We start from the raw sequence: 53131 nt of genomic DNA on the forward strand, positions 1-53131 counted from the left end.
CATCCGCCACAGCGGCTCGCGCTCGGCCTTGCCCGCCGCGAGAAGTTTCTCGGACAAACCATCGTTATTGCTGAACAAACCACCCAGGTCATGACCCAGAGAAATGATGATCGCCCCGGTCAGGGTGGCCAGGTCGATCATGAACTTCGGCTTGAAACGGTCCTGGCAGTACCAGAGGGCGTCGGCCAGCACGAGGCGGCCTTCGGCGTCGGTGTTGATGACCTCGATGGTCTGGCCGCTCATCGAGGTGACCACGTCGCCGGGGCGCTGGGCGTTCCCGTCGGGCATGTTCTCGACCAGGCCGAGCACGCCGATGGCGTTGACCTTGGCCTTGCGGCCGGCCAGGGCGTGCATGACGCCGGTCACGGCGGCCGCGCCGCCCATGTCCCACTTCATGTCCTCCATGCCGTCGGCCGGCTTGATCGAGATGCCGCCGGTGTCGAAGCAGACGCCCTTGCCGACGAAAGCGATCGGCTGGGCCGACTTGTCGGCCGCGCCATACCACTTGATCACCGCCAATTGGCTCTCGCGGACGCTGCCCTGCCCGACGCCAAGCAAGGAACCCATGCCCAGCTTGGCCATCTGCGCCTCGCCGAGAATCTCGACCTCCAGGCCGAGCTTCTCCAGGCCCTTCACGCGGGCGGCGAACTCTTCCGGATGCAGGATATTGGCCGGCTCGGAGACCAGGTCGCGGCTGAACAGGATGGCGTCGGCGACGGCGTCCAGGCTGGCGAAGGCCTTCTGGGCCTTGGCGGGATCGGCGGCGGCCACCTTGACCACGGCGACCGACGGCTTCTTCTCGGCCTTCTCGGTGGTGCGGTACTTGTCGAAGCGGTAGGCCGCCAGCTTGACGCCGAACGCGGCGCGGGCGGCGGTCTCGGCGTCGTTGCCCAGCTTGAGGACCAGTTCGGTGACGCCCGAGGCCTTGACCGCCTGGTAGGCGTGGCCGGCGGCGACCTCGACCGTCTCGGGCTCGACCGCGCCGTCGCCGTCGACGCCGACCAGCACCACGCGGGCGGCTTCCAGGCCGGCCGGGGCGATCAGGTCCAGGGTCTGGCCCTTGGCGCCGGTGAAGCGGCCGCCGGCCACGGCGCGGGCCAGGGCCCCGCCGCTGGCCTCGTTGACGGCCTTGGCCTCGGGCGAAAGGGCGGCGGCCTCGTAGGCCAGGACCGCCAAGGCGGCGTTGGCGCCGGCCTGGGTGTCGGCGGGGACGAACTCGATACGCATGACGCGCTCCTGGAAACCGATGGAGCCCCAAAAGGACCTTCAGCCCGTTGGATTGGCGCAAACCAGGACCGAAGAAAAGCACCAATCGATCGCACCGGCGGCGGGACGGATCGCCGGACGCGGAGGCCGGCCACTTTGCCGCCTGACTTGAGCGGTTGTGCGCACGCGAACACGCCGTGTAGAAGGTGATCCTTCCCCGGAGCGCGCCACGCGACTCCGCTTTCCCCCGTGCCTGTCGTCGATGCGCCTGATCGAACGCTATCTCTTCCGCCAGCTCCTGGGCCCGACGCTGCTGGCGACGTTGGCCCTGGTGGCGCTTGCCTTGCTGGCGCGCAGCCTGTCGGAGTTCGACGTGCTGATCGAGCAGCGCCAGTCGGCCGCGGTGTTCCTGAAGATCATCGGCCTGGCCCTGCCCCAGCTGCTGGGCATGATTCTGCCGATCGCCCTGTTCGTGGCGACGCTGGTGGCCCTGAACCGACTGCACACCGAGCAGGAAATCGTCGTCTGCTTCGCCGGCGGCATGAGTCGCTGGCGGGTGATCTCGCCGGCCATGCGCCTGGCCGTGATGGCCACCCTGGTCTCGCTGGCCATGAGCCTCTGGGCCGCCCCCTGGAGCGCGCGGGCGATTCGCGAGACCTTCTTCGACATGAAGTCGGACCTGGCCTCGACCCTGGTGCGCCCGGGCGAGTTCACCGAGCCGGGCCCGGGCCTGACGGTCTACGCCCAGGTGATCGACCGTGACCAGATCATCCACAACCTGTTCATCCACCAGGAAAAACCCAACGGCGGCGCCGTCACCTACACGGCCCGCGAAGGCGTGATCGCCGAGCGCAAGGGTCTGCCGGTGCTGATCCTGCGCAAGGGCTCCAACCAGGAGTTCTCGCGGGCGGGCGTGCTGCAGTACCTGTCCTGGGACGAATATACCTTCGACCTGTCCTCGCTGTTCCAGACCGACGAACTGCTGCACTACAAGATCGGCGACCGCTATCCGCACGAGCTGTTCTTCCCCGACCTGCAACAGGAATGGGAGCAGCAGAACCGCGTGAAGATGCTGTCGGAAGGCCACTGGCGCCTGGCCAGTCCCCTCTACAACATGGCGATGATGGCGATGGCCCTGGCCGCGGTGATCGGCGGCGCGTTCAGCCGCATGGGCTATGGCAAGCGGATCGCCGTCGTCGGGGCCGCCGCCGCCGTGGTCCAGATCCTGGGCTTCGGCGTCAAGGCCGCCTGCGACAGCGACGTCTGGCTCAACGTGCTGCAATACGCCGTGCCGCTGGCCGCGCTCTGGTGGGGCCTGGCCCAGATCTTCCGCCAGAAGACCAACCGCTACATCGCGATCGACCATGTCGAGCCGTCCATGACTCCCCTGGGGGCCCGATGATCGCCGTTGGGATGATCGAGCGCTATGTGCTCAAGAAGACCCTGGCCTCGCTGGCCGCCGCCCTGGCGGTGGTGGCCGTGCTGGTCATGCTGATCGCGTTCGTCGACATCTCCAAGAATGTCGGCACCCGCGCCGAGGTCGGCTTCAGCGAACTGCTGTTCCTGACCGTGCTGCAGGCGCCCGCGACGATCCTGGTGCTGACGCCGTTCATCTTCCTGTTCGGCACCCTGGGCGCTTTCGTCGGCCTGAACCGTCGCAGCGAACTGATCGCCATGCGGGCGGCCGGCGTCTCGGCCTGGCGGTTCATCATGCCCGCCGCCATCGCCGCGTTCATCATGGGCCTGCTGACCGTCAGCCTGCTCAACCCGCTGACCGCGGCGATGAGCGCCCAGTTCGAAACCTCGCGCAACGCGATGATGGAGAACTATCTGAAGTCGGCCCCCAAGGGCCTGTGGCTGCGACAGGGCGACGAGAAGACCCAGATCGTCATCCGCGCCCGGGCGCGCGACCAGGCGACCGACGGCGCGGTGCGCCTGCGCGGGGTGTCGCTGTTCATCTACACGGTCAGCCCCAACGGCAGCCTGCAGTTCTCGCGCCGCATCGAGGCGGCCGAAGCCCGGCTGGAGCCCGGCTTCTGGCGCCTGACCGGGGTTCGCGAAGCCATGCCCGGGGCCGGGGCGATCCGGTCCGACAGCCTGTCGATCCCGTCCGATCTCGATGACCGCACCGCGTCGGAGCGGTTCAACAATCCCCAGGCCATCGCGATCTGGCGGCTGCCCGAAACCATCAAGCGCACGGACGCGGCCGGCTTCTCGTCGATCCCGTTCCGCCTGCGGCTGCATCAGGTGCTGGCCACTCCGCTGCTGTTCGCGGCGATGTCGGTGCTGGCCGCGGCCTTCTCGCTGCGCCTGATGCGCCTGGGCGGGCTGGCGGGACTGGCCGGGGCCGGGGTCACGCTGGGCTTTGGTTTCTTCTTCTTTAACGAGTTATGCGGCGCTCTGGGCAAGGCGGACGTGCTGACCCCAGCGATGGCCGCCTGGACACCGCCGGTGGTGGCGCTTTTGGCGGGTTTGACGCTGCTTTGCTATACCGAGGATGGTTGAGTCTGTGTCGCCGGGATCGAGGTCGTTGATGATGGAGCTTCGCTGGGGGGCGAAAAGCACGGGACGCGCTGTCCTGTTGGCGGGGGCCGCTTGGCTGGCCCTGGCCTGCACGGCGCAGGCGCAGCAGCCGCTCGTCACGATTCCCGCCACGCCCGCCCCCTCCCCGGCGGTCGACGACGGCCTGGGCGACACCGGCTACTATCTCGAATCCGACCTGCTGATCCGCGACGACGCCAATCAGAAGATGATCGCCCGCGGCGACGTCGAGGCCCGCTATCAGGGGCGAACCCTGCGCGCCGACGAGGTGGTCTACGACACCAAGGCCGACGTGGTGACCGCCCATGGCCACGTGACCCTGATCAACGCCGACGGCACGGCGCAGTTCGCCGACGACATGACCATGGACAAGGACCTGAAGGCCGGCTTCGCCCGCGGCTTCTCGGCCCGCCTGGACAAGAACATCAAGATCGCCGCCGACAGCGCGATCCGCCGCAGCGACACAATCCAGGAGCTGAACCAGGCGATCTACACGCCCTGCGAGGTCTGCGCCGAAAAGCCCAAGCCGACCTGGAGCATCGAGGCCGACAAGGTGGTGCAGGATAAGAAGCGCCACCTGGTCTATTACCACGGCGCGACGATCCGCATGTTCGGCGCGCCCCTGATGTACCTGCCGGTGTTCTGGCACCCCGATCCGCAGGCCCAGCGCAGCTCCGGCTTCCTGACGCCGAAGCTGGGCGTCTCCAAGCGGCGCGGCGTGTCCTACCAGCAGCCCTATCTCTTCGCGATCTCGCCGTCTCAAGATCTGGTGCTAACCCCCCAGATCAACGCGAAAGTTAACCCGTTCCTCAACGCCCAGTACCGCAAGCGGTTCTATTCCGGCGCGATCGACGTTCGGGCCGGCGGCACCTACGACAAGGACTTCGACAACCACGGCGACCGGTTCGGTCAAGCCACGGCCAAGAGCTATATCCTGGCCCGGGGCCTGTTCGACATCGACCAGAAGTGGAAGTGGGGCTTCACGGCCGAGCGGGCCTCGGACGCCCTGATCTTCGACGATTACGACATCAACGACGTCTACCAGACGCGCGGCCAGTTCACCGGCGACGACCATCGCCTGATGTCGCAGATCTACACCACCCGCCAGGACAAGCGCTCCTACTTCTCGGCCTCGGTGATCTCGGTGCAGGGCCTGCGGGTCGTGGACGTCGATCGCGCCACGGGCCTGGGCAACAAGTTCGAGAACAGCGGGGCCTTCCCGCTGATCGGTCCAATGCTCGAAGGGCGCTGGGAGCCTGAATCCCACGTCCTGGGCGGCCGGCTTCGCCTTCAGGGTTCAGGCGTGATGCTCAACCGCTCGGAGTCGCAGTTCGGCGAGCCGCCCTACAACTACCTCGACTACAAGGGCAAGGACGGCGTCGACAGCGTTCGCGGCACCCTGCAGGGCGACTGGCGCGCCAGCCTGGTGATGGGCCCTGGCGTGCGGATCGAACCCTTCGCCCAGGCGCGCGGCGATGCCTACAAGGTCAGCGACGTCTTCCTGCCGGTCACCGCCATGACGGCGGGCGACACCACCAACATCAACTCCTCGCGCGCCCTGGGCGTCGTCGGCGTCGACCTGAGCCTGCCGCTGTATCGGCCGCTCAAGAACGGCGGCAGCATCGTGCTCGAACCCCTGGTCCAGCTGGCCGCGGGCTCCAACAGTTCGCGCGTGCCGATCATCGTGGCGCGCGGTCCCGCGACCGCCGCCTATCCCGAAGGCGTGCCGATCTATTTCAACGAGGACAGCACCAACTTCGAGCTCGACGAAACCAACCTGTTCGACGTCAACAAGTCGCCCGGCTTCGACCTCTACGAGGGCGGCACGCGGATGAACGTCGGCGGACGGGCCACCGTGAAGCTCGGTGACGGTCGCGGCGGCAGCCTGCTGGTCGGCCGCAGCCTGCGCACCAAGGTCGATCCGCTGTTGCCGACCCGCGCGGGCCTCGACCAGAAGGCTTCCGACTGGGTCGTGGCGGCCACGATCACCCCGATCCGCGGCGTCAACGCCTTCACGCGCGCCCGTTTCGACGACGACAGCGGCAAGCTCAACCGCATCGAGGCCGGTCTCGACGCCTCGGTCTCGCGCGGCTTCGGCTCGGTCCGCTACCTGCGTGACAACAAGGACACCTCGGGCCTGCGCCAGGAGAATCTGGACTTCGTGGGCGACTACAAGATCAGGGAAAACTGGGGCGTCACCGCCCTGGGCCGTCTTTCCTACCAGGACGGCGCCGCCTTCCCGGTCAACGGCCTGCCATCGAAGAGCCAGTGGTCGTGGACCCGGCGCGATCTGGGCGTCTATTACAAGGACGACTGCATCCGCATCGACGTGATTTACCAGAACGAAGACCGCTATACCCAGACAACGAGCGGACTGCAGTTGAAGTCGGATGAGTCCGTCGTGCTGCGCCTAACGCTCGCCACATTGGGCGACACACTGTACAGCGATTAGAATGGCATCGCGTCGGGGGACGCGCGCATAAGCGCGCGCCTTCCTTTGGACGCGTCTAGAGGAACGACAATACCGATGCGGTCTGCGCGTAGCGTGACAAAATTGGCGGCCAGCGCCGCTTCCATCCTCGCCTTGACCGTGGCGAGCCTCGGCCTGCCGGCCCTGGCCCAGGAAGCCCCTCCCGTGGTCGGCGCAGCTCCGGCCGCGCCAGCGGCTCCGCGCGCCAATCCCCTGTCGGAGAGCGTCGCGGCCGTCGTCAACGACGACATCATCTCCAGCTATGACCTGATGCAGCGCATGCGCCTGCTGATGGTCACCTCGGGCATGCAGCCGACCCAGGAGAACCTGCCCCAGCTGGAGCAGGAAGCCCTGCGGTCGCTGATCGACGAGCACGTCCAGATGCAGGAGCTGCGTCGGGTCGAGAAGGCTCAGAAGATCACGATCATCTCGACCGACAAGGAAGTCGACGAGCAGATCGAGGATATCGCCAAGGGCAACAACATGAGCGGCCAGCAGCTGACCCAGCAGCTGGCCGCCCAGGGCGTGGGCATCGACACCTGGCGCGCCCAGATCCGCGCCGACAGCAGCTGGCAATCCTGGATCCAGGGCCGCTACGGCTCGCGCCTGCGGATCGGTGACGACCAGGTCAAGGCCTTCGAGCGCCGCCAGGCCGACGCCGCCAGCAAGCCGCAGTACCAGGTCAGCGAAGTGTTCATCGACTCGGTGCGCGTCGGCGGCATGGACACCGCCCTCAACGGCGCCAAGCAGCTGGTGAGCCAGATGCAGCAGGGCGCGCCCTTCCCCGCCGTGGCCCGCCAGTTCTCGGCCTCGCCGACGGCGGCCAACGGCGGCGACGCCGGCTGGGTCGGGCTGGGCGAAATGCCGCCCGAGGTCGACGCGGCGCTCGAACAGCTGCGCCCCGGCCAGCTGTCGGCGCCGATCCCGGTGCGCGACGGCGTCTACATCATCTATCTGCGCGAGAAGCGCTCGGGCGCCAAGGCGGCCCTGGTCGACCTCAAGCAGGTCGCCGTGGCCCTGCCCAAGGACGCCAGCCAGACCCAGGTCGACGCGGCCAACAAGGTCCTGCTGGACCTGAAGCCGAAGATCGCCAATTGCGAAACCCTCGAAGCCACGGCCGGCAAGGTCGACGGCGTGGTGGCCGGCGACCTCGGCGAGGCCGAGATCACCGACCTGGCCCCCGCGTTCCAGGAAGCGGCCAACACCCTGAAGGTCGGCCAGATCTCCGATCCGATCCGCACCGACGCCGGCCTGCACCTGATCGCGGTGTGCGGCAAGCGCCAGTCCGGCGGCGCCGCCCCGACCCACGACCAGATCGAAAATCGTTTGCGTGGTCAGCAACTTGCGCTGATCTCTAAACGTTATCTCCGCGATCTGCGCAATTCGGCGACCATCGAGACCCGGTGAAGACAACAGCCCTCGCCCTGAGCGCCGGCGACCCGGCCGGCATCGGCCCTGAAATCATCGCCAAGGCCTGGGCGGCCCTGCGCGCGGACGGGCCGCCGTTCATGGTGGTGGGCGACGCCCAGTTGCTGGCCTCGGCCGGCGGCGGGGTCAAGGTCCGGCCCGTGGTCAGCCCGGTCGAGGCGATGCGGGTGTTCGCCGAGGCCCTGCCCGTCCTCGACATCCCGCTGCAGGCCCGCGTGGTTTCCGGCAAGCCGTCCAGCGCCTACGCCGCCCAGGTGATCCGCTGGATCGAGACCGGGGCGGGCCTGGCCCTGTCAGGCGCGGTGGCCGGCCTGGTCACCGCCCCGATCGCCAAGGCCCCGCTCTATGACGCCGGCTTCGCCTTTCCCGGCCACACCGAGTTCCTGGCCGAGCTGACCCATGTGGGCGAGCGCCAGCAACCCCACGGCCCGATCATGATGCTGGCGGCCCGCGACCTGCGCGCCACCCTGGTGACCATCCACACGCCCCTGGCCGCCGTGCCCGCCGCCCTGAGCATCGACGCCATCGTCAACGCCGGACGGGTGACGGTCGAGGCGCTGCGCACCGACTTCGGCGTCGCCGCCCCGCGCCTGGCCGTGGCCGCCCTCAACCCGCACGCCGGCGAAGGCGGGGCGCTGGGCGGCGAGGAGGCGGCGATCATCGAACCGGCGGTCCGGACTCTTCGCGGCCTGGGCATCGACGTCAAAGGCCCCGCCCCCGCCGACAGCCTGTTCCACGCCGAGGCCCGCACGACCTATGACGCGGTGCTGTGCATGTACCACGACCAGGCGCTGATCCCGGTGAAGATGCTCGACTTCTGGGCCGGGGTGAACGTCACCCTGGGCTTGCCGATCGTGCGCACCTCGCCCGACCATGGTACGGGTTTCGACATCGCCGGCCGTGGCCTGGCCCGCGCCGACAGCCTGATCGCCGCCATCCGCCTGGCCGCCGAGATCGCCGAACGCCGCGCCGCCGCCTGATCCGCCTTTCTCGAGTTCCGAACCGATGTCCCTCGCCGACCTGCCCCCCCTTCGCGAGGTCCTCGCCGAGCACGACCTGCTGGCCAACAAGAGCTTTGGCCAGCACTTCCTGCTGGACCTCAACATCACCCGCAAGATCGCCCGCCTGGCGGGCGTGGGCGAAGGCGACACGGTGATCGAGGTCGGCCCCGGTCCCGGCGGCCTGACCCGGGCCCTGCTGGAGACCGGCGCGCGGGTGGTCGCCGTCGAGATGGACCGCCGCTTCCTGCCGCTGCTGGAAGATCTCGCCGTCGCCGCCGACGGCCGGCTGACCATCGTCCAGGGCGACGCCCTGAAGGTCGACATGGCCGCCATCGCCGGCGGCCCGGCCCACATGGTCAGCAACCTGCCCTACAATGTCGGCACGCCGCTGCTGATCAACTGGCTGACGGGCCCGTTCCGGCCGCTGTCGATGACCCTGATGTTCCAGAAGGAGGTCGCCGACCGCATCGCCGCCGACGTCGACGACGACGCCTATGGCCGCCTGGCCGTGGTCTCCCAGACCGTCTGCAGCGCCAAGGTGGTCATGGACCTGCCGGCCCGGGCCTTCACCCCGCCGCCCAAGGTGGCTTCCGCCGTGGTGCGGCTGGTCCCGCTGGAGCCGGCCCCGGACAAGGCCATGGTCGCGGCGCTGGAGAAGGTCACGGCGGCGGCGTTCGGTCAGCGCCGCAAGATGCTGCGCTCCAGCCTCAAGGGGCTGGGCGGCGGGGCGCTGTGCGAGAAGGCCGGGATCAATCCGGACGCCCGGGCCGAGACGATTCCGGTCGAGGGGTTCCAGGCGCTAGCGCGGGCGGTGATGGCGGGCTGAGGCTCGGCTTTCAGTCGGAGACGGTCAGTCGCACAGTCGAACCGTCCTCCAGATCGCGAATCTGGCGATGAAGGTCTCCGGATAGGCCGAAATGCTCCGCCGCCGGAACCGGCTTGAAGTTCTCCGGCACGTATTTCCCCTCCGCGAAGATCGGATAGATCGCGTAGGTGAAACACTCTCCAGGCGCGGGACGCTTGCCGTCCGCATGCAGCAAGCCGACGAGTTCGGGCAGAAACCAGTCGGCGTGACTTTCGCCCATCAACCGCTCGCGAAACTGATCCTGATCAGTCGCCACGACCGTGACCTCTGCGGTTCCCGTATTCAGCCAAGCCACGCTGTCCGGCCTCTGGATGAAAACGTCGCCCCAGATCGAAAACAGGATCGGCGACCAGTCCTCGCCGAGTAGCCAAGCCCACGATAACCGCAAGGTTTGCACGGCCTCGTCATCGGGGGTGAAGGTGAGCTCAGACCAACCGATCGCCATGGCCCCTCCCTCGCTCGCTAGATCTCTTCCTTCAGCAGATCCTGCACCAGATCGCCGATCCACGGGTTCCGCGCCCGCTTCTGCCGCTCGGCGTGATAGATGTGGGCTAGGTCCGAATAGGCGCGGTCGAAGTCGTCGTTGAGGATCACGTAGTCGAACTGCTCCCAGGCGGCGACCTCGTCCTTGGCGCGGGCCAGGCGCTGGTGGATGACCGCTTCGCTGTCCTGGCTGCGGGCGTGCAGGCGGCGGCTCATCTCGGCCAGGGACGGCGGCAGGATGTAGACCAGCACGCTGTCGGCGCCGGCCTGCTTGTGGACCTTCATCGCGCCCTGGAAGTCGATGTCGAACAGCACGCTCTCGCCGCGCTCCAGCGCCTCCATGATCGGCCCGCGCGGGCTGCCATAATGGTTGCCGTAGACCTCGGCGGACTCGAGGAATTCGTCCTTCAGCTTCATGAGCGCGAATTGCTCCTGGCTGACGAAGTGGTAGTCGCGGCCGTCGTGCTCGCCCGGACGCGGGTCGCGGGTGGTGGCGCTGATCGACAGGTGCAGGTCGTTGTGGTCGGCCACCAGGCGGCGGGTCAGCGAGGTCTTGCCCACGCCCGAGGGGGCCACCACCATCAGCAGCAGGCCGCGGGTCTTGTGGGCGGGCTTATTCGACATTCTGAACCTGTTCCCGGAACTGCTCGATCGTCGCCTTCAGGTCGAGACCGTGGGCGGTCAGCGCGGTCAGCGCCGACTTGCTGCAAAGGGTGTTGGCCTCGCGCATGAACTCCTGAGACAGGAAATCCAGGCGGCGGCCGGCCGCGACGTCGCCGCCCATCAGGGCCCGCGCGGCGGCCACGTGGCTGGCCAGGCGGTCGAGTTCCTCGCGGACGTCGGCCTTGACCGCCATGGCGGCGGCTTCCTGCACGATGCGCTCCTGCGAGGCCGCCTCGCCGATCAGGTCGACCAGCTTGCGCTCATAGCGCTCCTTGAGCACGGCCGGCTGCCCGGCGGCCGCCTGGGCGGCCAGGTCGGTCAGGGTCTCGATGCGGTCCACCGCGCCGGTCAGGATCGGGGCCAGGGCGGCCCCCTCCTCCAGGCGCGCGACCTTCAGCCCGTCCAGGGCCTGGGCGATGGTCGCGGCCATGGCGGCCTCGACCTGGGCGCGGTCCTCGGCCTCGTCCTCTTCCTCGCGGACGTCGATGACGCCGCGCAGGGCCAGCAGGCCGTCGAGGCTGGGCTTGGCGACCATACCGGTGGCCACATAGGGCGACCCGGCCTTCAGATAGCGTTCCAGCACCTCGACATTGATCTGGGTGGTCCCCAGGGCCTCGGCGCGCTTGGCCTGCAGGTTGACGGTCAGCTGGCCACGCTGGAAACGGGCCTGGGCGCCGTCGCGGGCCGCCTTGTCGAGCCCCTCGAAGCCCGGCGGGCCCCGGAAGCGGGTCTCCAGGTTGCGGCCGTTGACGCTGCGCGCCTCCACCGCCCACGACCAGGCTCCGTGCGAGCCCTCGACGCGGGCGAAGCCGGTCATGCCTGAAAGCGCCATCCTAACCTCCGGCCAGCGGGGTCTTGGCCGCGGCGGCTTCGGCGGCCTTGGAACGCTCGACCTGGCGCCACTTGGCGACATTGCGCTCGTGTTCCTCGTAGGTCGAGGCGAAGACGTGGCCGCCGGTGCCGTCGGCGACGAAATAGAGCTCGTTGGTCTTGGGCGGATCCAGCACGGCGGCCAGGGCGGCGCGCCCCGGATTGGCGATCGGGGTCGGCGGCAAGCCGTCGATCAGATAGGTGTTGTAGGGCGTCTGGCGCTGCAGCTCCGACAGCAGGATGCCCCGGCCCAACGGACGGCCACGGGTCAGGCCGTAGATGATGGTCGGGTCGCTGCCCAGCCGGATGCCGCTGCGCAGGCGGTTGATGAACACCGCCGCCACGCGGGGACGCTCGCTGGCCAGGGCGGTTTCCTTCTCGACGATCGAGGCCATGGTCACGGCCTGGTCCTTGGTCGCGAACGGCAGGCCCGGCTGGCGCTTGGCCCACAGCGCGTCGAGCAGTTCGTCGCGGTCGTCCATCATCCGCTGCAACACCGCCCCACGGTCCTCGCCGCGCTGGACCTGGTAGGTCTCGGGCAGGATCGAGCCCTCCGGCGGGGTCGGCACGGTGCCGGTCAGCACCGGCGAGCGCATCAGGATGTCGACCACCATGTCGGAGGTCAGGCCCTCGGCGATCGTCACCTGGTGGCGGACGATCTTGCCGTCGCGGATCTTGCCCAGCACCTGGCGCAGCGAGGCGCGCGAGGGAAACTCGTACTCGCCGGCCTTCAGCTTGCGCGCCGCCCCGGTGGTCTGGGCGGCAGTCAGGAAGATCGAGGACGAGCGGATCACCCCGGCCTGTTCCAGGCTGGAGGCGATCTCCGGCAGGCTGGCCCCGCGCCGCAGCACGACGTTGGTGACGTCGCCCGACCGCGCGTCCGGACCTGGCCCCTGATAGACCCACAGCCCCCCCAGCACCGCCAGCATGGCGACGAGGCCGAGGATGGTCAGCCCTCCCGCGCCCATGGCGACCAGCCGACGGCCGATCGAGGCGGACTCGCGCCGCCGGGTCCCCGTCTTGCGGGGAGCCTGGCGCGGCGCGGGCGCCTTGCGGGGCGGCGTCCTCTTGGCGGGAGAGGGTTTGCGGCTCACGAGACTTTGCGGAACACGACGGAGGCGTTGGTGCCGCCGAAGCCGAAGCTGTTGGACACCGCCACGTCGATCTTCATCGGCACGGCCTTGTTGGGCGCCAGGTTCATCGCGACCTCGACGTCGGGATTGTCGAGGTTGATGGTCGGCGGCGCGATCTGGTCGCGGATGGCCAGGATCGAGAAGATGCCCTCGATGGCCCCGGCCGCGCCCAGCAGGTGGCCGGTCATCGACTTGGTCGACGACATCACCACGTTCTTGGCGTGGTCGCCCAGCAGGCGCTCGACGGCCTTGGCCTCGATGCCGTCGGCCATGGTCGAGGTGCCGTGGGCGTTGACGTAGTCGATATCGGCCGGGGTGATGCCCGCGTCCTTGATCGCCGCCGACAGGGCCCGGAAGCCGCCGTCGCCGTCCTCGGAGGGCGCGGTGATGTGATAGGCGTCGCCCGACAGGCCGTAGCCGATCACCTCGGCGTAGATCTTGGCCCCGCGCGCCTTGGCGTGCTCGTACTCTTCCAGGACAAGAGCGCCGGCGCCCTCGCCCATCACGAAGCCGTCGCGGTCCTTGTCATAGGGACGCGAGGCCTTTTCCGGGGTGTCGTTGAAGTCGGTGGAGACGGCGCGGCAGGCGATGAAGCCGGCGATGCCGACCTTGCAGACGGCCGCCTCGGCCCCGCCGGCCACCATCACGTCGGCGTCGCCGTACTTGATCAGCCGGCAGGCGTCGCCGATGGCGTGAGCCCCGGTGGCGCAGGCGGTGACCACGGCGTGGTTGGGGCCCTTGAAGCCGTAGCGGATCGAGACCTGGCCCGAGATCAGGTTGATCAGGGCCGAGGAGATGAAGAACGGGCTGACTCGGCGCGGGCCCTTGGCTTCCAGTTCCAGGGCGGTGTCGGCGATGGTCGACAGGCCGCCGATGCCCGAACCGAGAATCACCCCGGTGCGATAGCGGTCTTCCTCGGTTTCCGGGACCCAGCCCGAATCCTTCACGGCCTCGTCGGCGGCGGCGATGCCGTACAGGATGAAGTCGTCGACGCGCTTCTGGTCGCGCGGGCTCATGGTCAGGTCGGGATCGAACGCGCCCTCGACGTCGGGCCCGCCGCCGCCGCGTCCGTCGACCCGCGGCACTTCGCAGGCCACCTTGCAGGCGTAATCGGTCGGATCGAAGGCCGAGATCGTGTTGGCGCCGGACTTGCCGGCCAGGATGTTCTTCCAGGTGACATCGACGCCCTGACCCAGGGGGGTCAGAAGGCCTAGTCCGGTGACGACGACTCTACGCATGGATCACTCCCAACCTTCGTATCGCGGACATATGGGGATACTGGACGAATCCGGAGCTCCCCGATGCCGCGAATCTCGGCCACATACGAAAACCGCCGCGCGCACGATGGCAAGAGCCCGTGCGACGCGGCGGTTGATAGTCCTGTTCGCGACTCTTGCGAACCCGACGCCTTAGGCGCCGGTCTTTTCCGTGATGAACTTCACGGCGTCGCCGACCGTCTGAATGTGCTCAGCGGCGTCGTCCGGAATTTCGATGTCGAATTCTTCTTCGAAAGCCATCACCAGCTCGACGTTGTCGAGGCTGTCGGCGCCCAGGTCGTCGATGAAGCTGGCCTTCTCGGTGACCTTTTCCGGGTCGGCATCCAGGTGCTCGATGACGATCTTGCGCACGCGCTCGAGAATGTCGGACATTCTGTTAGTCCCTCGTTTTGAATCTTGCAGTTCCGCGGGCGGTTTCGGCGAACCTGCGCCCCCCACGGGAATTGTCGGGCCACCGCCTATCACGTTCCTTTTCGGGTGACTAGCGGCTGTACTCTTTAGAAATCAGGGCTTTTGCCTTTCCAAGCAGAAAGGCGGCGAGCCCAGGAAAAGCTGGGCCGTCAGATCATGGCCATGCCGCCGTTGACGTGCAAGGTCTGACCCGTGACGTAGCCGCCCTGGTCGCTGGCCAGGTAGACGCACGCCGCGGCGATATCGCTGCCCTCGCCCAGCCGGCCGGCGGGGATGGTCGCCAGGATGCCGGCCTTCTGCTGCTCGTTGAGGGCGTCGGTCATCGGGCTGGCGATGAAGCCGGGGGCCACGCAATTGACCGTGACGTTGCGGCTGGCCAGTTCCTGGGCCAGGGCCTTGGAAAAGCCGATCATGCCGGCCTTGGAGGCGGCGTAGTTGGTCTGGCCGGGATTGCCGGTGACGCCGACGATCGAGGTGATGCCGATGATCCGGCCCGAGCGGCGCTTCATCATGCCCTTGGCGGCGGCCCGCGACAGGCGGAAATAGCCTTCCAGGTTGACCTTGATCACGGTCTCCCAGTCCTCGTCCTTCATGCGGACGATCAGGCCGTCGCGGGTGATGCCGGCGTTGGCGATCACGATGTCGAGCGGCGCGCCGGCGGCCTCCTCGGCCTTGGCGACTAGGCCGTCGACCTGGGCGGCGTCCGACAGATTCGCGGCCACGAACGAGACACGCTCGCCAAATTGCGCGGCCAGCTCGGCCAGGGCCGATTCGCGGGTGCCGGAGAGCACGACATGGGCACCCTGGCCGTGCAGCGCCTTGGCGATGGCCCCGCCGATGCCGCCCGTGGCGCCGGTGACGAGGGCGGTCTTGCCGGTGAGATCGAACATTTTTGCAGGTCCCTTCTCCGCCCGTTCCGGAGCCGGAAGTCGAGGCGGCGATTCAGCTTGGGTCCCGGCCTTCGCCGGGATGAGCGGGTTTAAACGGTCTTGGCGAAGGCTTCGAGGTCGGCCGGGCTGTTCAGCGGAACGGCTTCGGCGTCCGGGGCGATCCGCTTGGCCATGCCCGACAGCACCTTGCCGGCCCCGGCTTCGGCGAAGCGGGTCACGCCGCCTTCGGCCGCCAGCCAGGTCATGCTCTCGCGCCAGCGCACGCGGCCGGTGACCTGTTCGACCAGCAGCCTGCGGATGACATCGGGGTCGTGGACCGGCGAAGCGGTGACATTGGCCACCAGCGGGGCGCGCGGGGCGATGATGGTGGTGCGGGCCAGGGCCTCCTCCATCTCGTCGGCGGCCGGTTGCATCAGCGGGCAGTGGAACGGGGCCGAGACGTTCAGCGGGATGGCCCGCGCGCCCAGTTCCTTGGCCCTCTCGATGGCCTTGTCGACGGCGGCCTTGTCGCCGGAGATCACCACGTTGCCGTTGTTGTTGTCATTGGCCACGACGCAGACCCCGACCTCCGAACCGGCCGCGGCGGCGGCCTCGGCCAGGGCCAGGTCGGTCTTCGGGCCGATCAGCGAGGCCATCGCGCCCTCGCCCACCGGCACGGCGCGCTGCATGGCCTGGCCGCGCAGCTTCAGCAGGCGGGCGGTGTCGGCCAGGGTGATCGCGCCGGCGGCGGCCAGGGCGCTGTATTCGCCCAGCGAGTGGCCGGCCACGAAGGCCGCGCGGTCGATCCCGACGCCGAATTCCTTTTCTAAGGTCCGCGACACCGCCAGGCTGACGGCCATCAAGGCCGGCTGGGCGTTCTCGGTCAGGGTCAGGTCGCCCTCGGGCCCCTCGACCATCAGCTTGAACAGCTTCTGGCCCAGGGCGTCGTCGACCTCCTGGAAGACCTCGCGGGCCGCGGCGAAGGCCTGGGCGAGATCGGCGCCCATGCCGACCGTCTGGCTGCCCTGGCCCGGGAAAATGAAAGCGATGCTCATGAAGCTCGCGCCTCTTTCTATAGATTCAGGCGCGGAGGGTTAGGCCATCGAACGCGGGGCGGCAAGTCAGCCGAGGTCAGCCCAGCCAGGGCCCGCCCGGCGGACCCCAGCCCCAGACCGGCATCGGCGGGTCGTCGGTCGGCGCGGTCACGCCCTCGGCCGAGTTGATCACCGCCAGCCGCGTGCCCCACTCCAGATAGCCTACGAAGGCGGCGCGGAACTCCGGATCGGCGGGCAGGCCGACCGCGTCGGCGGTGTCGAGCATCAGCGCCACCCAGGCCCGGCGCTGGGCCTCGGTCAGGTGACGGCCCAGATGGTGGCCGATCATCGCGGCGTGGCCGCCGCCGGCCTGGGTGTAGGCCTTGGGACCGCCGAACACCTCGGTGACAAAGGCCGCCACGTGCTCGGCGTGCCGGGGGTTCATGCCGGCGAACACCGGGGCCAGGACCGGATCGTTCGGCACGGCCGCGTAGAAGGCCTCGAACAGCGCCCTGAACCGTTCCGGCCCGCCCGCCCAGGCCGCCAGGGTGGGAACTTCCGTCTCGCCAAGCGCCATCGAGCGCCTCCCCTCGTCGTTCTTGTGGTCGCCACAGACCTAGCGACGCAGGATGCCGTTTGGAAGGCGGGAGAATGGGGTTATTCAAGCGGAGCGGCGCGGCCGCGCCTCTTCCGCTGGAGTCTTCGCATGCAACGCCTGCTTACCGGTCTCGCCCCCACGCTCGCCCTGTGCGCGGCCCTGGTCGCCGCCTCCCCCGCCTTGGCCGCCCTCAAGGTCGGCGACAAGGCCCCCGATTTCACCGCCCCCGCCGCCCTGGCCGGCAAGGACTTCAACTTCACCCTGTCCAAGGCGCTGAAGAAGGGTCCCGTGGTGCTCTACTTCTTCCCGGCCGCCTATACCTCGGGCTGCACGGCCGAGGCCCACGAGTTCGCCGAGGCGACGCCCGAGTTCGAGAAGCTGGGCGCCACGGTGATCGGCGTCACCGCCGGCAACGCCGACAAGATCAAGGACTTCTCCAAGGAGCATTGCCGCGACAAGTTCGCGGTGGCCGCCGCCCCGGCCGGCCTGGTCAAGACCTATGACGTCGCCCTGCCGATGCCGGGCGGCTGGTCCAACCGCACCTCCTACGTGATCGCGCCCAACGGCAAGATCCTGCTGGCCTACACCGACAGCAATTTCGCCGGCCACGTCGGCAAGACGATGGACGCGGTGAAGGCCTACAAGGCCAAGTAGAGGGACCGAAACGGATTTCGGCCAACCTCTTTCGAAATCGGCGCGCGACGGGGGCTTCGGCCGGGCCGTCGCGCGCCTAGGATCGCGGCCATGGTCGATCTGGTTCTTCTCGAAACCCTGGCGCGCGGCGTCGCCGTCGGCGGCTTCGGCGTCACCGGCCTGGCCCTGGTGATGGACCGCCGGCCGACGCCGGCGCGCTGGGTCGGCGGGCTGTTCTTCGCCTGCGCCATCGCCCATGTGATCGACGGCTTCAGGCTGGACGGCTCGACCCACGCCACACCGGTGATCTGGGCGATGTCGGTGGCGACCACCGGCCTGTTCTGGACCCTGGCCTACGCCCTGTTCGCCGACGAGCGGCGCTTCTCGCCCCACCGTCTTTGGCCGGCGGTCGGGCTGGTGGTGTTGTGGGCGCTGGCCCGGTTCATGCCGGAGGCGATCTGCCGGCCCTTCTGGCTGGTCTTCAACCTGGCCTCCGTGGGCCTGGTGCTGCACGCCCTGCTGGTGATCTGGCGCGGCTGGCGCGGCGACCTGGTGGTCCAGCGCCGCCGACTGCGCGGACCGGTGATGATCGCCGCCGCGGGCTACATCCTGCTGCTAAGCGCGCAGGACGTGGCGTGGGTGACGGGCCTGCCCTGGGTCTACGCCTCCGGCCTGTTGCAAGCCGGCGCGCTGGCCGGCCTGGCCGTCGCCGGAGCCGCGGCCCTGCTTCGCGCCGAGCCCCTGCTGGTCGAGGCGCCGATCGCGGCCGGTGGATCCGCGCCTCCGCCCCCCGCGCCCGCCCTGGACCTCACGCCCGCCGACCGCCTCGTCCTGGCCCGATTGCAAACCGCGATGGACGAAAACGAGGTCTGGCGCGGCGAGGACCTGTCGATCGCGGCCCTGGCGGCCCTGGTCGGCGCGCCCGAGCACCGTCTGCGCCGGCTGATCAACGGCGTCCTGGGTCATCGCAACTTCGCCGACTACGTCAACGGCCGTCGCATCGAGGCGGCCAAGACGGCCCTCGCCGATCCCGACCTGGCCCTGAAGTCGGTCTCGACGATCGCCTACGACCTGGGCTTCGCCTCGCTGGGTCCCTTCAACCGCGCCTTCCGCGCCGCGACCGGCGTCACCCCGTCGGCCTGGCGATCGGCCAAGACGCCCGCCTCGACCTCGCCCCATCTGCGGCTGGTCGAAACCGCCGATCCCGCGCCGAAAGCCGACAAATCCGCCTGATTTCGCGATCGGCGCGACAACGCCCCGCCCCGCGCCCTTCCTTGGAACGTCATCCATCCGAGGAAATTCCCAATGCTTTCGTTCCTTGCCCCCTTCGCCGAGAGCTGGCTGAGCTCCACCCTGACGGACGTCACCCGGTACGTGATCTTCGCGGTCGGCGTCTGGCTGGTCCTGTGGGGCGTCCTGGCGATCCCGCTGGCCAACCGCAAGATCCGCGACAGCGCGCCGCCCGCGCGGCAGCTGATGATCGAGTTCGTCTGCTCGATCCGCTCGATCATGATCTTCTCGACGGTCGGCCTGCTGACCTTCGGCCTGTTCCGCGCCGGCCTGCTGCCGGGCCCCTACATCGCCCGGAGCCTGGGACCGGTGTGGTTCTGGACCAGTCTGGTCCTGATGGTCGTCGCCCATGACGCCTGGTTCTACTGGACCCACCGGCTGATCCACGACCGCCGGCTGTTTCGCGCCTTCCACCGGCGTCATCACCGGTCGAACAATCCCTCGCCGTTCACCGCCTACAGCTTCGACCTGGGCGAGGCGGCGATCAACGCGCTGTTCGTGCCGCTGTGGATGATCCTGGTCCCCACCCAATGGCCAGTCGCGGGCCTGTTCATGCTGCACCAGATCGTGCGCAACACCCTGGGCCACAGCGGCTACGAGCTGTTCCCCGCCCGGCGCGACGGGCGACCGCTGTTGCCCTGGCTGACCACGGTGACCCACCACGACCTGCACCATGCCCAGGCCGGCTGGAACTACGGCCTCTACTTCACTTGGTGGGACAGGATGATGGGCACCGAGAACCCGGACTATCTGAAGCGCTTCGCGGCGGCGGTGCGGCGGCCCAAGGCCCTGGAGCCGGCTGCCGCCTGAAGGCCTACCAGGTGCTGCGGACCAGCTTGACCATCAGGCGGCCGTCCTGGACCCGCTCGTCGGCGGTGCGCAGGCTGACGGTGAACTCGGCGGGGATGTCGAAGGGTCGGGTCAGGCTGACGTCGAAGCCCTCCTCGCCCGTCGTGCCGCCGCCCAGGGCGATCGATCCGACCTGGCGTCCGTCCAGGGTCAGCGCCGAACGCAGGTTGGCGCGGGTCACCGGCGCGGCGCGCTTGGTCACATCGACGGGCGCCACGGCGTTCATGTCCACCGAGACGCTGACATAGTTGGTCCGGGGCATGAAACCGAAGCCGAACAGTCGCGACATCGACGAACGCACACCGGCCTCACGCTGGTTCCAGGACGCGCCGAGGGCCAGCGCGCGGGGGCTGGGTCCCTGGTCCGTCTTGGCCGCCAGGTCGAGGTTGAAGTCGTAGGTCGGGCTGTCGAGATTGCCCGCCACCTTGGCGACGAAAGTGGCCTTTTCCCCGTCGGTGGACAGGTCCAGCGGCAGGGCCGCGGAATAGCCCTGGAAACGGCCGTCACTACCCCAGACCGACAGGTCCGGCTTGCGCACGATGTCGCCGGCCAGCGCCGGCCCGGCCATGACCACCACGAGCGCCGCGATCAAGGATGACGTTCGAAATCCCATGCTCGCCCGATAGCATGACCCGGCGTCAGACCAAAGAGGCCAGGCGCGCATTTGTATGATATTGCGATGACCGCCGCCGGATCGGGCGCCCGCAGGGTTTCCTTGCCTTGCCGCGCCCTTTCCGCTATTAGCGCGCCCTCTCACGGATGGCGGTCTTGCACGCAGCCCCACGGGGTCGGGATTTCCCGCTCGGCATGCAGGATCCATCGTGGTCGACGGACTTCCGCCGTTGCTCACGCCGCCTTCCAAGCCGGAAGAAGGAAAACATGGCGTTCTACGAACACGTGGTCATCGCGCGGCAGGACATCTCGCCGCAACAGGCCGAAGCTCTGAATGAGCAACTCAAGGCCCTCCTGGAAGAAAATGGCGGTCACATCGCCAAGATCGAATACTGGGGCCTGCGTAACCTCACCTATCGCATCAAGAAGAACCGCAAGGGCCACTACTCCCTGCTCGCCATCGACGCTCCGGCCCCGGCCGTGAAGGAGATGGAACGTCAGCTGCTGATCAATGAAGACGTGCTGCGCTTCATGACCATCCGCGTCGAAGAGCTGGACCTGGAACTGTCGCCGGTTCTGGCCCGTCGCGACCGCGAACGTGGCGAGCGCACCGAGCGCCCGCGCGACGACTTCGCGCCGGCCGCGTAAGGGAGAAGAGAGATCATGACCGATACGACTGCTCCCGAAGCCCCCGCTGGCGCTCCCGCCGGCGCCGGCGCTCGCCGCCCGTTCTTCCGCCGCCGCAAGGTGTGCCCGTTCTCCGGCGCCAACGCCCCGAAGATCGACTACAAGGACGTCAAGCTCCTGCAGCGCTACGTTTCCGAGCGCGGCAAGATCGTGCCGTCGCGCATCACCGCGGTGTCGGCCAAGAAGCAACGCGAACTGGCCAAGGCCATCAAGCGCGCCCGCTTCCTGGCTCTGCTCCCCTACGTCGTGAAGTAAGGGAGACACCACGATGAAAGTTATCCTGCTCGAACGCGTCGAAGGCACCGGCGTCCTCGGCGACGTGGTCTCGGTGAAGGACGGCTTCGCCCGTAACTTCCTGCTGCCGCGTCACAAGGCCCTGCGCGCCAACTCGGCCAACCTGAAGTCCTTCGAAGTTCAGCGCGCTGAAATCGAAGCTCGCAACGTCAAGAACCGCGAAGCCGCCGGCAAGTCCGGTGAAGGCCTCGACGGCAAGCAGTACGTGATGATCCGTCAAGCCGGCGAAAGCGGCCAGCTGTACGGTTCGGTCGCGGGCCGCGACGTCGCCGACGCCATCAAGGCCGAAGGCGGCAAGGTCGATCGCTCGATGATCGTCCTCGACAAGCCGATCAAGACGCTTGGCGTTCACGAAGTGAAGGTGAAGCTGCACGCCGAGGTGACCGTCACGGTCACCCTCAACATCGCGCGCAGCCAGGACGAAGCCGATCGCCAAGCGCGCGGCGAAAACGTCGTCGCCGCTCAGTTCGAAGAAGACCGCGCGGCCGAGGCCGAAGCGGCTTCGGACATGGCGGCCGGCGGCGCCGGTTCGTTCGAAGGCGACCACTACGAGTCCTAACGGCCTCGGGTCACCGACCGACCTCAAGGAAACGGCGCGGAGCAATCCGCGCCGTTTTTCTTTTGCCGCTTTGACACAATCGTCATTTACGACGGGTGCGAATACGCGCTCTCTACCCCTGTAACTCGCGTGTGAAGCGTAAAGCGCGGCACGCAAGAACGAGGGGAATGGAAACCATGCACCGTCGCCACCTTCTGCTGGCCGCCGTCTCGGCCGGCGCGCTCCTGCAACTTCCCGCCATCGCCGCCGCCCAGGACCAGGCCGCCGACCAGACTCAGGTCGAGGAACTGGTCGTCACCGGCACCCGCACCCCGGGCCGCACACGCCTCGACACCATCGCGCCCGTCGACGTCATCGGCGCCCAGGCCCTGGCTCGCCAGGGCAACGGCGCGGAGCTGGCCCAGGCCCTGGCCAACCTGACGCCCGCCATCGATTTCCCGCGTCCGGCCATCACCGACGGCACCGACCACGTTCGTCCCGCCACCCTGCGCGGCCTGGCGCCCGACCAGACCCTGGTGCTGATCAACGGCATGCGCGGCCATGTCGGCGCCCTGGTCAACATCAACGGCTCGATCGGCCGCGGCTCGACCGCCTTCGACCTCAACACCATCCCGACGGTCGCCGTCGAGCGGGTCGAGGTGCTGCGCGACGGGGCCTCGGCCCAGTATGGCGCCGACGCCATCGCCGGGGTCATCAACCTGCGCCTGCGCGAGGCCCGCAGCGGCGGCGGCGTAACGCTGAACTACGGAATCTACGACACCGACTACAAGACCGCGCGGGGCAAGCACGACGCCCACGACGGCCTGACCGAGTCGGCCTCCGCCTGGGTGGGCCTGCCGCTGGGCGCCGAGGGCTTCCTGACGGTGACCGGCGAATATCTGAACCGCCATCCGACCAACCGTTCGGACTATGTCGACCTGAACGCGGCCCCGAACTACGGCCGCAAGGTGGTGCTCGGCCGCTACGGCGATCCCAAGCTGGAGAGCAAGGCGGTCTATCTGAACGCCGGCCTGCCGGTGAACGAGACCTGGACGCTGTACAGCTACGGCGGCTACCAGCGCCGCGACACCGAGGCCGCGGCCACCGCGCGGACCTACAACAACTCCAACAACGTTCCGGCGGTCTATCCGGGCGGCTTCCTGCCGATCATCGCCACCAAGATCGACGACTACAACATCGCCGGCGGCGTCAAGGGCGAACTGGCCGGTTTCAAGACCGACCTGGGCGTCACCTACGGCAAGAACAAGCTCGAATACACGATCAAGAACACCATCAACTCGACCTTCGGCGCGGCCTCGCCGCGCACCTTCAAGGCCGGCGGCCTCGACTACGACCAGTTCCTGGTCAACCTCAACATGAGCAAGGGTTTCGACCTGGGGCTCATCGAGCCGACCAACCTGGGCTTCGGCCTGGAGTACCGCAAGGAAGGCTTCTCGGTGCACCAGGGCGAGCCGGCCTCCTACACCAAGGGGCCGCTGAGCGGCGCGCCGGTGTCGCAGGGCTTCGGCGGCTTCCGGCCGTCGAACGTCGTGGACAAGTCGCGCCACAACGTCTCGGCCTATGTCGATCTCGAAGGCAAGCTGACCGAGCGCCTGTCGTTCGACGCCGCCGGCCGCTACGAGGACTATTCGGACTTCGGCTCGAAGGTCACCGGCAAGCTGGCGGTCCGCTTCGACGTCGACGACGCCCTGGCCATCCGGGGCGCCATCTCCAGCGGCGTCAAGTCGCCGGCCCTGCAGCAGCAATACTTCAGCTACACGGCGACCAACAACGTCGCCACGCCGACCGGGTCGATCCTGGTGGAGTCGGGCACCTTCACGGTCGACAGCCCGATCGCCGTGGCCCTGGGCGCCAAGCCGCTGAAGCCCGAGGAGTCGATGAACTATTCGGCCGGCATCGTCTTCCACACCGGCCCGTTCGAACTGACCATCGACGCCTATCAGATCGACATCGACGACCGCATCGTGCTGTCGGAGAACCTGCCCAACCCGTCGACCCCGGCGGCGACGGCGGCGGTGATCAACGCCCTGCTGGCCCCCTACGGCGTCAGCGCGGCGCGCTTCTTCCTCAACGGCGTCGAGACCCGCACGCGGGGCGTCGACATCGTCGGGCGCTACAAGCTCGAGACCGAGACGGCCGGCCGCTACGACTTCACCGTGGCCGCCAACTTCAACGGCACCGACGTCAGGAAAACGCCCAGCCTGCCGACCATCACCAATGTCAGCCAGCCGCCGTTCCTGTTCGACCGCGGCAACGTCCTGACCTACGAACAAGGCACGCCCAACCAGAAGTTCGTGTTCAACACCGACTGGAGCCTGGGCGATTTCGGCGTCACCGCCAAAGCCACCTATTACGACAGCGTCCTGGTGCCCAACAACAACCCGACGCTGGACTACGAGACCGGCCACCGCACGATCGTCGACCTGGAAGGCCGCTACAAGCTGGGTTCGGCGGGCCTGGCGCTGGGCGTCAACAACCTGTTCGACCAGTACCCGCGCGAGACCCCGCTGGTGATCAACTCGCCCAGCGGCTCGATCGGCTTCCCCAGCTACTCGCCGTTCGGCTTCAACGGGCGGTTCCTGTACGCGCGGGTGAGCTACAACTGGTAGGGTGACCTAGCGTCAACTAGTGCGGCGCGGAGAACCATCTCCGCGCCGTTCCCTACGTCCGGTTCTGTCTTGGGGCGGGGTCAGAATATACACAGAACATCCCCGTTCATCTTCGCCGGCGCGCCGCTGCGTCCGCGCGGAAATCCCGGCTAGGCGTTAACCTGTGGCGATGTCTCTCGTTCCCGCCCTAGACCTCCGCCCACCCTCGTCGATGGGCGATATCGTCGTCGCCGTCGCGCCGCACAACCTGGAAGCCGAGCAAGCCCTGCTGGGCGTGCTGCTGTACGACAACGCCGCCTATGAGCGCCTGACCGACAGCCTGCAGGGCCGCCACTTCTACGAGCCCTTCCACGCGCGGCTGTTCAGCGCGATCGAGACCCACATCCGCAAGGGTCAGCTGGCCGAGCCGATCCTGCTGGCCGACGAGTTCAAGCACGACCCGGCCTTCGACGAGCTGGGCGGCCTGCGCTACCTGGCCGACCTGGTCGACCGCGCGCCGCCCGCCGCCAATGTCGGCGACTACGCCCGCGCCGTCTTCGACCTGGCCCTGCGCCGCGACCTGATCCGCATCGGCGGCGAGATCGCCTCCACCGCCCACGGCCAGGGCAAGGACGAGGCCAAGCTGCCGGCCCGCGACCAGATCGAGGCGGCCGAACAGCAGCTCTACACCCTGGCCGAAAGCGGCACGGCCAGCTCCGGCTTCGTCAGCTTCGGCGAGGCCCTGCGCGGCGCGGTCGAGATGACCGCCGAGGCCTATAGCCGCGACGGCGGCATGTCGGGCGTCGCCACCGACCTGATCGACCTCGACCAGAAGATCGGCGGCCTGCACCCTTCCGACCTCGTGGTCCTGGCCGGTCGTCCGTCGATGGGCAAGACGGCGCTGGCCACCAACATCGCCTTCAACATCGCCAAGAAATACGCCTGGGAGCCCCAGCCGGACGGCACCAAGAAGACCGTCAGCGGCGGGGTCGTGGCCTTCTTCTCGCTGGAAATGAGCGCCGAGCAGCTGGCCCTGCGGATGCTGGCCGACGCCTCGGGGGTGTCGGGCGACAAGCTGCGCAAGGGCGAGATCGACGCCTCGGAGTTCGGCCGGGTGCGCGACGCGGCCATCGAGCTGCAGGAAGCCCCGCTCTATATCGACGCCACCGGCGGCATCTCGATCGCCAAGCTGACCGCCCGGGCCCGCCGCCTGAAGCGCCAGGTGGGCCTGGACCTGGTGGTGGTCGACTACCTGCAGCTGGTCACCGGCTCGGACCTCGGCTCCAACGCCAACCGCGTGCAGGAGGTCAGCCAGATCACCATGGGCCTCAAGGCCCTGGCCAAGGAACTGGCCTGCCCGGTCATCGCCCTGTCGCAGCTGTCGCGTCAGGTCGAGCAGCGCGAGGACAAGCGGCCCCAGCTCTCCGACCTTCGGGAATCGGGCTCGATCGAGCAGGACGCCGACATGGTCTGGTTCGTCTATCGCGAAAGCTACTATGTCGGCCGTTCGGAACCGCGCGAAGGCACGCCCGAGCACCTGCAATGGCAGGAGGACATGGACCGCCTGCAGGGCCTGGCCGAGGTGATCATCGCCAAGCAGCGTCACGGCCCCATCGGCACCGTGCGCCTGTCGTTCAACAGCGACACCACCCGCTTCGGCAACCTGGCCCGCGACCACTATTTCCACCAGCATCGTTCGGGCAACGAGGAATAGGCGGCGTTCCGGCGTTTGACCTCCAGCGCCGGTTCGGGCCAGGGTCAGGCCGCCAGCATCGCGAGACCCTGAGTGATGGACATCAATCCCCTGCCCGTCTCGACGGTGGTCGGCGCCTTCCTGTTGGCCTTCCCGGCCCTGTTCTCGATCGTCAACCCGGTCGGCTCGGCGCTGATCTTCCACCAGATGCTGTCGCACCACACGGCCGAGGTGCGTCGCAGGCTGGCGCCGACCATCGCGCTCTACGCCTTCTGCATCCTGCTGGGGTCGCTGCTGCTGGGCGGCTACATCCTGAACTTCTTCGGAGTCAGCCTCGGCGCCCTGCGCGTGGCCGGCGGCCTGGTGGTGGCCATCCGCGCCTGGGCGCTGCTGATGAGCCCCGAGGAGCACGAGGACCGTAAGATGGGCCAGGCCTCCCCGGCCCTGAGCCGCGCCGAGGACATCGCCTTCTTTCCGTTGACCATGCCGTTCACGACCGGCCCCGGCGCGATCTCCGTGGCCATCGCCCTGTCGTCGCAGCGCCCCGCGGGCGGCCATTCGGTCATCCCGTTCTTTCTGGGCGCCAGCCTGGCGGTGGCGGTCATCGCCCTGATGGTCTGGTTCTTCTACCGCGCCTCGGACCGCGTGCTGTCGCTGCTGGGCGTCAACGGCGCGCGGGTGATGTCGCGGCTGATGGCCTTCCTGCTGATGTGCATCGGCGTGCAGATCGTGGCGAGCGGCGTGGAGAGCCTGGCCACGCAGTTCCTGCTGCAACATTGAACACGATCTCCACTGGCCTTGAACGGCCCGCTCGGTTACGCCCAGCCCCGTGACCGAAACCTCCGTTCTGACCCTCGACCTCGACGCCCTGACGTCCAACCACGCCGTGCTCAAGGCCCAGGCGGGCGGGGCCGAGATCGCGCCGGCCGTGAAGGCCGACGGCTACGGCCTGGGCGCGGCCCTGGTGGCGGCGCGCCTGTGGGAGGAAGGGGCGCGGAGCTTCTATGTCGCGCGGCTGTCGGAAGGGCTGGCCCTGCGCCGGGCCCTGGGCGACCGCGCCGCCACGATCTACCTGCTGGACGGCGTCACGCCCGGCTCGGCCCCGGCCATCGAGGCGGCGGGCCTGACCCCCGTCCTCAACAGCCTGCCGCAGATCGAGGCCTGGAACAGCCACGCGCGCGGCCGGGTGCTGGACGCCGCCCTGCACATCGACACCGGCATGAACCGTCTTGGCCTGCGTCCCGAGGAGGCCGTCGTGCTGACCGGGGCCATGGACCGGCTGGGACACGTCAATATCGACCTGGTGATCAGCCACCTGGCCTGCGCCAGCGAGCCGGACCACCCGCTCAACGCCCGCCAGTTGGCCCGCTTCACCGAAACCGCCGCCCTGTTCCCCGACGCCCGCCGCAGCCTGGCCAATTCCGGCGGGATCTTCATGGGCGAGGCCTACCGCTTCGACCAGGCGCGGCCGGGGATCAGCCTCTATGGCGGCGGACCGCTGGACGTCCCGGACGCCCGGATCAAGGCCGTGGCGACGCTGGAAGCGCCGATCCTGCAGGTGCGGGTCGTGCCGCGCGGCGAGAGCATCGGCTACGGCGCGACCTTCACGGCGTCCCAGACCACCCGCGTCGCCATCCTGGCGGTCGGCTATGCCGACGGCCTGCCCCGCGCCGCCCACCCGCGCGGCGCGGTATGGTTCGACGGAGCCCGGCGGCCATTGCTCGGCCGAGTGTCGATGGACCTGACCGCCGTCGACGTCACCGACTGCGACGCGGCGCGGCCGGGCGCCATGATGCAGGTCATCGGCCCCGACCTGCCCGTCGACGACGCGGCGGCCGCGGCCGGCACGACCGCCTATGAGCTGCTGACCCGTATCGCGCCTAGGGCGCGGCGGGTTGTGAGGGGCGGCTGACCCCTACCGCGCCAAGCCTTCCAGCCGCCCGAAGTCCACCGAAGCCACCGCCTGCTTGAGCGAGTCGACAGTGTCGGCGTTGCCATGGGCCTCGACGGTGAAGCGATTGCCGACCACGACGCTGTAGCGCCCCGACTTGGCCTCGCGGTCCCATTCCTCGACAGTCATGCGCCCGCCGACCTTGCCCATCTTCTCGTAGCCGGTGGCGGTCTCGTGGGTGGACTGGGCGTCGACGGCGTTGGCCATGGCCGCCAGGCCCGCCATGCCGCCCATGTCGGTCACCGACAGGCTGAAGCGGGCGTCGCCCTTCTCGTAGTCGCCCGACGCCGTGGCCATCGACATGCCGCCCGCCCCGCCCGAATTGCTTTCGACCGTGGTGCGCGCGTAGCCCGCGATCGCGCCCGGCAGCAGGCCCTTGAGGGTCTCGGCGGGCACGGCGGGCACGGTCTTGCCGGCCTCGACCGCCGCGCCGGCCGCCGCCAGTTGCTTGCTGGCCGCATCGAGCTTGCCCAGATCGACCTTGGTTCCGTTGACCTCCATCGTACCGCTGGTGGCGGCGTGGTTGACGGCGGCCCCGAACATCGCCGCGCCCGCCACCGCGCCGGTGACCGCGCCGACCACCATGAACAGCACGATGGCGCACAGGATGGTCACGACCGTGTAGCCGAGGGACTTTTCCTTCGGCGCCTTCATCAGCTTGGGCAGGCCCAGATAGAGCAGGTAGAGGCCGTAGAGGCTGGCCAGGCCGGCGATGATCGCCAGCGCCGGGAGGATCGTCAGCACGCCGGCCACCCATCCGGCGGTGCCGGTATAGGCCGCCACCTTGAAGGCCTGGACCCGGTCCTTCTGGCCGTCGAAGCTGGGCGCCAGGGCGTCGATGATCAGGGCCAGCAGGAACACCGACAGCAGGGTCAGTCCGTAGGTGACCACGGCGCTGACGATCGCCGCCACCAGGTTCGGCTTGAACGAGACGCCAAAGGCCCCGTGGCCGAACAGCTGGCCGCCGATCAGGCTGGCGATCGGCGTGATCGCGGCCAGGATGCAGACATAGCCGACATAGAGCCCCTTGATCGTCGCCGGCTCGCCGTCGATGCGATCCCATTCGGCCGAGGGTGTCAGCAACAGGCGCTTCACCCGCCCGACGAGGTCGGACGAGGTCGTCCCGGGTTCGATAACAGTCATAAGATCGCCCTCCGCGAATCCTGAGCCATCCCCCCGCGCCATTTAGGCATGCCGACGAGACATTGAGAACATTGTTCCGTGACGTCGGGATTCTGGAAGAAGCGGCGGGTGCGACCGGCTTTGGCGCAGTGGTCCTCCAGCCTGTAGTCTCCAGTCATCTTCGAATCAGGAGCTTCCATGGCCCGTGACGGCGCCGTCTACGCCTGCCAGACCTGCGGCGCGGTCCAGACCAAGTGGTCGGGACAGTGCCCGGCCTGCCAGGGCTGGAACTGCCTGGTCGAGGAAACCGGCGTCCGCGCGCCGGGCGCCCTGTCGGCCACCAAGGCCAGCCGCACGCGCGGCCTGCAGTTCACCGGCCTGGAAAGCGACACCCCCGCCCCGCCCCGCATCATCACCGGGGTCGACGAGTTCGACCGGGTGTGCGGCGGCGGGGTGGTGCCGGGTTCGGCCATTCTGATCGGCGGCGATCCCGGGGTCGGCAAGTCCACCCTGCTGCTGGAGGTGGTGGCCAAGGCCTCGCTGCGCGGGGCGTCCTGCGCCTACATCTCCGGCGAGGAGGCCGTGGCCCAGATCCGCGGCCGCGCCGAGCGCATGGGCTTCGCCCAGGCCCCGGTGAAGCTGGCGGCCGAGAGCAGCCTGCGCGACATCCTCGACGGGCTGAAGCGCGACAATTTCGACCTGGTGGTCATCGACTCGATCCAGACCATGTGGAGCGACGCCCACGAGGCCGGGCCCGGCACGGTCACCCAGGTACGGGCCTGCGCCCAGGAACTGGTGCGCCTGGCCAAGAAGAAGGGCGTGGCCATCCTGCTGGTCGGCCATGTCACCAAGGACGGCCAGATCGCCGGCCCGCGCGTGGTCGAGCATCTGGTCGACGCGGTGCTCAGCTTCGAAGGCGAGCGCGGCTACCCGTTCCGCATCCTGCGCGGGGCCAAGAACCGGTTCGGGGCCACCGACGAGATCGGGGTGTTCGAGATGGGCGACTCCGGGCTGCGCGAGGTCAAGAACCCCTCGGCCCTGTTCCTCAATGACGGCGGCGAGCGGGCGGCGGGCGCGGCGGTGTTCGCCGGCATCGAAGGCTCGCGACCCGTGTTGGTGGAGTTCCAGGCCCTGGTCGCCCCCTCCGCGTACGGAACACCGCGCCGGGCGGTGGTCGGATGGGATTCCGGGCGCCTGGCCATGGTCCTGGCTGTGCTAGAGAGCCGATGCGGCCTTGGTTTTGGCAACAAGGACGTCTATCTGAACGTCGCTGGCGGCCTGCGGATCACCGAGCCGGCGGCGGACTTGGCTGCGGCGGCGGCCCTGGCCTCTTCGGCCCTGGACATCGCCCTGCCGCAGGACTGCGTCGTGTTCGGCGAGGTCAGCCTGTCTGGCGAGGTGCGGCCCGTGAGCCGTATGGAGACGCGTTTGAAAGAGGCCGCGAAACTCGGCTTTGGTCGAGCTCTGGGACCGCTGTCGGGCCTGCCCGAAGGCGGCGGAGCCCTGCCCGTGGCCGGCGTGGCCCGACTGGCCGACGCGGTGCGCCGAATCGGCGACGAGATCTGGGGCCAGCTGACGTGACGCCGTTCGACATCATCGCCGGGATAATCCTGCTGGTCTCCGGCCTCGTCGGCTTCGCCCGCGGCGCGTCGCGCGAGCTGACCTCGGCCCTGTCGTTCATCGCCGCGGCGATCATCGCCCTGCTGGGCTTGCGCGTCACCGGTCCGCTGTTCCGCGGCATGATGGACCCCGACTGGGCCGCCACCGCCGCCGCCATCCTGCTGACCTTCGTGGTCGCCTTCATCGCCCTGCGCCTGCTGGGCGCGGCGCTGACCCGGACCCTGCACGCCGACGGCGCCCTGGGGACGCTGGACCGGCTGATGGGCCTGGCGTTCGGCCTGATCCGCGGCCTGGTGGTGCTGGGAGTGTTCAACCTGGTGTTCAACATGGCCACCCCGCCCGGCCGCGTGCCCGCCTGGGTGTCGCAATCGGCGCTCTACCCCCTATCTACGGCCAGCGCCCGGGTGCTGAAGGTGTTCGCGCCCAAGGGCACGGCCCTGGCCGGAAAACTGGCCCCCGCCATTGAAGACGCCGTCCATGACGGCGCCAGCGACAAACCGTCCGACCGCAAGCCGGGCGAACCGAGCTATGATCAGTCCCAGCGTCGCTCCGTCGACGACCTGGTGGAGAAATCGCGATGACGTCCTTCGGCCAGTCGACCGACCGCTATTCGTCCGCGCCGTGGCGCGACCCCGAGGACGACACCCTGCGCCTGGAGTGCGGCGTGTTCGGCGTGTTCGGTGTCCGTGACGCCTCGGCCATCGCGGCCCTGGGCTTGCACGCCCTGCAGCATCGCGGACAGGAGGCCTGCGGCATCGCCGCCTTCGACGGTCAGCGCTTCCACACCGAACGCCACATGGGCCATGTGGGCGACGCCTTCACCGGCAACGACCTGGTCGAGCGCCTGCCCGGCCACATGGCCATCGGCCACACCCGCTACTCCACGGCCGGCGGCAGCTTCATCCGCAACGTCCAGCCGATGTTCGCCGATCTGGAAACCGGCGGCGTGGCCCTGGCCCACAACGGCAACCTGACCAACTTCCTGACCCTGCGCGAGCGCCTGGTGCAGGAGGGGGCGATCTTCCAGTCGACCTCGGACTCCGAGGTGATCCTCCACCTGATCGCCCGCTCGCGGAAGGCCCGCATCGTCGACCGTTTCATCGACGCCGTGGCCCAGATCGAGGGCGGCTATGCCCTGGTGGCGATCACCAACAAGAAGATGATCGGCGTGCGCGACCCGCTGGGTATCCGCCCGCTGGTGCTGGGCGACCTGGACGGCAAACCCGTCCTGGCGTCCGAGACCTGCGCCCTGGACATGATCGGCGCCCGCTTCGTGCGCGACGTCGAGCACGGCGAGATGGTGGTGATCTCGGAAACCGGCGTGAAGTCGCTGCGACCGTTCCACAACCTAACCGCCCGCCCCTGCGTGTTCGAATATGTCTATTTCGCCCGCCCCGACAGCGTGGTGAACGGCCGCTCGGTCTATGAGGTGCGCAAGCGCATGGGCCAGCGCCTGGCCCAGGAAACCGGCGTCGAAGCCGACGTCGTGGTGCCCGTGCCCGACAGCGGCGTGCCGGCCGCCATCGGCTACGCCCAGGCCAGCGGCATCCCCTTCGACCTCGGCATCATCCGCAACCACTATGTGGGCCGCACCTTCATCCAGCCGACCCAGGGCGTGCGCGAACTGGGCGTGCGCATGAAGCACAGCCCCAACCGCGCCGTGCTGGCCGGCAAGCGGGTGGTGCTGATCGACGACTCGATCGTGCGCGGCACCACCTCGCTGAAGATCGTCCGCATGGTCCGCGAAGCCGGCGCCAAGGAGGTCCACCTCCGCTCAGCCAGCCCGCCGATCAAGTGGCCCGACTTCTACGGCATCGACATGCCCGAGCGCGAACAGCTGCTGGCGGCCAACAAGTCGCTGGAGGAGATGGCCAAGTTCCTCGAGGTCGACTCCTTGGGCTTCCTGTCGGTCGATGGCCTGTACGAGGCCCTGGAAGCCGGTCCGCGCGACCCGGCCCACCCGCAGTTCACCGACCACTACTTCACCGGCGACTATCCCACCCGCCTGACCGACCGCGAAATCGCCGAAGGCCGCAACGACCAGGCCGAGAAGCAGCTGTCGCTGCTGGTCAGCGCCTAGTTTCTCCACAAACCGTCATCCCCCGACTTGTTCGGGGGACCCAAGCCGCGCTAACCGATATATCCGGCCGGCCCGCTTGGGTCGCCCGGATGAACCGGGCGATGACGAAGTGAGAGTTTGCGCGTGAAAAACGGACTGTCGGACCTCCTCGCCAAGCTCAAGATCGACACCTACATCCTGCTGCTGTTCGGGATGGTCGTGCTGGCCACGGTCCTGCCGGTGCGGGGCGAAGCGGCCACGATCGTGGGTTGGGTCGTCAAGATCGCCATCGCCCTGCTGTTCTTCCTGCACGGCGCCAAGCTGTCGCGCGAAGCGGTGGTGGCGGGTCTGACCCACTGGCGGCTGCACCTGACCATCCTGGCCTTCACCTTCGTGATGTTCCCGGCGCTGGGCCTGTTGATCAGCAAGTCGGGCCTGCTGTCGCCCACCCTGTCGACCGGCATGCTGTTCCTGTGCTGCCTGCCCTCGACCGTGCAGTCGTCGATCGCCTTCACCTCGATCGGACGGGGCAACATCGCCGCCGCCGTCTGCGCCGCCTCGGCCTCGAACCTGCTGGGCATCTTCCTGACGCCGGTGCTGGTCGGCCTGCTGATGCAGGCCCACGGCGACGTCGGCGGCTGGCACTCCATCAAGTCGATCATCATCCAGCTGTTGCTGCCGTTCATCGCCGGTCAGCTTCTCCGCCCCTGGATCCGCGGCTGGATCGAGCGGCACAAGGCCCTGGTCGGCCAGGTCGATCGCGGCTCGATCCTGCTGGTGGTCTATTCGGCCTTCAGCGCCGCCGTGGTCGGCGGCATCTGGAAGACGGTTTCCATTCCCGAACTGGGCGTGCTGCTGGCCGTCTGCGCCGTGCTGCTGGCCGTGGTGATGGCCGCGACCATGTTCGGCGCGCGGGCCCTGGGCTTCTCCAAGCCCGACGAGGTGGCCATCGTGTTCTGCGGTTCCAAGAAGAGCCTGGCCACCGGCGTGCCGATGGCCGGCATCCTGTTCCCCGGCGCCACGGCGGGCGTCCTGGTGCTGCCGCTGATGCTGTTCCACCAGATCCAGCTGATGGCCTGCTCGGTGCTGGCCCAGCGCTACGGGGCGCGGCCGGCGGACGAGGCCTGACCAACGCGTGTCATCCCCCGACCTGTTCGAGGGACCCAAGCCGCGTCGGCCACCTCCGCTTGGGTCCCCGCATAAAGCGGGGGATGACGGCTAGGGACGTGTCGATGCAGTTTCCATCCCATCCGATAGCCACTAGAACCCGCCCATGAATTCCGACTCCGCAAAGCCGCTGGCCGGCCGCATCGCCCTCGTCACCGGCGCCACCCGCGGCATCGGCGAGGCCATCGCCGTGGGCCTGGCCAAGGCCGGGGCCCATGTGATCGCCCTGGGCCGCACCCAGGGGGCGCTGGAAGCCCTGGACGACACCATCTTCGCCGCCACCGGCGAACACGCCACCCTGGTGCCGCTGGACCTGCGCGAGGCCGACGGCCTGGACCAGCTGGGCGCGGCCCTGTTCGAACGGTTCGGCAAGCTGGACATCCTGGTCGGCGCCGCCGGGGTGCTGGGCGCCCTGACCCCCGTGGGCCATCTCGACCCCAAGGGCTGGGACATGATCCTGTCCACCAACCTGACGGCCAACTGGCGACTGATCCGGGCCATGGACCCGCTGCTGCGTCGCGCCGAGGCCGGCCGGGCCGTGTTCCTCACCAGCAGCGTCGCCAAGACCCACCGCGCCTTCTGGGGCGGCTACGCGGCCTCCAAGGCCGGGCTGGAGGCCATCGTCGGCTGCTATGACGACGAGATGGAGAACACCACGGTGCGCGCCATCTGCGTCGATCCCGGCGCCATGCGCACGCGCATGCGGGCTGGCGCCTTCCCGGGCGAAGATCCGCAAAGCGTGCCCGCTCCGGACAGCATCGCGCCGTTCATCGTTAACCTGGTCCGCCCCGACCGCGTGCCGCCCAAGGGCGTCGTGCGCTTCAAGGATCGCGGACAGGAATCTCCGAGCGAGGGATAGGTCAGTCAAACTGAGGTCGGGAAACAGTGCTTTCCAGCTTCGGCCTATTTTCCGGCCAGCCTGGAATCCATAGGTCATGAAGACTCAGGTGCACATGCCGGCACGAATAAGTCATTTTACGTAATATACTTATTATGCGCTCTTAGAAGAGAATCCAGACCCTTCAAAAGCCAAGCTGAAAGCAGTCATCGCGCCAAAATGTCGCGGCAAGACAGGTTTCTTCCGCCCTAACGTTAAGCTTTCGGAAATAGGGCCGGCGCACGCTTCACGTGTAGAAGCGTCCACCAAGGACCTCCCGGGGAGCCGATCCGAATGTCGCTCTTTACCATGAAGCGCAACGACCCGAAGACAGTGCAGCGTCTGGCGGATCTGGAGGCCACGGTTGCGGCGATCGATCGCTCGCAGGCGATGATCGAGTTCCAGCTCGACGGCACGATCATCACCGCCAACAAGAACTTCCTGGACACCGTCGGCTATTCGCTGGACGAGATCGTCGGTCGCCATCATGGCCTCTTCGTCGATCCCGACTACGGCCGCAGCGCCGAGTACAAGGCCTTCTGGGCCAATCTGGCGCGCGGCGAGTTCTTCGCCGACAAGTTCCAGCGGGTCGGCAAGGGCGGCAAGGAGGTCTGGATCCAGGGCGCCTACAACCCGATCTTCGACGCTGCCGGCCGGCCCTTCAAGGTCATCAAGTTCGCCATCGACATCACCGAGGTCGAGCTGGAGCGGATCGCCAACGAGGCCCGGCGCAAGGCCGAGGAAGAGCAGACCGCCGTGGTGTTCTCCCTGGCCGAGCGCCTTCAACGCCTGGCCGCCGGCGACCTGACCGCCCGGATCACCGAGCCCTTCGAAGGCCGCTTCCAGCAGATCAAGGACGACTACAACGCGGCGATCGACAGCCTGCGGGAGGCCATCGGCCAGATCTCCAGCGCCACCGACGGCGTGCGCGGTGGCTCCGACGAGATCGCCGGCGCTTCGGAAGACCTCTCCCGCCGCACCGAACAACAGGCGGCCAGCCTGGAAGAGACCGCCGCCGCGCTGGACCAGATCACCGCCACGGTGCGGCGCAGCGCCGCGGGGGCCAAGGAGGCTTCCGCCGCCGCCTCCAGCGCCCGGGAGGACGCCACCCGCTCCGGCGAGATCATGCGCGACGCCGTCGAGGCCATGGGCGAGATCGAGCAGAGCTCGGGCAAGATCACCCAGATCATCGGCGTGATCGACGAAATCGCCTTCCAGACCAACCTGCTGGCCCTCAACGCCGGTGTCGAGGCGGCCCGGGCCGGGGACGCCGGTCGCGGCTTCGCCGTCGTCGCCCAGGAGGTGCGGGCCCTGGCCCAGCGTTCGGCCGAGGCGGCCAAGGAGATCAAGACGCTGATCGCCAGCAGCACCTCGCAAGTGGCGCGCGGCGTCCAGCTGGTCGGCGAGACCGGCCAGGCGCTGGGCGGCATCGTCGGCAAGGTCACCCAGATCGACACGCTGATCTCCGAGATCGCCCAGTCGTCACAGGAACAGGCCACCGGCCTCGCCCAAGTGAACACCGCCGTCAACCAGATGGACGAGGTCACCCAGCAGAACGCCGCCATGGTCGAGGAGGCTACGGCCGCCGCCGTCGGCCTGAAGGCCGAGGCCGCCGAACTGACCGGACTGGTCTCGCGCTTTCAGACTGGAGAGCAGGTGATCACCCGCCGCCCCGAACCGGCTCAAGCCGGTCGGCATCATCCCAGCGACAATCCGGTGGCCCGCGCCCAGGCCCGGATCGGCGCCCAGTTCCGCCCTGGCGCGGGGAGCACTGCGCTCGCGGCCTCGGCCTCGGCCTGGGAGGAGTTCTAAGAGCTTCCCGATCCGATATCCGGAAGAGTCGGATCGTGAATGCGCCGGGACATCGACACCCCCTTCGATCGTCCCGGCGCGCCTTGTACAGCGTAACCTGTATCGCTTGAGCGGACGGGCCTCCTGCGCAGGAGGCCCGTTTCGCCGTCAGGCGTTCGCCGATCTCGTCAGGCTATCGCCCCTTCGGCGGCGCCTTGTTGCCCCGCACGGTGCGTGAGCCGGCCACGGGACGACGCGGTCCCGCCGCCTTGCCGCCAGCCGCCTTGAAACCGACCTTGTAGCTGGGCGTGGTCGCCTTCTTCTGGGCCTTGGGGCCCTGCTTCTTGACCGACTTGACCGCCGCCTTGCCAGGCTCGGCCGCGGGCGTGGCGGTGCTCTCGACGGGCTTGGTGGTCTTGATCACCGTCGGACCGGCCTTCTTGGCCGCCCGGGTCGCCGCCTTGGTCGCCTCGACCTCGACGCCCGCCGCCAGGGCCGCGGCGGCTTCGGCCACCCGCACCGACTTCTTGACGGTGTTGCGCGAGGCGCGGATGCGCTCGGCTTCGCGTTCGCGGCGCTCGAACTCGCGCTTGCCTTTGCCGCTGTGGCCCTTGGCCTCGCCCTCGGCATAGGGGTTGGCGCCCGACTTGATGGTGATGCGCAGCGGCACCCCCGGCAGGTCGAAGCTCTCGCGCAGGCTGTTGATCAGATAGCGCCGATACTGTTCGGGCATCTGGTCAGCGCGGCTGGAGAACAGCACGAAGGTCGGCGGCCGGGCCTTGGTCTGGGCCATGTATTTCGGCTTGATGCGCTTGCCGCCGACGCTGGGCGGCGGGTGGCGCTGCATGGCCATCTGCAGCCAGTCGTTGAGGTCGCGGGTCTTGACCTTGGTCGACCAGTCACGGTGGCTCTTCAGCACCGCCGGCATCAGCTTGTCGACGCCTTTGCCGGTCTCGCCCGACAGCGCGATCACCGGCGTGCCGCGCAGCTGCGGCAGCATGCGCTCGGCGTGTTCGATGAAGCCCTTCAGCGTCGCGGCCTGGTCCTCGACTAGGTCCCACTTGGCCAGCACGAAGACAACGCAGCGCCCTTCCCGCTCGGCCAGGTCGGCGATCTGCAGGTCCTGGGTCTCGAAGGGGTGGGTGGCGTCCATGATCAGCAGCACCACCTCGGCGAAGGTGATCGAGCGGATGGTGTCGCCGGTCGAGAGCTTTTCCAGCTTCTCGTTGACCTTGGCCTTCTTGCGCAGGCCGGCGGTGTCGACCAGGCGGACCTTGCGGTCGCCCCACACCCAGTCCACCGAGATGGAGTCGCGGGTGATGCCGGCTTCGGGGCCGGTCAGCAGGCGCTGCTCGCCGATCAGGCGGTTGATCAGGGTCGACTTGCCGGCGTTCGGGCGGCCGACGATGGCGATCTTGATCGGCTTGTCGTCGCCCAGTTCGTCATGCTCGCCCTGCAGCTCCTCGGGCGCGATGGCGATCAGGGCGGCGTAAAGCTCGGCCATGCCTTCGCCGTGTTCGCCGGAAATCTGGATCGGCTCGCCCAGGCCCAGGACGTTGGCCTCGGCGGCGCCGTGGTCGCCGGCCTTGCCCTCGGACTTGTTGGCGGCGACCAGCACCGGCTTGTTCCGCTTGCGCAGGATCTCGGCGAAGATCCGGTCCAGCGGCGTCAGGCCCTCGCGGGCGTCGAACACCAGCAGGCTGACGTCGGCCTCCTCGATCGCCAGCTCGGTCTGGGCGCGCATCCGCGACTCCAGGCTCTCGTCGGTGACGTCCTCGAAGCCGGCGGTGTCGATCAGCTCCAGGTCGAGGTCGCCGAGGCGGCCGTGGGCGAACCGGCGGTCGCGGGTGACGCCCGGCTGGTCATCGACCAGGGCCAGCTTGCGGCCGGCCAGACGGTTGAACAGGGTCGACTTGCCCACATTGGGGCGGCCGACGATGGCGAGTTTCAAAGGCATGGGCTGTGATTAGTCGATTTCGGGGACAAAAGCGACAAACCCGGACTGGTGAGGACCAGCCCGGGTTCGGGTTGCTTGGATTGTGGTTCCGGGCGCGCCCGGAAAGACCTAGCGAATAGCGATCAGGTCGGCTTCGTCGGTGGCGACATAGACCGTGTCGCCCATGGCGATCGGGCCCAGCAGGACCGATTGACCCAGCTTCAAGGTCTTCAGCGTCTCGCCGGTCTTGGGGTTCAGCGCCACGGCCTGGCCTTCGCTGGAGACCGTGATCAGCCGGCCGGAGGCCAGGATCGGCGTCGACCACAGCAGCGGGTGCTTGGCGCGCTTCTTCTTCTGCTTCTTGGACAGCTTGTCGGTGTCGTTGAGGTCGCGGATCCAATAGACCTGACCGGCTTCGCGCGACACGCAGATCACCTGGCCGGCCTTGTCGACCACGAAGACCACGTCGCCGGCCGCCCAGGGGCTGGTGATGGCGGTGACGGGCAGGCTCCAGCGGGCCTGGCCGGTGCGCAGGTCGGTGGCGGCGAACACGCCCGAGTGGCTGACGGCGAAGACGTCGCCCTTGAAGATCACCGGACGGCCGGCGATGTCGCGGATTTCCGACAGGGCGTTGGTGCGGCTGGCGCGGCTCAGGGCCTCGCTCCACAGGTCGTTGCCGTTGGTGGCGCGCAGGGCGACCAGTTCGCCCGACGCGAAGCCGGCCACCACGGTGTCGCCGCTGACCGCCGGGCTCGAGGCGGCCAGGATGCGGGCCGGCTCGACCAGGGCCTGGTAGGTCCAGCCCGGCGCGCCGTCGGCGGCGTTGAAGGTCAGCAGTTCGTTGTCGGTGGAGACCACGAAGACGCGGCCGTCCTGGACGGTCGGCGCGGCGTGGACCGGCGTGCTGGTCTGCTGTCGCCATGCTTCCGCGCCGGTGGCCGCATCGAGTTGGGCCACGAAGCGGAAGCCCGACGAAACATAGAGCTTGCCGTTGGCGTAGGCCAAGCCGCCGCCGAAGCCCGTGCGGTCGGCCGTGCCGCCGCCGATGCCCATGAAGCCGCGCTTCTTGCCCGGGGCCTTGGCCGGGCGCAGGTCCTTGCGCCAGACGGTCGCGCCGCTGCGGGCGTCGATGGCGACCACGGACGCTTCGCCGTCCATCACGAAGACCTTGCCGTCGGCGGCCACCGGCGGCGCCATGACGTGGAACTTGCGGTTGGCCTTCTGGCCGAAGCCCTTGCGCCAGGCGATGTCGAAATTGGCGGCGGCGGCCACATGTTCAACCGACTGCTCGGCGTTGCCGCCCGGCAGCGGCCAATCGGCCTGGACCACCGGATCGGGCAGGAAGAAGTCGGCGCCCTTGAGCGCTTCGGCCGGTTCGACCTTCTGGTCGAAGGCGATGACCGAGATCCGCTGTCCCTGGGTGGCCAACGTCTTGTTGGCCTCCTTCTTGTCGAACGGATTGAGCTTGGAGATCGTCGAACAGCCAGCCACCGACACCGCGGTCGTCAGCAACGCGGCGAGAAGCAGAGAACGCTTGGAAGTCATGGGGCGACGGCTCATCGGGCGCTATTGGGGGCGGTAGTGGGGGCGGTAGTGGGGGCGGCGTCAGGGGCGGCTTGCGGGCCCGACGGCAGCGTCAGAGCGGCGGAAGGCGGCAGGGCGATCGCGGCCTTGACGACCGCCGACAGGTTCTTGGCCGAGCCGGAATCGATCATGGCCATCGCGCCCTGGGCGCGCTGGCGGACTTCGTCCGACGAGTTGTCCAGCGAGGTGGCCAGCACGCTGAAGTCGGCCCGCGCGCCGGCCAGGTTTCCGGCCTGCAGCTTGGCGAACGCCAGCGCTTCCTTCGCCTGAACGCGATAGGGACTCTTCTCGCCCATCAACGGAGTCAGCCTCGCTTCGACGTCCTTGTAAGGAGCCGTGTCGAGGAGCGCCAAGGCGGAATTGAGGCCAGCCAGGTCGGCCAGCACCGGATTGGGCGCAAGCTTGGCCGCTTCGTCGAAATAACGCACCGCTTCGGCGGTTTTGTTCTCTTCCAGGCGGATGCCGCCCATCTGAATCAGGGCCAGCGTCTTGTAGGCGGCCGAGCCGGTCTTGGAGATCGCCTCGAAGGCCGGGAACGCCTTGGCCGGACCGATCTTGGCCCCGCTTTCCAACGCCGCCTGATAGGCCTCCGAGGCCTTGTTGGCCTGGCCTTCCTGATAGCTGCTCCAGCCCCACCAGCCGCCGGTGCCGAGAATCGCCACCGCCGCCAGCGCGCCCACCCAGGGCAGCGACTTCAGCGCGAGGGACTTGTAGCGGTCGGAGCGCAGTTGCTCTTCGACCTCGTCAAACACATCGACCACGAACGAGGCTCCGGTAGGGGCGAGAACTGCGCCCTGAAGCGTCACCCCCGGATCGCTCCGGGACAGACGCTCTAGATTGATAACATGGTGAGCGGACCCACCGAGGCGGCGAACCTATAGCGTGTCAGGGTCAGCCGCAACGGGCGGAAGCGGCGGGGCGACGCCCCTACCCCTTCTTGGCGTAGTAGGTCTCGGCTTCGCCCGGAAAGGTCCGCGCCTTGACGTCGCGAGCGTAGTCGGCGGCGGCCCGTTCGATCTCGCCCTTCAGGTCGGCGTAGCGGCGCACGAACTTCGGCGTCCAGTCGAACAGGCCCAGCATGTCGTCGGTGACCAGGATCTGGCCGTCGCAGCCGGCCGAGGCGCCGATGCCGATGGTCGGCGGGGCGATGGCGGCGGTGATCTCGCGGGCCAGGCTCTCGGCGACGCCCTCGACGACGACGGCGAACGCCCCCGCCTCGGCCGTGAGGCGGGCCTCCTCCAGGATCAGGGCCCGACCGGCCTCGTCCTTGCCCTTGGCCTTGAAGCCGCCGTCGACCAGCACCGCCTGCGGACGCAGACCGACATGACCCATGACCGGCACGCCGCGCCGGACCATGTAGGCGATGGTGTCGGGAATGGTCGGACCGCTCTCGACCTTCACGCCCTGGGCCCCGGTCTCCTTCATGATCCGCACGGCGTTGGCGTAGGCCTCTTTCGGCGCGCCCTCATAGGAGCCGAACGGCATGTCGACCACGACCATCGCCCGCTTCGAGCCGCGCATCACCGCCTGGCCGTGCAGGATCATCATCTCCATGGTCACGCCGACGGTGTTGGGCAGACCGTGCACCACCATGCCCAGCGAGTCGCCGACCAGCAGCAGGTCGCAGGCGTCGTCCAGCGCCGCGGCCACCGGCGCGGTGTAGGCGGTCAGGCAGACCAGAGGCTCGCCGCCCTTGCGCGCGGCGATGTCGGGGGCGGCCAGACGGCGGATCTTGTCTTCACGATGGGCGGACAGGGCGAGCACTCCGGCGAAAACGCGTGCGCCGTTTTCCGCCAGATCGCCCGGCGCCGCAACATGATCGGTGAGCGGGCGGACGAAGCGCCCCCTGAAAATGCTCTAGACCTCGTCCACCAGCCGGGTCACCGCGAAGGCCAGAGCGATCGCCGCCAGCCCCGCCGCCAGCCACAGGGTTTCCGCGCCGCCCAGGGTGAACAGCTGGTCGTAGCGCGCCACCACCTTGTCCAGGCCGAGGTCCAGCTTCTGGACGCCGTCGCGCGACACCGTCGAGAACTCGCTCGCGAACCGGCTGCCGATCAGCTGGGCCGCGACCACCAGACCCGCGACCACGCCGGTCGCGCCGATCACCACGCGACGCACGGCCCAGCCGCGATCGAGCTTCTGGGTCACCCGCTGGGTGAACAGTTCAGCGTCGCGAAACACCGGCGGTTGGCCGTAGAGGCGCGAAAGTTGGGCTTCGAAATCCAGGTCAGCCAAGGTTTTCCCTCCTCGCGGAGTCGTTCGATACGCTTCCGGACGGCGGCGCCATCCGGACCCTGAGTTTATCCAGACCACGTTTGACATGGGATTTGACCGTCCCAAGGGGGATGTTCAAGACCTCGGCCGCCTCGGCGTGCGACAAGTCGGCCCCGTAGCAAAGCGATACGCACAGGCGCTCGGCCTTCGACAGCCCCTTGAGCGCCTCGTCCAGGTCCATCCGGTCGGCGGCCGCGCCCGGACTGTCCGAGGCGACCGGAGCCTCGTCTCGGGCGGTGTCGGTCAGCACGAAACGCGAGTCGCGCTTGACCTTGCGCAGATAGAGCCGCGCGGCGGTCTTCTTGATCCAGCCGCCAAAGGCCCCCTCCCCGCGATAGTCGGCGATCTGCTCGAACCCCACCAGGAAGGCGTCCTGGGCGATGTCGTCGGCGGTGGCCGGATCGGCCCCCAGCCGGCGCAGCAGGCCTCGCACGGCCGAACCGTGGCGGCGCACCAGCTCGCCGAAGGCCTGGCGATCACCGACCGCCGCCAGCGCGGCGAGTTCGACGTCGTGACCTGTGGGTGGGCGTACGCCCATGATGTTTGTCCCCTCTTCCCCGTGTCCGCGTTCAGTCTTGCGGCGGACGCTTGTTGGGGTTGAAGAAGCTGAGAATGACGAAGGCCAGGCCGATCATGCCGGGGATCGCCGCGCCGCTCATCGTCCCGAACATCGCGTTGTCGTTGATCCCGCCCAGGGCCAGGCCCGTCAGCACCAGACCCACCGAGACCGACAGCAGGATCACGCCGATCCGCAGGTCGCGTTGCGCCGAAGAGACTTTCGGCGGGTTGACGTTCTTGGTGAGCGCTTCGATCAGCTCGGGCGGCAGCGGCTGGCCCTTCTCGATGGCTGCCCGCACCGTCTCCTGCATCTCGCGCCGTTCGCGGGTCCGCAGCCAAGCCGGCACGATGATGATCGCCGCGACCATGATGAATGGCGAAAGCGGGATTAGAATTCCAAAGTCCATGACTCAGTCCCCTCCGTTGATGGGCGGAGCGTGACGCTTCCGACCTCTGTAGGGAAGAGACCTGAGCGGCGCCGTTTGGAGGCGCCGGGCCAGATGAAACTTTCGTAAGGCTAGCGACGGGCCAGGATCTGGCCGCCCAGCAGGGTCGCGGCCAACACGAAGGCCAGCAGTCCTGCCGTCGGCGCCAGGGCCGGGGCCAGGCCGTGGACGGCCAGGTCCAGCACCGGGGCGCAGGCCCAGAGCACCGCGCCGGCGGCCAGGGCCGTCGCCGCGCTCGACGCCAGGCGGATGACCAGCTCGCGGCGCGCCACCCGCTGCATCACCCCGCCGACGAACAGCGCGTCCACGGCCGGACGCCGCGGGGCGTCGTCCTCGGACAGGAAGGCGACCAAACGGTCTTCGGGGGTCATGACGCGTCTCCCAATACAGCGAGCAATCTCTCACGTCCGCGGGCCACGTGCGACTTCACGGTGCCCAGCGGCAGGCTCAGGACCTCGGCGGCCTCACCATGCGACCAGCCCTGCCCCAGGCAGAGCGTGACACAGGCCCGCTGGTCGGGCGCCAGATCGGCCAGCGCCGCCCGCAGGGCCATGCGGTCGGCCGGGTCGGCGTCGCGCGGCGCCGCCTCGGCCTGATCCTCGCGCCAGGCCTCGTCCCGGCGAGCCGACCGGCGAGCGGCGCGGTTGTGGTCCAGCGCCTTGCGCCAGGCGATACCGAACAGCCAGGCGCGAAAACCCTCGTCGTCGCGCAACCGATCCAGGCTGGACCAGGCCGCCAGAAAGGCTTCCTGAGCGATGTCGTCGGCGTCGCCGAAACCGCTCTTGCGCAGGAAACCGCGCAGGGACCGCTCGTGCTCGGCCACCAGCCGGGCGAAGGCGGTTTGCGATCCGCCTCGCGCGGCCCGGACGAGCGGTCCGTCCATCAGGCCTTCGGGCTCCGATCCACCAGGACCGACACCAGCGACGCCAGGCTCAAGGCGCCCATCACGAACGCCACGATGAGCAAGGCGGGCCCAGCCTCGTAGAGGTCGGTCACCGAGCCGTAGGTGAAGCCAGCGCAAAGCGTCGCGAACAGCACCACCTGATACCAGCCGCGCTGACGACGGCGACGGTGGCGCGGGCGCCCGTCGTCCTCGCCGCCCTCACCCTCGTTCCAGCGCTGGTTGAGCTTGGCCAGCAGTTCCGGTGGCGGTTCGCGACCGGCCTCGGCATAGGTCTTGATCAGGTCGAGGGTGTCGCGGTTGACCCGGTAGCGCAGCCAGCTCTGGTAGGCGTCGAACACGAACCAGCTCAGCGGAAAGATCAGCCACCAGAACGATCGAAACAGGTCTTCCATGGTCTTGGTCTCCAGCGGCGCGGTCGCGCGCCGAAATTCGGGTCAGCGAGCGTCCAGGCGGGCCAGCAGTTCCGCCGGCGGCTCGCGGCCCGACTTGGCGTAGGTCTTGAGGAGCTCGACCGCGTCTCGGCGCGCCCGATCGGCCAGCCATCTGTGATAGCCGTCGAACACGAACCAGCTCAGCGGAAAGACCATCCACCAGAACGACCGAAACAGGTCTTGCATCCGTCTCATCTCCAGATCGATGCGAGCCTTCGCACCGTTTCTGAAGACTAGTCGGCGCCGTGGCCGGGATTGGATGCGGCGACCCGCGAAATAATTTCGTCCATGGCCGAAAACATCATCGTCGGTCCGTGGTCGACCAGGGCGCGGCGCGTGGCGTAGCCCCATTCGACCGCCCCGCAGGCCAGGCCCGCCTCGCGCGCCGCCTCGATGTCGCGGGTCTCGTCGCCGATACACAGCACCCGGTCCTTGGCGATCCGCGCCGCCTTGACCACGGCCCGGAACTTGGCGGCCTTGCCGAAGATCGCCGCGCCGCAGCCATAGTGATCGACCAGGCTGGCCAGGTCGGGACCCAGGATGGCGCGGATCGTCGCCTCGGAGTTGGAACTGACGATCGCCAGCCGCAGCCCCGCCGCCGACAGGCCGCGCAGCAGGTCGCCGGTGCCGGAAAACAGCGGGATGGCGTGAGCGTCGGCCGCCATCATCTTCTTGCCGTGGGCGGCGACCAGCGGGACCTTCCACAGCGGCAGGCCCAGATAGGCGATGATCTCGCGGCTGGTGCGGCCGCGCAGCATGGCGATCTCGTCCTCGGTCACCGCCTTGAACTTGAAGCGTTCGGCCAGCGGCCGCACGGCGCGAATCGCCCAGGCGGTGCTGTCGGCCAGGGTGCCGTCGAAGTCGAAGATGATCAGGTCGATGCCGTCTGGCGCGGCCCGGGCGTTCATCTGCTCATGGCCTGCTGGTACTGGTCGGGCTTGAACCCCACCAGCAGCCGGTCGCCCAGGTCGAGCACCGGACGCTTGATCATCGACGGCTGGGCCAGCATCAGGGCGATGGCCTTGGCTTCGTCCAGGCCCTGCTTGTCGGCGTCGGGCAGCTTGCGGAAGGTCGTGCCGGCGCGGTTGAGCAGCGTCTCCCAGCCCACGGCGCGGCTCCAGCCCTCCAGCCGCGCGCGATCGATTCCCGCGACCTTGTAGTCGTGGAAGCCATAGGCGACGCCATGACCGTCCAGCCAATCCCGCGCCTTCTTCATCGTGTCGCAGGCCTTGATGCCGTAGATCGTGGTCGTCACGCGTGATTGCTCCGTGCGCGGTCAGATTCTCTATTCTGACCACCGTAGAGTTCGCACGCCGTCGGGCAAAACGGAAAAAGCTTGAATTCTTCTCGCGAAAGGCGAGGCCGAAGGGTCAGGACAGGGCGCGCAAGGCCCTTCGCAGCGCCTCGGGATCGGCGTCCGGCAGCCCCCGCTCGACCGCCGCGTGGCTCTGCGTCCAGATCGGCACGGCCCGGGCCAGCAGCGCCAGGCCGGCTGGCGTCAGGGTCAGAAGCCGGCCGCGCCGATCGTCCGGATCGACGCTCACCGTCACCAGGCCGCGGCGCTCCAGGGGCTTGAGATTGGCCGTCAGGGTCGTGCGGTCCATGGCCAGCAGGCTGGAGACCGCGCCGATGGTCGGCGGCTTGGGCCGGTTCAGCGACATCAGCAACGAGAACTGGCCGCTGGAAATCCCGACCGGCCGCAGCGCCTCGTCGAACCGCCGCGCCAGAGCCCGCGCCGCGCGCTGTACATGCAGGCAAAGGCAGTTGTCGCGGACATGGAGGGTGGCTTCAAACGGGACGTCCAGGGGCTTTGACACCTCGAAATTATGTTGATATCAACGTTATCTGTCAAGGCCGAACCGGCTGGGCGGGCCTCATTCGAGGGAGAAGATCGATGCAAGACCACAAGGTCGCGTCACGCGAGGAATGGCTGCGGGCCCGCAAGGCGCTGCTCATTCGTGAGAAGGAAGAAACCCAGCTGCGCGACAGGAACACCGCCGAGCGGATGGCCCTGCCCTGGGTCAAGGTCGACAAGACCTACACGTTCGACACGCCCAGCGGCCGCAAGACCCTGGCCGAGCTGTTCGACGGCCGCAACCAGCTGATGATCTACCACTTCATGCTGCCGCCCGAATGGGAGGCCGGCTGCCCGGGCTGCTCGTTCCTGGCCGACCACCTGGACGGGACCCTGCCCCACCTGAACCATCACGACGTGACGCTGCTGGCGGTGTCGCGCGCGCCGCTGGACCGGATCGAGGCCTACAAGGCCCGCATGGGCTGGCGCTTTCCGTGGGTGTCGTCGTTCGGCGGCGACTTCAACTACGACTACCACGTCTCGTTCGCGCCCGAGGCGCTGGCCGCCGGGACCGCCACCTACAATTTCGAACCCGTCGAGGGCGACGGCCAGCCGGGCGAGCTGCCGGGCCTCAGCGCCTTCTACAAGGACGAGGCCAGCCAGGTGTTCCACACCTATTCCAGCTACGGCCGGGGCAGCGAGGAACTGATCGGGACCTACATGATCCTCGACCGCGCGCCCCTGGGCCGCAACGAGGCCGGGGTCATGGACTGGATGCGTCGCCACGACGAATACGAGGACGCCGCGCCCAAGGCCTGCCACACCGAGCAGGTTCCGGCCTAGGCGCCCCGGCCATGCTGTGCTGCGTCCTGGGGCTGCTGGCCCTGCTCACGGGGGCCTCGGCGCGAGGGCTCAGGGCGCTGATCGGCGCCTGGCCGGTCGCCGCCATCGCCGGCGGCGCGGCCGCAGCCCTGGCGGCCCTGGCGCCCTACCATCTGGACCACTACCGCGAGCGGGCGCGAAGCCACGACCGCTCGGTCATGGCCGAGATCCTCGCCGCGCCCCTGTGCGTCGGCGCGCCCTCGAAGAGCTGATCCGCGGGCCCTAGACCCGCGCCCGCCGCGCCACCTCGTTGCGGCGAGTCTCCATCTGCAGCCGGGCCTCCTCGATGGCGTCGGTCTCGACCACGGTCAGCAGGTTGTCGATCACCCGCCCCAGATGCTCCCGCATCGCCGCGCGGGCGGCGACGGGGTCGCGGGCCTTGAGGGCGTCGAGGATGTCCTGATGGTCATCGACCAGCGGCCGCGCCCTCACCCGCCCGGCCCGCTCCAGCATGTCGCGGCTGGACGGCTTGTAGCGCAGGTCCCACAGGTTCTCGACCATCGCCACCAGCACGCTATTGCCGGTGGCCTTGGCGATGGCGACGTGGAAGCGGCGGTCGGCCAGGTCGGCCAGCGCCCCGAAGTCGTGCTCCTCGGCCATGTCATGCAGGATGGCCGTCAGCTCCTCGACCTGCTCGTCGGTCAGCACCGCGGCGGCCAGGGCGCAGGCGTCGCCCTCGATCAGCCGCCGCGCCTCGACCAGCTCGAAGGCGCTGACCTCCAGCTCCGGGGCCGAGACCTCCGGACGCGGCGCGTCGGCGACATAGACCCCCGCCCCGTGCCGCGCCTCGACCAGCCCGCGCGCCTCCAGGATGATCATCGCCTCGCGGATGGTCGGGCGACTGACCTTGTAGTCCTCGGCCAGGTCGCGCTCCGACGGCAACCTCTGGCCCAGCACGTAGGGGCCGTCGCGGATCGAGACGGCGATCGCGTTGGCGATCTGCTGGCGCAGCTTGCGGGGATCGGCGGCCTGTTCGGTCATCCAGGTCAAACCTTGGCGGGCTTGCTCCACAGCTGGCGGACGCGATGGGCGGCCAGCTTGGGCCGACGGTCGCGGGTGAAGACGCCTTTGTGGTTCAGCGCCCCGACCCGCATGATGCTCTGCGAGGTGCGGAAATCGGCGAAGGCCCAGGGATGCGTGCCGAAGATGTACGGGAAGGTCTCCAGCACCCGGATGTACATCTCGACCATGTCGGCCTGGTATTCCTCGGTCCACATCTCGGGCGGCTGGGAATGCATGCCGGCCACGGCGTCGGCGCCGAACTCGGTGAACATGATCGGCTTGCCCGGATGGCGGGCGTGCAGCTTGGCGACGTCGCCCTTGAGCGCGGCCTCAGCCAGGTCCAGCTGGCCCGACAGCGAGTACCAGCCCTGATAGGAGTTGACGCAGACCACGTCGCCCAGCGCCTGCCAGTCGGTCGAACCGCCCTGGACGCTGACGATCGTCACCGGCCGCGTGGCGTCCAGCTGACGGGTCAGGTCGAACAGCGGAGCGAAGAACTTCAAGCCGGTCTCGTTGCCGCCGGGCGGCTCGGGGTCGGTGGTGTGGAAAGGCTTGACCAGCGGCTCGTTGGCCAGCGACCACATGATCACGCAGGGATGGTTCTTGTCGCGCCGGACCAGGTCGACGATGTCCTGCTTGAGCTGGTTGAACCGCGCCTGCTGGATCTCGGGCGGATCGGCGAACACCAGGCTGACGGCCGGGGTCTCGTCGATGACCAGCAGGCCGTATTCGTCGGCCAGCATCATCGCCTCTTCGCTATAGGGGTAGTGCGAGGTGCGGAAACTGTTGCCGCCCAGCCATTTCAGCAGCTCGAAGTCGCGAATGATCGTGGCCACGTCCAGGCCGCGACCGTGGACCGCGAAATCCTCGTGCTTGCCGAAGCCGCGCAGGAACACCGGCTTGCCGTTCAGCAGCAGCCTTTCGTTCCGGGCCTCGATGGTGCGCACGCCGATCTTCAGCGCGTACTCGTCGGACGCGGCCGCGTTCTCCAGGCGGACGGTCAGGGTATAGAGGTGCGGGTCCTCCGGGCTCCAGAGCCGCGGGCTCTTCAGGGCCAGCGTCGTCCCGCCCTTGCCGCCGGTCAGGGTGACGCTGGCCTTCTGCGCACCCCTGTCGTCGGCGATCGTCACCGTGGCCTGACCCGACCAGGCGGCGCTGGCTTCCAGGTCGATCTGGACCTTGCCGTCGAGACTGGTCTTCACCGTCACGTCGAGCAGATGGACGTCGGGCGTCGTGAACAGCAGCACCGGACGATGGACGCCGGCGAAGGGGAAGAAGTCGTAGGCGGTCTGCGGGAAGTGCACGGTGTGCATGTGCCAGCGCGCGGTGTCCGGCGTCGACGGCACGCGGTCCAGGCGGATCTTGTTCTCGACCAGCACGGTCAGCACGTTGTCGCCGTCCATCGACACCGCGTCGGTGACGTCGAAGGCGAACGGCAGGTGGCCGCCGACGTGGCCGCCCAGTTCCTTGCCGTTCAGCCAGACCTTGGCGGTGTAGTTCACCGAGCCGAAGCGCAGGTGGATGCGCTGGCCGGCCCAGCCCTTGTCGACGCGGAAGTCGGTCTCGTACCAGGCCGAGCCGACATAGTTGCGCACGTCGTCGAAGACCTCGTTCCAGCTGCTGGGCACCGGGATGAGGCGGAAGTCCTTCAGGCCCTTCTGCCAGCCTTCGCCCTCGCCGACATCCTTGGGATCACTGCGGAAGCGCCAGGTGGCGGCCAGGCTCCGGGTCGAGCGGGTGGCGCTTTCATGCGGGTAGAGCAGGCTGGGCGGACCCGAGCTCGGGGCCAGCTTGCCGGTCTGGGCGACGGCCTGACCGGCGCCGGCCATCACGCCGGCCAGGGCCATGCCGCCCGCGACGCCGACGGCGCTTCTACGCGTGACCAGGCCACGCCGGGTTTGACCGTCGTCGTTTCGCGAATTGTCCGACATCGTGGGCCTCATGCGCTCTGAAATCTGAACTCAGCCTAGCGGCGAATCCCGCCGGGCCCGGAAAGGAAAAAGCGGCGGACCCGAAGGCCCGCCGTCTAGGGACTGGGAAGCAAGCCCTAGTAGGAAGCCGACAGCCGCACGCCCGCATAGCGGTGGAAGTCGCGGGCTGGCTGAAGCTCGGTGACGGTCTGGCTGCCGAAGTTGCCGAACTGGTTGGCGCCGTTCACGCCGTAACCCTTGTCGAACACGTTGTTGACGAAGATCACCGCCTGGTAGCCGCCGCCCGGCTTGCGGAAGCCGCCCGAGACGTTCAGCACGCCATAGGCCTTCTGCACCGTCCCCGGATCGGTGTTCAGCGAGAAGTTGACCTTGGTCTGGTAGGCGTAGGCCGCCGAGAAGATCATCTCGACGGAGCCGATCGGCTGGGAGAAGTCCATCCCGACGTTCAGCTTCCACTTCGGCGCGTTGGGCAGGGTGGCGCCCTTCAGGTCCTGGAAGGCCGGCGAGCCAGCCACGCAGCCCTGGGCGGCCGTCTGGCCCGGCCAGCAGGCGGCCTTCGGGAACGCGGTGATCTTGGCGTCGACATAGGCGATGGAGCCGTTGAAGCGCAGGTCCTTGGTGGCGATCGCGGTGGCTTCGATTTCCACGCCCTTGGTCAGCACCTTGCCGACATTGGTCAGGCGGAAGTTCTGGGTCCCGCCGATCGTGTCGATGCCCTGGGCCTGATAGTCGTCGTACTTCACGTGGAAGACCGTGCCGTTCAGCATCACGCGGTGATCGAACAGCTGGCTCTTGATGCCCGCCTCGAAGGAATCCGAGGTCTCGGGCTTGATCGGGCCGACATTGGCGCGGGCCTGGTTGAAGCCGGTGGTCAGGTCGTAGGTCTGGCCCTTGTGGCCGGTCGCGAAGGAGCCGAACACCATCACGTCGTCGCTGACCTGCTGGCGCAGGCCCAGGCGATAGGTCGCCGAACTGTCGGAATTGCCGCCCGAGAACTTGGCGTTGCCGTTCAGGATGTCGTTGAAATAGAAGCCGATATCTTCCTTCTGGTAGCGCAGGCCGACGATCGCCGTGGTCTTGGGCAGGAAGGTCCATTCGGCTTGGCCGAACGCCGCCTTGTTCTCCGAGGTAGCCCTCGCGTACCACTGGGCCAGCGAGAACACCGGCCCGCGCTTGAAGCTGCGGCGCAGGTCGTTGTCGCCGTAGAACAGGCCCACGGTGTAGCGGAAGTCGCCGTCGCCGGGCGACAGCAGGCGGAATTCCTGGGTGTTGGCCTTGGCCTTGAAGTAGCCGCCCTGGAAATTCTTGATCCCGGCATAGGACGTCCGGTCGGAGTCCAACTGGTCGTCCAGGCGGAACTGGTCGTGCGAGGTGATCGAGACCAGGGTGAAGTCCTTGGGCAGGTCGTACTCGACCTTCAGCGACTGGCCGAAGCCTTCGCTCTTGGCGTAGGGCGGGGTGTCGTTGCTGACCGTCAGGTTCTTCTCGCCGGGCACGACGCCCGGCATGGTCACGGCCGCCGTCAGACCCGCCGTGCCGCGCAGCAGGGCGCCGGGCGCGTAGGTCCGCATCGTCGCGTCCGAGGTCGCCGTGCCCTCGATATAGCTGGCCCCCAGCGTGACCTTCAGCTGGTCGCTGGGCCGCCACAGCAGCTTGCCGCGCACCGAGGTCTCGTCTCGGCCGTTGATCTTCGAGCCGTCGTAGAGGTTCCTGACGTTGCCGTCGTACTCGCTGCGGCTGGCGCTCAGGCGGTAGCCCAGGGTTTCGCCGATCGGGCCCGACAGGCTGACCGCGCCGCGGTATTCGTGGTCGTCGGTGGCCAGGACATTGGCCAGGACACTGAACCTGGCGCTGGGATCGCGCGTGGTGATGTTGATCAGGCCGGCCGAGGCGCTCTTGCCGTAGAGGGTGCTTTGCGGGCCGCGCAGGACCTCGATGCGCTCGACATCGGTGAGGTCGGAGAAGGCGCGGGCCTGGAACGACACGGGCACGTCGTCCAATTGCACCGCGACGCTCGGCTCGACGCCGATGCCGTAGGCGAAGGTGCCGATGCCGCGCAGCGCCACCGAGGCGTTGATGGGCTGGTCGGCCTGGCGGATGGTCAGGGATGGCGCCACCCGCGACACGTCGGTGAATTCCTTCACCCCGGCGCTTTCGAGCTGGCGGGCGGTGACCACCGAGACCGCCAGCGGAACGTTCTGGACGTTCTCCTGGCGCTTCTGGGCGGTGACCACCACCGTTTCGAGACTGACGGAATCGGATTGGGCCTGCGCGAAGGCCGGCGCGGACATGGCGAGCAACAGCACGGGCGCCGAAGCGCAGCAAAGCAGCCTGTTCATGGAGAATCCCCCTTTTCTCGACTTATGGCGAACCGTTGCGGTTCTGGTGTCGATGTGAGGCGAAACTAGCAAGTGGCCTGGCCACTTTCAAGAGATTCCCCTGGCCTCTCGTCGAAAATCGGTGACACCGGTTTCCGAAATATGGCGAAAATGCAGCCAAGACAGCGCTACCTCCAATGAATTCAAGGAAATTGCGACGGATCGAATCCCGACGATGTGTCAGGCGCCCAGGCCAACGCGCTTGACACCGCCCCCAGAACCGACGCAATTGGCCAGGCCACTTTCGAGACCCCTCCTCTAAAGAGTCGGGTCACCGCACCACTCGCGGGAACAAACGGAAGCGGCGACCGCGCCAGTCTGCTTCACGGAACGCCTGAATGCCGAAAATCACCGACGCCAAGGTCATCG

53 protein-coding genes are annotated in these 53131 nt (G+C 68.4%); 24 read left to right on the plus strand and 29 right to left on the minus strand.

Going from position 1 to position 53131, the window contains the following annotated elements; all coding sequences use genetic code 11:
* Window positions 1-1227, minus strand: a 1227-nt coding sequence (locus PMI01_RS18855; protein WP_007672545.1) for a leucyl aminopeptidase, incomplete at its 3' end; no start/stop codon positions are given.
* 241 nt (window positions 1228-1468) lie between these two features.
* On the opposite strand from PMI01_RS18855, the gene lptF reads away from it, so the two are divergent.
* From lptF to rsmA, 6 genes are all read left to right on the plus strand, one after another.
* Window positions 1469-2608 carry an LPS export ABC transporter permease LptF gene (gene lptF / locus PMI01_RS18860; RefSeq protein WP_007672547.1) on the plus strand — a complete coding sequence of 380 codons (1140 nt, stop codon included), beginning with the start codon at window positions 1469-1471 and terminating at the stop codon, window positions 2606-2608.
* Window positions 2605-3711, plus strand: coding sequence for an LPS export ABC transporter permease LptG (lptG, locus tag PMI01_RS18865; RefSeq protein WP_007672549.1), 1107 nt, complete (start codon window positions 2605-2607; stop codon window positions 3709-3711). Before lptF ends, lptG begins: the two co-directional genes overlap by 4 nt.
* A gap of 28 nt (window positions 3712-3739) precedes the next feature.
* Entirely contained in the window at window positions 3740-6199 is a 2460-nt protein-coding gene (locus tag PMI01_RS18870; protein WP_007672551.1) for an LPS-assembly protein LptD, read from the plus strand.
* Window positions 6200-6274: 75 nt separating this feature from the next.
* Window positions 6275-7624: a peptidylprolyl isomerase gene (locus PMI01_RS18875; protein WP_007672553.1), complete on the plus strand. Its 1350-nt coding sequence runs from the start codon at window positions 6275-6277 to the stop codon at window positions 7622-7624.
* Entirely contained in the window at window positions 7621-8625 is a 1005-nt protein-coding gene (gene pdxA / locus PMI01_RS18880) for a 4-hydroxythreonine-4-phosphate dehydrogenase PdxA (RefSeq protein ID WP_007672555.1), read from the plus strand. The genes PMI01_RS18875 and pdxA overlap by 4 nt, the downstream gene beginning before the upstream one ends.
* A 25-nt stretch (window positions 8626-8650) precedes the next feature.
* Window positions 8651-9472 (plus strand): 16S rRNA (adenine(1518)-N(6)/adenine(1519)-N(6))-dimethyltransferase RsmA, encoded by an 822-nt coding sequence (gene rsmA, locus PMI01_RS18885; RefSeq protein ID WP_007672557.1) that lies wholly within the window; start codon window positions 8651-8653, stop codon window positions 9470-9472.
* Between the two features lie 10 nt (window positions 9473-9482).
* On the opposite strand, the gene PMI01_RS18890 is transcribed toward rsmA, so the two are convergent.
* The 9 genes from PMI01_RS18890 to PMI01_RS18930 all read right to left on the minus strand — a co-directional run bounded on the left by PMI01_RS18890 (window position 9483) and on the right by PMI01_RS18930 (window position 16828).
* Window positions 9483-9956, minus strand: coding sequence for a T6SS immunity protein Tdi1 domain-containing protein (locus PMI01_RS18890; protein WP_007672560.1), 474 nt, complete (start codon window positions 9954-9956; stop codon window positions 9483-9485).
* Between the two features lie 17 nt (window positions 9957-9973).
* Entirely contained in the window at window positions 9974-10618 is a 645-nt protein-coding gene (gene gmk / locus PMI01_RS18895) for a guanylate kinase (RefSeq protein WP_007672567.1), read from the minus strand.
* Window positions 10608-11489 carry a YicC/YloC family endoribonuclease gene (locus PMI01_RS18900; RefSeq protein ID WP_007672569.1) on the minus strand — a complete coding sequence of 294 codons (882 nt, stop codon included), beginning with the start codon at window positions 11487-11489 and terminating at the stop codon, window positions 10608-10610. The genes gmk and PMI01_RS18900 overlap by 11 nt, the downstream gene beginning before the upstream one ends.
* 1 nt (window position 11490) lies before the next feature.
* The gene (gene mltG / locus PMI01_RS18905) at window positions 11491-12621 is read right to left on the minus strand and encodes an endolytic transglycosylase MltG (protein ID WP_007672571.1); all 1131 of its coding nucleotides are present in this window, start codon (window positions 12619-12621) and stop codon (window positions 11491-11493) included.
* Window positions 12618-13898, minus strand: a complete 1281-nt coding sequence (gene fabF, locus PMI01_RS18910; protein WP_007672572.1) for a beta-ketoacyl-ACP synthase II — start codon at window positions 13896-13898, stop codon at window positions 12618-12620. The genes mltG and fabF overlap by 4 nt, the downstream gene beginning before the upstream one ends.
* 171 nt (window positions 13899-14069) lie before the next feature.
* Window positions 14070-14309 (minus strand): acyl carrier protein, encoded by a 240-nt coding sequence (locus PMI01_RS18915; protein ID WP_007672577.1) that lies wholly within the window; start codon window positions 14307-14309, stop codon window positions 14070-14072.
* A 188-nt stretch (window positions 14310-14497) separates the two neighbouring features.
* Window positions 14498-15238, minus strand: a complete 741-nt coding sequence (fabG, locus tag PMI01_RS18920; RefSeq protein ID WP_007672585.1) for a 3-oxoacyl-[acyl-carrier-protein] reductase — start codon at window positions 15236-15238, stop codon at window positions 14498-14500.
* Window positions 15239-15327: 89 nt separating this feature from the next.
* On the minus strand, window positions 15328-16272 hold the full coding sequence (gene fabD / locus PMI01_RS18925) for an ACP S-malonyltransferase (protein ID WP_007672587.1): 945 nt from the start codon (window positions 16270-16272) through the stop codon (window positions 15328-15330).
* A 76-nt stretch (window positions 16273-16348) separates the two neighbouring features.
* A complete protein-coding gene (locus PMI01_RS18930; protein ID WP_007672589.1) occupies window positions 16349-16828 on the minus strand; it encodes a group II truncated hemoglobin in 480 nt (159 codons plus the stop codon).
* Between the two features lie 129 nt (window positions 16829-16957).
* Here PMI01_RS18930 and PMI01_RS18935 point away from each other — a divergent pair, with 129 nt between their 5' ends.
* From PMI01_RS18935 to PMI01_RS18945, 3 genes are all read left to right on the plus strand, one after another.
* Complete coding sequence (locus PMI01_RS18935; RefSeq protein WP_007672590.1) at window positions 16958-17503, plus strand: peroxiredoxin; 546 nt, start codon at window positions 16958-16960, stop codon at window positions 17501-17503.
* Window positions 17504-17593: 90 nt separating this feature from the next.
* A complete protein-coding gene (locus tag PMI01_RS18940; RefSeq protein WP_007672592.1) occupies window positions 17594-18715 on the plus strand; it encodes a helix-turn-helix domain-containing protein in 1122 nt (373 codons plus the stop codon).
* Between the two features lie 72 nt (window positions 18716-18787).
* Window positions 18788-19582 carry a sterol desaturase family protein gene (locus tag PMI01_RS18945; RefSeq protein WP_007672595.1) on the plus strand — a complete coding sequence of 265 codons (795 nt, stop codon included), beginning with the start codon at window positions 18788-18790 and terminating at the stop codon, window positions 19580-19582.
* Between the two features lie 4 nt (window positions 19583-19586).
* Here the strand turns inward: PMI01_RS18945 and PMI01_RS18950 are convergent, their stop codons facing one another.
* Entirely contained in the window at window positions 19587-20234 is a 648-nt protein-coding gene (locus PMI01_RS18950; RefSeq protein WP_007672598.1) for a hypothetical protein, read from the minus strand.
* A gap of 266 nt (window positions 20235-20500) precedes the next feature.
* Between PMI01_RS18950 and rpsF the strand changes: the two genes are divergently transcribed.
* The 7 genes from rpsF (at window position 20501) to alr (ending at window position 27966) form a co-directional block, all read left to right on the plus strand.
* On the plus strand, window positions 20501-20881 hold the full coding sequence (gene rpsF / locus PMI01_RS18955) for a 30S ribosomal protein S6 (RefSeq protein ID WP_007672607.1): 381 nt from the start codon (window positions 20501-20503) through the stop codon (window positions 20879-20881).
* A 15-nt stretch (window positions 20882-20896) separates the two neighbouring features.
* Window positions 20897-21175, plus strand: coding sequence for a 30S ribosomal protein S18 (gene rpsR, locus PMI01_RS18960; protein WP_007672610.1), 279 nt, complete (start codon window positions 20897-20899; stop codon window positions 21173-21175).
* 13 nt (window positions 21176-21188) lie between these two features.
* The gene (gene rplI / locus PMI01_RS18965) at window positions 21189-21773 is read left to right on the plus strand and encodes a 50S ribosomal protein L9 (RefSeq protein WP_007672613.1); all 585 of its coding nucleotides are present in this window, start codon (window positions 21189-21191) and stop codon (window positions 21771-21773) included.
* Between the two features lie 176 nt (window positions 21774-21949).
* A complete protein-coding gene (locus PMI01_RS18970) occupies window positions 21950-24382 on the plus strand; it encodes a TonB-dependent receptor plug domain-containing protein (protein WP_007672619.1) in 2433 nt (810 codons plus the stop codon).
* Window positions 24383-24545: 163 nt separating this feature from the next.
* Entirely contained in the window at window positions 24546-26075 is a 1530-nt protein-coding gene (locus PMI01_RS18975) for a replicative DNA helicase (protein ID WP_035037169.1), read from the plus strand.
* A 75-nt stretch (window positions 26076-26150) separates the two neighbouring features.
* The gene (locus tag PMI01_RS18980; RefSeq protein ID WP_007672623.1) at window positions 26151-26834 is read left to right on the plus strand and encodes a MarC family protein; all 684 of its coding nucleotides are present in this window, start codon (window positions 26151-26153) and stop codon (window positions 26832-26834) included.
* A gap of 49 nt (window positions 26835-26883) precedes the next feature.
* Window positions 26884-27966, plus strand: coding sequence for an alanine racemase (gene alr / locus PMI01_RS18985; protein ID WP_007672627.1), 1083 nt, complete (start codon window positions 26884-26886; stop codon window positions 27964-27966).
* A gap of 3 nt (window positions 27967-27969) precedes the next feature.
* Here alr and PMI01_RS18990 read toward each other — a convergent pair whose 3' ends face one another.
* Window positions 27970-29148, minus strand: coding sequence for a Yip1 family protein (locus tag PMI01_RS18990; RefSeq protein ID WP_007672630.1), 1179 nt, complete (start codon window positions 29146-29148; stop codon window positions 27970-27972).
* A gap of 177 nt (window positions 29149-29325) precedes the next feature.
* Here PMI01_RS18990 and radA point away from each other — a divergent pair, with 177 nt between their 5' ends.
* The 6 genes from radA (at window position 29326) to PMI01_RS19020 (ending at window position 36662) form a co-directional block, all read left to right on the plus strand.
* Entirely contained in the window at window positions 29326-30708 is a 1383-nt protein-coding gene (gene radA / locus PMI01_RS18995) for a DNA repair protein RadA (RefSeq protein WP_007672633.1), read from the plus strand.
* On the plus strand, window positions 30705-31328 hold the full coding sequence (locus tag PMI01_RS19000; RefSeq protein WP_007672637.1) for a CvpA family protein: 624 nt from the start codon (window positions 30705-30707) through the stop codon (window positions 31326-31328). The genes radA and PMI01_RS19000 overlap by 4 nt, the downstream gene beginning before the upstream one ends.
* Entirely contained in the window at window positions 31325-32827 is a 1503-nt protein-coding gene (gene purF, locus PMI01_RS19005) for an amidophosphoribosyltransferase (RefSeq protein ID WP_007672640.1), read from the plus strand. Before PMI01_RS19000 ends, purF begins: the two co-directional genes overlap by 4 nt.
* A gap of 123 nt (window positions 32828-32950) precedes the next feature.
* The gene (locus PMI01_RS19010) at window positions 32951-33934 is read left to right on the plus strand and encodes a bile acid:sodium symporter family protein (protein ID WP_007672648.1); all 984 of its coding nucleotides are present in this window, start codon (window positions 32951-32953) and stop codon (window positions 33932-33934) included.
* Window positions 33935-34079: 145 nt separating this feature from the next.
* Entirely contained in the window at window positions 34080-34832 is a 753-nt protein-coding gene (locus PMI01_RS19015; RefSeq protein ID WP_007672649.1) for an SDR family NAD(P)-dependent oxidoreductase, read from the plus strand.
* A gap of 312 nt (window positions 34833-35144) precedes the next feature.
* Complete coding sequence (locus tag PMI01_RS19020) at window positions 35145-36662, plus strand: methyl-accepting chemotaxis protein (RefSeq protein WP_007672652.1); 1518 nt, start codon at window positions 35145-35147, stop codon at window positions 36660-36662.
* Window positions 36663-36834: 172 nt separating this feature from the next.
* Here the strand turns inward: PMI01_RS19020 and der are convergent, their stop codons facing one another.
* The 14 genes from der to PMI01_RS19090 form a co-directional block, all read right to left on the minus strand.
* Complete coding sequence (der, locus tag PMI01_RS19025; protein ID WP_007672653.1) at window positions 36835-38598, minus strand: ribosome biogenesis GTPase Der; 1764 nt, start codon at window positions 38596-38598, stop codon at window positions 36835-36837.
* 108 nt (window positions 38599-38706) lie between these two features.
* Entirely contained in the window at window positions 38707-40122 is a 1416-nt protein-coding gene (locus PMI01_RS19030; RefSeq protein ID WP_007672655.1) for a PQQ-binding-like beta-propeller repeat protein, read from the minus strand.
* A gap of 11 nt (window positions 40123-40133) precedes the next feature.
* Window positions 40134-40922, minus strand: a complete 789-nt coding sequence (locus tag PMI01_RS19035; RefSeq protein ID WP_007672657.1) for a tetratricopeptide repeat protein — start codon at window positions 40920-40922, stop codon at window positions 40134-40136.
* A 166-nt stretch (window positions 40923-41088) separates the two neighbouring features.
* On the minus strand, window positions 41089-41916 hold the full coding sequence (gene panB, locus PMI01_RS19040) for a 3-methyl-2-oxobutanoate hydroxymethyltransferase (protein WP_035037178.1): 828 nt from the start codon (window positions 41914-41916) through the stop codon (window positions 41089-41091).
* A gap of 102 nt (window positions 41917-42018) precedes the next feature.
* Window positions 42019-42396 carry a hypothetical protein gene (locus PMI01_RS19045; RefSeq protein WP_007672660.1) on the minus strand — a complete coding sequence of 126 codons (378 nt, stop codon included), beginning with the start codon at window positions 42394-42396 and terminating at the stop codon, window positions 42019-42021.
* Complete coding sequence (locus PMI01_RS19050) at window positions 42389-42973, minus strand: RNA polymerase sigma factor (protein WP_007672666.1); 585 nt, start codon at window positions 42971-42973, stop codon at window positions 42389-42391. The genes PMI01_RS19045 and PMI01_RS19050 overlap by 8 nt, the downstream gene beginning before the upstream one ends.
* Window positions 42974-43004: 31 nt before the next feature.
* A complete protein-coding gene (locus tag PMI01_RS19055; protein ID WP_007672671.1) occupies window positions 43005-43400 on the minus strand; it encodes a DUF6249 domain-containing protein in 396 nt (131 codons plus the stop codon).
* A gap of 110 nt (window positions 43401-43510) precedes the next feature.
* Window positions 43511-43810: a hypothetical protein gene (locus tag PMI01_RS19060; RefSeq protein WP_007672674.1), complete on the minus strand. Its 300-nt coding sequence runs from the start codon at window positions 43808-43810 to the stop codon at window positions 43511-43513.
* Window positions 43807-44322, minus strand: a complete 516-nt coding sequence (locus tag PMI01_RS19065) for an RNA polymerase sigma factor (protein ID WP_007672676.1) — start codon at window positions 44320-44322, stop codon at window positions 43807-43809. The genes PMI01_RS19060 and PMI01_RS19065 overlap by 4 nt, the downstream gene beginning before the upstream one ends.
* Window positions 44322-44735 carry a hypothetical protein gene (locus tag PMI01_RS19070; protein WP_007672677.1) on the minus strand — a complete coding sequence of 138 codons (414 nt, stop codon included), beginning with the start codon at window positions 44733-44735 and terminating at the stop codon, window positions 44322-44324. The genes PMI01_RS19065 and PMI01_RS19070 overlap by 1 nt, the downstream gene beginning before the upstream one ends.
* A gap of 42 nt (window positions 44736-44777) precedes the next feature.
* Window positions 44778-44960 (minus strand): hypothetical protein, encoded by a 183-nt coding sequence (locus PMI01_RS19075; protein ID WP_007672679.1) that lies wholly within the window; start codon window positions 44958-44960, stop codon window positions 44778-44780.
* 47 nt (window positions 44961-45007) lie between these two features.
* Complete coding sequence (locus PMI01_RS19080; protein ID WP_007672681.1) at window positions 45008-45682, minus strand: HAD hydrolase-like protein; 675 nt, start codon at window positions 45680-45682, stop codon at window positions 45008-45010.
* Complete coding sequence (locus tag PMI01_RS19085; RefSeq protein ID WP_007672683.1) at window positions 45679-46029, minus strand: ArsC family reductase; 351 nt, start codon at window positions 46027-46029, stop codon at window positions 45679-45681. Before PMI01_RS19085 ends, PMI01_RS19080 begins: the two co-directional genes overlap by 4 nt.
* A 115-nt stretch (window positions 46030-46144) precedes the next feature.
* On the minus strand, window positions 46145-46591 hold the full coding sequence (locus tag PMI01_RS19090) for a MarR family winged helix-turn-helix transcriptional regulator (protein WP_007672688.1): 447 nt from the start codon (window positions 46589-46591) through the stop codon (window positions 46145-46147).
* 77 nt (window positions 46592-46668) lie between these two features.
* Here PMI01_RS19090 and PMI01_RS19095 point away from each other — a divergent pair, with 77 nt between their 5' ends.
* The gene (locus tag PMI01_RS19095; RefSeq protein ID WP_007672691.1) at window positions 46669-47412 is read left to right on the plus strand and encodes a DUF899 domain-containing protein; all 744 of its coding nucleotides are present in this window, start codon (window positions 46669-46671) and stop codon (window positions 47410-47412) included.
* Window positions 47413-47423: 11 nt separating this feature from the next.
* Window positions 47424-47663, plus strand: coding sequence for a hypothetical protein (locus tag PMI01_RS19100; protein WP_007672693.1), 240 nt, complete (start codon window positions 47424-47426; stop codon window positions 47661-47663).
* Between the two features lie 10 nt (window positions 47664-47673).
* Here the strand turns inward: PMI01_RS19100 and PMI01_RS19105 are convergent, their stop codons facing one another.
* From PMI01_RS19105 to PMI01_RS19115, 3 genes are all read right to left on the minus strand, one after another.
* Complete coding sequence (locus PMI01_RS19105; RefSeq protein ID WP_007672695.1) at window positions 47674-48432, minus strand: FadR/GntR family transcriptional regulator; 759 nt, start codon at window positions 48430-48432, stop codon at window positions 47674-47676.
* A 5-nt stretch (window positions 48433-48437) separates the two neighbouring features.
* On the minus strand, window positions 48438-50384 hold the full coding sequence (gene uidA, locus PMI01_RS19110; RefSeq protein WP_007672698.1) for a beta-glucuronidase: 1947 nt from the start codon (window positions 50382-50384) through the stop codon (window positions 48438-48440).
* A 116-nt stretch (window positions 50385-50500) separates the two neighbouring features.
* A complete protein-coding gene (locus PMI01_RS19115; protein WP_007672699.1) occupies window positions 50501-52723 on the minus strand; it encodes a TonB-dependent receptor in 2223 nt (740 codons plus the stop codon).
* Between the last annotated feature and the right edge of the window lie 408 nt (window positions 52724-53131).

The sequence above is a fragment of the Caulobacter sp. AP07 genome, from assembly GCF_000281955.1.
Classification (GTDB): Bacteria; Pseudomonadota; Alphaproteobacteria; order Caulobacterales; family Caulobacteraceae; genus Caulobacter.

What these genes read in the sequence shown, in the direction of transcription:
- purF (WP_007672640.1), top strand. Translation starts at nt 31,325, where the DNA reads ATGACGTCCTTCGGCCAGTCGACCGACCGCTATTCGTCCGCGCCGTGG.
- PMI01_RS18890 (WP_007672560.1), bottom strand. Translation starts at nt 9,956, where the DNA reads ATGGCGATCGGTTGGTCTGAGCTCACCTTCACCCCCGATGACGAGGCC.
- PMI01_RS19080 (WP_007672681.1), bottom strand. Translation starts at nt 45,682, where the DNA reads ATGAACGCCCGGGCCGCGCCAGACGGCATCGACCTGATCATCTTCGAC.
- lptF (WP_007672547.1), top strand. Translation starts at nt 1,469, where the DNA reads ATGCGCCTGATCGAACGCTATCTCTTCCGCCAGCTCCTGGGCCCGACG.
- PMI01_RS18990 (WP_007672630.1), bottom strand. Translation starts at nt 29,148, where the DNA reads ATGACTGTTATCGAACCCGGGACGACCTCGTCCGACCTCGTCGGGCGG.
- PMI01_RS18945 (WP_007672595.1), top strand. Translation starts at nt 18,788, where the DNA reads ATGCTTTCGTTCCTTGCCCCCTTCGCCGAGAGCTGGCTGAGCTCCACC.
- PMI01_RS19060 (WP_007672674.1), bottom strand. Translation starts at nt 43,810, where the DNA reads ATGACCCCCGAAGACCGTTTGGTCGCCTTCCTGTCCGAGGACGACGCC.
- PMI01_RS19055 (WP_007672671.1), bottom strand. Translation starts at nt 43,400, where the DNA reads ATGGACTTTGGAATTCTAATCCCGCTTTCGCCATTCATCATGGTCGCG.
- rpsR (WP_007672610.1), top strand. Translation starts at nt 20,897, where the DNA reads ATGACCGATACGACTGCTCCCGAAGCCCCCGCTGGCGCTCCCGCCGGC.
- PMI01_RS18870 (WP_007672551.1), top strand. Translation starts at nt 3,740, where the DNA reads ATGATGGAGCTTCGCTGGGGGGCGAAAAGCACGGGACGCGCTGTCCTG.
- fabF (WP_007672572.1), bottom strand. Translation starts at nt 13,898, where the DNA reads ATGCGTAGAGTCGTCGTCACCGGACTAGGCCTTCTGACCCCCCTGGGT.
- rsmA (WP_007672557.1), top strand. Translation starts at nt 8,651, where the DNA reads ATGTCCCTCGCCGACCTGCCCCCCCTTCGCGAGGTCCTCGCCGAGCAC.
- PMI01_RS19015 (WP_007672649.1), top strand. Translation starts at nt 34,080, where the DNA reads ATGAATTCCGACTCCGCAAAGCCGCTGGCCGGCCGCATCGCCCTCGTC.
- PMI01_RS19075 (WP_007672679.1), bottom strand. Translation starts at nt 44,960, where the DNA reads ATGCAAGACCTGTTTCGGTCGTTCTGGTGGATGGTCTTTCCGCTGAGC.
- fabD (WP_007672587.1), bottom strand. Translation starts at nt 16,272, where the DNA reads ATGAGCATCGCTTTCATTTTCCCGGGCCAGGGCAGCCAGACGGTCGGC.
- PMI01_RS18930 (WP_007672589.1), bottom strand. Translation starts at nt 16,828, where the DNA reads ATGGCGCTTGGCGAGACGGAAGTTCCCACCCTGGCGGCCTGGGCGGGC.
- PMI01_RS18940 (WP_007672592.1), top strand. Translation starts at nt 17,594, where the DNA reads ATGGTCGATCTGGTTCTTCTCGAAACCCTGGCGCGCGGCGTCGCCGTC.
- gmk (WP_007672567.1), bottom strand. Translation starts at nt 10,618, where the DNA reads ATGTCGAATAAGCCCGCCCACAAGACCCGCGGCCTGCTGCTGATGGTG.
- PMI01_RS19030 (WP_007672655.1), bottom strand. Translation starts at nt 40,122, where the DNA reads ATGACTTCCAAGCGTTCTCTGCTTCTCGCCGCGTTGCTGACGACCGCG.
- PMI01_RS18900 (WP_007672569.1), bottom strand. Translation starts at nt 11,489, where the DNA reads ATGGCGCTTTCAGGCATGACCGGCTTCGCCCGCGTCGAGGGCTCGCAC.
- PMI01_RS19065 (WP_007672676.1), bottom strand. Translation starts at nt 44,322, where the DNA reads ATGGACGGACCGCTCGTCCGGGCCGCGCGAGGCGGATCGCAAACCGCC.
- fabG (WP_007672585.1), bottom strand. Translation starts at nt 15,238, where the DNA reads ATGTTCGATCTCACCGGCAAGACCGCCCTCGTCACCGGCGCCACGGGC.
- rpsF (WP_007672607.1), top strand. Translation starts at nt 20,501, where the DNA reads ATGGCGTTCTACGAACACGTGGTCATCGCGCGGCAGGACATCTCGCCG.
- PMI01_RS18970 (WP_007672619.1), top strand. Translation starts at nt 21,950, where the DNA reads ATGCACCGTCGCCACCTTCTGCTGGCCGCCGTCTCGGCCGGCGCGCTC.
- PMI01_RS19105 (WP_007672695.1), bottom strand. Translation starts at nt 48,432, where the DNA reads ATGACCGAACAGGCCGCCGATCCCCGCAAGCTGCGCCAGCAGATCGCC.
- der (WP_007672653.1), bottom strand. Translation starts at nt 38,598, where the DNA reads ATGCCTTTGAAACTCGCCATCGTCGGCCGCCCCAATGTGGGCAAGTCG.
- PMI01_RS19070 (WP_007672677.1), bottom strand. Translation starts at nt 44,735, where the DNA reads ATGGAAGACCTGTTTCGATCGTTCTGGTGGCTGATCTTTCCGCTGAGC.
- PMI01_RS19050 (WP_007672666.1), bottom strand. Translation starts at nt 42,973, where the DNA reads ATGGGCGTACGCCCACCCACAGGTCACGACGTCGAACTCGCCGCGCTG.
- PMI01_RS18915 (WP_007672577.1), bottom strand. Translation starts at nt 14,309, where the DNA reads ATGTCCGACATTCTCGAGCGCGTGCGCAAGATCGTCATCGAGCACCTG.
- PMI01_RS18950 (WP_007672598.1), bottom strand. Translation starts at nt 20,234, where the DNA reads ATGGGATTTCGAACGTCATCCTTGATCGCGGCGCTCGTGGTGGTCATG.
- PMI01_RS18980 (WP_007672623.1), top strand. Translation starts at nt 26,151, where the DNA reads ATGGACATCAATCCCCTGCCCGTCTCGACGGTGGTCGGCGCCTTCCTG.
- PMI01_RS19115 (WP_007672699.1), bottom strand. Translation starts at nt 52,723, where the DNA reads ATGAACAGGCTGCTTTGCTGCGCTTCGGCGCCCGTGCTGTTGCTCGCC.
- uidA (WP_007672698.1), bottom strand. Translation starts at nt 50,384, where the DNA reads ATGTCGGACAATTCGCGAAACGACGACGGTCAAACCCGGCGTGGCCTG.
- PMI01_RS19020 (WP_007672652.1), top strand. Translation starts at nt 35,145, where the DNA reads ATGTCGCTCTTTACCATGAAGCGCAACGACCCGAAGACAGTGCAGCGT.
- PMI01_RS19095 (WP_007672691.1), top strand. Translation starts at nt 46,669, where the DNA reads ATGCAAGACCACAAGGTCGCGTCACGCGAGGAATGGCTGCGGGCCCGC.
- PMI01_RS18935 (WP_007672590.1), top strand. Translation starts at nt 16,958, where the DNA reads ATGCAACGCCTGCTTACCGGTCTCGCCCCCACGCTCGCCCTGTGCGCG.
- PMI01_RS18875 (WP_007672553.1), top strand. Translation starts at nt 6,275, where the DNA reads ATGCGGTCTGCGCGTAGCGTGACAAAATTGGCGGCCAGCGCCGCTTCC.
- lptG (WP_007672549.1), top strand. Translation starts at nt 2,605, where the DNA reads ATGATCGCCGTTGGGATGATCGAGCGCTATGTGCTCAAGAAGACCCTG.
- rplI (WP_007672613.1), top strand. Translation starts at nt 21,189, where the DNA reads ATGAAAGTTATCCTGCTCGAACGCGTCGAAGGCACCGGCGTCCTCGGC.
- radA (WP_007672633.1), top strand. Translation starts at nt 29,326, where the DNA reads ATGGCCCGTGACGGCGCCGTCTACGCCTGCCAGACCTGCGGCGCGGTC.
- PMI01_RS19100 (WP_007672693.1), top strand. Translation starts at nt 47,424, where the DNA reads ATGCTGTGCTGCGTCCTGGGGCTGCTGGCCCTGCTCACGGGGGCCTCG.